At 71.9% G+C, this 55,645-nt stretch carries 51 protein-coding genes and 5 pseudogenes (1 of these 56 cut by a window edge); 27 read left to right on the top strand and 29 right to left on the bottom strand.

Annotation, left to right across the window (positions count from 1 at the left end):
• Positions 1-263: 263 nt before the first annotated feature.
• Entirely contained in the window at positions 264-1,904 is a 1,641-nt protein-coding gene (gene dacB, locus AC6CKD_RS34120; RefSeq protein WP_498332704.1) for a D-alanyl-D-alanine carboxypeptidase/D-alanyl-D-alanine endopeptidase, read from the bottom strand.
• A gap of 191 nt (positions 1,905-2,095) precedes the next feature.
• The gene (locus AC6CKD_RS34125) at positions 2,096-3,775 is read right to left on the bottom strand and encodes a carbohydrate binding domain-containing protein (protein WP_498332706.1); all 1,680 of its coding nucleotides are present in this window, start codon (positions 3,773-3,775) and stop codon (positions 2,096-2,098) included.
• 293 nt (positions 3,776-4,068) lie between these two features.
• Here AC6CKD_RS34125 and AC6CKD_RS34130 point away from each other — a divergent pair, with 293 nt between their 5' ends.
• From AC6CKD_RS34130 to AC6CKD_RS34145, 4 genes are all read left to right on the top strand, one after another.
• Positions 4,069-5,025, top strand: coding sequence for a GlxA family transcriptional regulator (locus tag AC6CKD_RS34130; RefSeq protein ID WP_498332708.1), 957 nt, complete (start codon positions 4,069-4,071; stop codon positions 5,023-5,025).
• 137 nt (positions 5,026-5,162) lie between these two features.
• The gene (gap, locus tag AC6CKD_RS34135; RefSeq protein ID WP_498332709.1) at positions 5,163-6,161 is read left to right on the top strand and encodes a type I glyceraldehyde-3-phosphate dehydrogenase; all 999 of its coding nucleotides are present in this window, start codon (positions 5,163-5,165) and stop codon (positions 6,159-6,161) included.
• A gap of 218 nt (positions 6,162-6,379) precedes the next feature.
• Entirely contained in the window at positions 6,380-10,336 is a 3,957-nt protein-coding gene (locus AC6CKD_RS34140) for a Pls/PosA family non-ribosomal peptide synthetase (RefSeq protein WP_498332711.1), read from the top strand.
• 91 nt (positions 10,337-10,427) lie between these two features.
• Positions 10,428-11,762 (top strand): M1 family metallopeptidase, encoded by a 1,335-nt coding sequence (locus AC6CKD_RS34145; RefSeq protein ID WP_498332713.1) that lies wholly within the window; start codon positions 10,428-10,430, stop codon positions 11,760-11,762.
• A gap of 99 nt (positions 11,763-11,861) precedes the next feature.
• Here AC6CKD_RS34145 and AC6CKD_RS34150 read toward each other — a convergent pair whose 3' ends face one another.
• From AC6CKD_RS34150 to AC6CKD_RS34175, 6 genes and pseudogenes are all read right to left on the bottom strand, one after another.
• On the bottom strand, positions 11,862-12,365 hold the full coding sequence (locus tag AC6CKD_RS34150) for a hypothetical protein (protein WP_498332715.1): 504 nt from the start codon (positions 12,363-12,365) through the stop codon (positions 11,862-11,864).
• Entirely contained in the window at positions 12,356-12,787 is a 432-nt protein-coding gene (locus tag AC6CKD_RS34155) for a hypothetical protein (protein ID WP_498332717.1), read from the bottom strand. Before AC6CKD_RS34155 ends, AC6CKD_RS34150 begins: the two co-directional genes overlap by 10 nt.
• 97 nt (positions 12,788-12,884) lie before the next feature.
• On the bottom strand, positions 12,885-13,361 hold the full coding sequence (locus tag AC6CKD_RS34160; RefSeq protein WP_498332822.1) for a sodium-independent anion transporter: 477 nt from the start codon (positions 13,359-13,361) through the stop codon (positions 12,885-12,887).
• Positions 13,362-13,394: 33 nt separating this feature from the next.
• Positions 13,395-13,565: pseudogene (locus tag AC6CKD_RS34165) on the bottom strand (SulP family inorganic anion transporter); the annotation flags it as partial.
• A gap of 148 nt (positions 13,566-13,713) precedes the next feature.
• Positions 13,714-14,472 (bottom strand): annotated as a pseudogene (locus AC6CKD_RS34170) (SulP family inorganic anion transporter); the annotation flags it as partial.
• A gap of 229 nt (positions 14,473-14,701) precedes the next feature.
• Positions 14,702-15,193: a DUF1269 domain-containing protein gene (locus AC6CKD_RS34175; protein WP_478686657.1), complete on the bottom strand. Its 492-nt coding sequence runs from the start codon at positions 15,191-15,193 to the stop codon at positions 14,702-14,704.
• A 226-nt stretch (positions 15,194-15,419) separates the two neighbouring features.
• Between AC6CKD_RS34175 and AC6CKD_RS34180 the strand changes: the two genes are divergently transcribed.
• Positions 15,420-15,887: a DUF7144 family membrane protein gene (locus tag AC6CKD_RS34180; RefSeq protein WP_498332719.1), complete on the top strand. Its 468-nt coding sequence runs from the start codon at positions 15,420-15,422 to the stop codon at positions 15,885-15,887.
• A 20-nt stretch (positions 15,888-15,907) separates the two neighbouring features.
• Here the strand turns inward: AC6CKD_RS34180 and AC6CKD_RS34185 are convergent, their stop codons facing one another.
• The 3 genes from AC6CKD_RS34185 to AC6CKD_RS34195 form a co-directional block, all read right to left on the bottom strand.
• Positions 15,908-16,345 (bottom strand): DUF6338 family protein, encoded by a 438-nt coding sequence (locus tag AC6CKD_RS34185; RefSeq protein ID WP_498332721.1) that lies wholly within the window; start codon positions 16,343-16,345, stop codon positions 15,908-15,910.
• A 52-nt stretch (positions 16,346-16,397) separates the two neighbouring features.
• Entirely contained in the window at positions 16,398-16,883 is a 486-nt protein-coding gene (locus AC6CKD_RS34190) for an XRE family transcriptional regulator (RefSeq protein ID WP_498332723.1), read from the bottom strand.
• A gap of 913 nt (positions 16,884-17,796) precedes the next feature.
• Entirely contained in the window at positions 17,797-20,370 is a 2,574-nt protein-coding gene (locus AC6CKD_RS34195) for an AMP-binding protein (RefSeq protein WP_498332725.1), read from the bottom strand.
• 214 nt (positions 20,371-20,584) lie between these two features.
• On the opposite strand from AC6CKD_RS34195, the gene AC6CKD_RS34200 reads away from it, so the two are divergent.
• The 3 genes from AC6CKD_RS34200 to AC6CKD_RS34210 are packed head-to-tail and all read left to right on the top strand — an operon-like array spanning position 20,585 to position 24,251.
• Positions 20,585-21,604: an iron ABC transporter substrate-binding protein gene (locus AC6CKD_RS34200; RefSeq protein ID WP_498332727.1), complete on the top strand. Its 1,020-nt coding sequence runs from the start codon at positions 20,585-20,587 to the stop codon at positions 21,602-21,604.
• A 5-nt stretch (positions 21,605-21,609) separates the two neighbouring features.
• Positions 21,610-23,205 (top strand): ABC transporter permease, encoded by a 1,596-nt coding sequence (locus AC6CKD_RS34205; protein ID WP_498332729.1) that lies wholly within the window; start codon positions 21,610-21,612, stop codon positions 23,203-23,205.
• Positions 23,202-24,251 (top strand): ABC transporter ATP-binding protein, encoded by a 1,050-nt coding sequence (locus tag AC6CKD_RS34210; protein WP_498332731.1) that lies wholly within the window; start codon positions 23,202-23,204, stop codon positions 24,249-24,251. The genes AC6CKD_RS34205 and AC6CKD_RS34210 overlap by 4 nt, the downstream gene beginning before the upstream one ends.
• 27 nt (positions 24,252-24,278) lie before the next feature.
• Here AC6CKD_RS34210 and AC6CKD_RS34215 read toward each other — a convergent pair whose 3' ends face one another.
• On the bottom strand, positions 24,279-25,226 hold the full coding sequence (locus tag AC6CKD_RS34215) for a glycoside hydrolase family 16 protein (protein ID WP_498332733.1): 948 nt from the start codon (positions 25,224-25,226) through the stop codon (positions 24,279-24,281).
• Between the two features lie 468 nt (positions 25,227-25,694).
• A complete protein-coding gene (locus tag AC6CKD_RS34220) occupies positions 25,695-26,201 on the bottom strand; it encodes a hypothetical protein (protein ID WP_498332734.1) in 507 nt (168 codons plus the stop codon).
• Between the two features lie 62 nt (positions 26,202-26,263).
• On the opposite strand from AC6CKD_RS34220, the gene AC6CKD_RS34225 reads away from it, so the two are divergent.
• On the top strand, positions 26,264-28,351 hold the full coding sequence (locus AC6CKD_RS34225; RefSeq protein WP_498332824.1) for a bifunctional polysaccharide deacetylase/glycosyltransferase family 2 protein: 2,088 nt from the start codon (positions 26,264-26,266) through the stop codon (positions 28,349-28,351).
• Between the two features lie 2 nt (positions 28,352-28,353).
• Complete coding sequence (locus AC6CKD_RS34230) at positions 28,354-29,613, top strand: acyltransferase family protein (RefSeq protein ID WP_498332736.1); 1,260 nt, start codon at positions 28,354-28,356, stop codon at positions 29,611-29,613.
• A gap of 98 nt (positions 29,614-29,711) precedes the next feature.
• Here the strand turns inward: AC6CKD_RS34230 and AC6CKD_RS34235 are convergent, their stop codons facing one another.
• The 3 genes from AC6CKD_RS34235 to AC6CKD_RS34245 form a co-directional block, all read right to left on the bottom strand.
• Positions 29,712-30,803: a COX15/CtaA family protein gene (locus AC6CKD_RS34235; RefSeq protein ID WP_498332737.1), complete on the bottom strand. Its 1,092-nt coding sequence runs from the start codon at positions 30,801-30,803 to the stop codon at positions 29,712-29,714.
• Between the two features lie 140 nt (positions 30,804-30,943).
• Positions 30,944-31,777 (bottom strand): PIG-L family deacetylase, encoded by an 834-nt coding sequence (locus tag AC6CKD_RS34240; RefSeq protein ID WP_498332739.1) that lies wholly within the window; start codon positions 31,775-31,777, stop codon positions 30,944-30,946.
• A 210-nt stretch (positions 31,778-31,987) separates the two neighbouring features.
• Complete coding sequence (locus AC6CKD_RS34245; protein ID WP_498332741.1) at positions 31,988-32,365, bottom strand: FKBP-type peptidyl-prolyl cis-trans isomerase; 378 nt, start codon at positions 32,363-32,365, stop codon at positions 31,988-31,990.
• Positions 32,366-32,578: 213 nt separating this feature from the next.
• Between AC6CKD_RS34245 and AC6CKD_RS34250 the strand changes: the two genes are divergently transcribed.
• A complete protein-coding gene (locus AC6CKD_RS34250) occupies positions 32,579-33,847 on the top strand; it encodes an FAD-dependent oxidoreductase (RefSeq protein ID WP_498332742.1) in 1,269 nt (422 codons plus the stop codon).
• Between the two features lie 100 nt (positions 33,848-33,947).
• Here the strand turns inward: AC6CKD_RS34250 and AC6CKD_RS34255 are convergent, their stop codons facing one another.
• The 3 genes from AC6CKD_RS34255 to AC6CKD_RS34265 form a co-directional block, all read right to left on the bottom strand.
• Positions 33,948-34,331 carry a VOC family protein gene (locus AC6CKD_RS34255; protein ID WP_498332744.1) on the bottom strand — a complete coding sequence of 128 codons (384 nt, stop codon included), beginning with the start codon at positions 34,329-34,331 and terminating at the stop codon, positions 33,948-33,950.
• A gap of 8 nt (positions 34,332-34,339) precedes the next feature.
• The gene (locus tag AC6CKD_RS34260; RefSeq protein ID WP_498332746.1) at positions 34,340-35,296 is read right to left on the bottom strand and encodes a nucleoside hydrolase; all 957 of its coding nucleotides are present in this window, start codon (positions 35,294-35,296) and stop codon (positions 34,340-34,342) included.
• A gap of 94 nt (positions 35,297-35,390) precedes the next feature.
• Entirely contained in the window at positions 35,391-36,680 is a 1,290-nt protein-coding gene (locus tag AC6CKD_RS34265) for a phosphoribosyltransferase family protein (protein WP_498332748.1), read from the bottom strand.
• Between the two features lie 383 nt (positions 36,681-37,063).
• Here AC6CKD_RS34265 and AC6CKD_RS34270 point away from each other — a divergent pair, with 383 nt between their 5' ends.
• From AC6CKD_RS34270 to AC6CKD_RS34290, 5 genes are all read left to right on the top strand, one after another.
• Positions 37,064-37,339 (top strand): isoamylase early set domain-containing protein, encoded by a 276-nt coding sequence (locus tag AC6CKD_RS34270; protein ID WP_498332751.1) that lies wholly within the window; start codon positions 37,064-37,066, stop codon positions 37,337-37,339.
• A gap of 199 nt (positions 37,340-37,538) precedes the next feature.
• A complete protein-coding gene (locus AC6CKD_RS34275) occupies positions 37,539-38,192 on the top strand; it encodes a DNA polymerase ligase N-terminal domain-containing protein (protein ID WP_498332753.1) in 654 nt (217 codons plus the stop codon).
• A gap of 64 nt (positions 38,193-38,256) precedes the next feature.
• The gene (gene ligD, locus AC6CKD_RS34280; protein WP_498332755.1) at positions 38,257-39,174 is read left to right on the top strand and encodes a non-homologous end-joining DNA ligase; all 918 of its coding nucleotides are present in this window, start codon (positions 38,257-38,259) and stop codon (positions 39,172-39,174) included.
• A gap of 8 nt (positions 39,175-39,182) precedes the next feature.
• Positions 39,183-39,824 (top strand): endonuclease, encoded by a 642-nt coding sequence (locus AC6CKD_RS34285; protein WP_498332757.1) that lies wholly within the window; start codon positions 39,183-39,185, stop codon positions 39,822-39,824.
• Positions 39,825-39,905: 81 nt separating this feature from the next.
• Complete coding sequence (locus tag AC6CKD_RS34290) at positions 39,906-41,372, top strand: aminotransferase class I/II-fold pyridoxal phosphate-dependent enzyme (protein ID WP_498332759.1); 1,467 nt, start codon at positions 39,906-39,908, stop codon at positions 41,370-41,372.
• Between the two features lie 740 nt (positions 41,373-42,112).
• Here the strand turns inward: AC6CKD_RS34290 and AC6CKD_RS34295 are convergent.
• The 5 genes and pseudogenes from AC6CKD_RS34295 to AC6CKD_RS34315 all read right to left on the bottom strand — a co-directional run.
• Entirely contained in the window at positions 42,113-42,673 is a 561-nt protein-coding gene (locus AC6CKD_RS34295) for a hemerythrin domain-containing protein (protein WP_498332761.1), read from the bottom strand.
• A gap of 152 nt (positions 42,674-42,825) precedes the next feature.
• Positions 42,826-43,827 (bottom strand): PHP domain-containing protein, encoded by a 1,002-nt coding sequence (locus AC6CKD_RS34300; protein WP_498332763.1) that lies wholly within the window; start codon positions 43,825-43,827, stop codon positions 42,826-42,828.
• Positions 43,824-44,717: an SDR family oxidoreductase gene (locus AC6CKD_RS34305; protein WP_498332765.1), complete on the bottom strand. Its 894-nt coding sequence runs from the start codon at positions 44,715-44,717 to the stop codon at positions 43,824-43,826. The genes AC6CKD_RS34300 and AC6CKD_RS34305 overlap by 4 nt, the downstream gene beginning before the upstream one ends.
• Positions 44,718-44,753: 36 nt before the next feature.
• A pseudogene (locus AC6CKD_RS34310) lies at positions 44,754-45,395 on the bottom strand (flavodoxin family protein).
• Between the two features lie 69 nt (positions 45,396-45,464).
• Positions 45,465-46,079, bottom strand: a pseudogene (locus AC6CKD_RS34315) (SRPBCC family protein); the annotation flags it as partial.
• On the opposite strand from AC6CKD_RS34315, the pseudogene AC6CKD_RS34320 reads away from it, so the two are divergent.
• From AC6CKD_RS34320 to AC6CKD_RS34335, 4 genes and pseudogenes are all read left to right on the top strand, one after another.
• A pseudogene (locus AC6CKD_RS34320) lies at positions 46,039-46,236 on the top strand (hypothetical protein); the annotation flags it as partial. The pseudogenes AC6CKD_RS34315 and AC6CKD_RS34320 sit on opposite strands and share 41 nt — an antisense overlap.
• 586 nt (positions 46,237-46,822) lie before the next feature.
• Entirely contained in the window at positions 46,823-47,281 is a 459-nt protein-coding gene (locus tag AC6CKD_RS34325; RefSeq protein WP_498332825.1) for a GvpL/GvpF family gas vesicle protein, read from the top strand.
• Entirely contained in the window at positions 47,278-47,496 is a 219-nt protein-coding gene (locus AC6CKD_RS34330; RefSeq protein ID WP_498332826.1) for a gas vesicle protein, read from the top strand. The genes AC6CKD_RS34325 and AC6CKD_RS34330 overlap by 4 nt, the downstream gene beginning before the upstream one ends.
• Entirely contained in the window at positions 47,486-47,899 is a 414-nt protein-coding gene (locus AC6CKD_RS34335) for a gas vesicle protein K (RefSeq protein WP_498332766.1), read from the top strand. The genes AC6CKD_RS34330 and AC6CKD_RS34335 overlap by 11 nt, the downstream gene beginning before the upstream one ends.
• Before the next feature lie 43 nt (positions 47,900-47,942).
• Here AC6CKD_RS34335 and AC6CKD_RS34340 read toward each other — a convergent pair whose 3' ends face one another.
• A complete protein-coding gene (locus AC6CKD_RS34340) occupies positions 47,943-48,206 on the bottom strand; it encodes a GlsB/YeaQ/YmgE family stress response membrane protein (RefSeq protein WP_498332768.1) in 264 nt (87 codons plus the stop codon).
• A gap of 375 nt (positions 48,207-48,581) precedes the next feature.
• On the opposite strand from AC6CKD_RS34340, the gene AC6CKD_RS34345 reads away from it, so the two are divergent.
• The 3 genes from AC6CKD_RS34345 to AC6CKD_RS34355 all read left to right on the top strand — a co-directional run bounded on the left by AC6CKD_RS34345 (position 48,582) and on the right by AC6CKD_RS34355 (position 50,731).
• A complete protein-coding gene (locus AC6CKD_RS34345) occupies positions 48,582-49,001 on the top strand; it encodes a hypothetical protein (RefSeq protein WP_498332769.1) in 420 nt (139 codons plus the stop codon).
• 532 nt (positions 49,002-49,533) lie between these two features.
• Complete coding sequence (locus AC6CKD_RS34350) at positions 49,534-49,944, top strand: hypothetical protein (protein WP_498332771.1); 411 nt, start codon at positions 49,534-49,536, stop codon at positions 49,942-49,944.
• 82 nt (positions 49,945-50,026) lie between these two features.
• Positions 50,027-50,731: a DUF6766 family protein gene (locus tag AC6CKD_RS34355; protein ID WP_498332773.1), complete on the top strand. Its 705-nt coding sequence runs from the start codon at positions 50,027-50,029 to the stop codon at positions 50,729-50,731.
• A 29-nt stretch (positions 50,732-50,760) separates the two neighbouring features.
• Here AC6CKD_RS34355 and AC6CKD_RS34360 read toward each other — a convergent pair whose 3' ends face one another.
• Positions 50,761-51,288 (bottom strand): DUF5133 domain-containing protein, encoded by a 528-nt coding sequence (locus tag AC6CKD_RS34360; protein WP_498332775.1) that lies wholly within the window; start codon positions 51,286-51,288, stop codon positions 50,761-50,763.
• Positions 51,289-51,657: 369 nt separating this feature from the next.
• On the opposite strand from AC6CKD_RS34360, the gene AC6CKD_RS34365 reads away from it, so the two are divergent.
• The 3 genes from AC6CKD_RS34365 to AC6CKD_RS34375 are packed head-to-tail and all read left to right on the top strand — an operon-like array spanning position 51,658 to position 53,652.
• A complete protein-coding gene (locus AC6CKD_RS34365; protein WP_498332777.1) occupies positions 51,658-52,077 on the top strand; it encodes a hypothetical protein in 420 nt (139 codons plus the stop codon).
• 24 nt (positions 52,078-52,101) lie between these two features.
• Complete coding sequence (locus tag AC6CKD_RS34370; protein WP_498332779.1) at positions 52,102-52,872, top strand: GAF and ANTAR domain-containing protein; 771 nt, start codon at positions 52,102-52,104, stop codon at positions 52,870-52,872.
• A 45-nt stretch (positions 52,873-52,917) separates the two neighbouring features.
• Positions 52,918-53,652: a GAF domain-containing protein gene (locus tag AC6CKD_RS34375; protein ID WP_498332780.1), complete on the top strand. Its 735-nt coding sequence runs from the start codon at positions 52,918-52,920 to the stop codon at positions 53,650-53,652.
• 23 nt (positions 53,653-53,675) lie between these two features.
• Here AC6CKD_RS34375 and AC6CKD_RS34380 read toward each other — a convergent pair whose 3' ends face one another.
• Positions 53,676-53,903, bottom strand: a complete 228-nt coding sequence (locus AC6CKD_RS34380) for a hypothetical protein (protein WP_498332782.1) — start codon at positions 53,901-53,903, stop codon at positions 53,676-53,678.
• A 213-nt stretch (positions 53,904-54,116) separates the two neighbouring features.
• Between AC6CKD_RS34380 and AC6CKD_RS34385 the strand changes: the two genes are divergently transcribed.
• Positions 54,117-54,830, top strand: a complete 714-nt coding sequence (locus tag AC6CKD_RS34385; protein ID WP_498332783.1) for a UdgX family uracil-DNA binding protein — start codon at positions 54,117-54,119, stop codon at positions 54,828-54,830.
• Between the two features lie 129 nt (positions 54,831-54,959).
• Here AC6CKD_RS34385 and AC6CKD_RS34390 read toward each other — a convergent pair whose 3' ends face one another.
• A complete protein-coding gene (locus AC6CKD_RS34390; RefSeq protein WP_498332785.1) occupies positions 54,960-55,373 on the bottom strand; it encodes a CBS domain-containing protein in 414 nt (137 codons plus the stop codon).
• A gap of 90 nt (positions 55,374-55,463) precedes the next feature.
• Positions 55,464-55,645: the 3' end of a profilin gene (locus AC6CKD_RS34395; RefSeq protein WP_498332787.1), read on the bottom strand. 199 nt of this gene lie beyond the right edge of the window; 182 of the gene's 381 nt are visible here — the last part of the coding sequence; its start codon lies off the right edge, out of view; its stop codon occupies positions 55,464-55,466.

Genomic DNA, 55,645 nt, shown 5'->3' on the forward strand with positions numbered 1-55,645 from the left:
CTCGACGAACTCGGTGAGCGCAGCGCTCTCGCTGTCGGCGGAGCGGGTCACCAGCGAACCGGAACGGGGGGTGTCGACGGCGTCCACGGCGGCGGCGAAGCGGCAGCCGGTTCCGATGATGGCGATGTCAGTCATGGCGGGTCTGCCTCCGGGTCCGGATGGCGTCGCTCCTGCTGGGCTGCAGGACGGTCGCTCTCCACCGTGCCCGGAGGCGGTGCGAGGCAGTAGACCCGGCTTTTCGTTGCTTGACAGGAGCGCCGCGGTCAGGTGTCGCGATCGCCCTCCTGGAGGTAGGCGGCGATCATGGCGACGTCGTTGGCGATGTCCAGGATGCCGCTCGGGTCGGTGGTCGGGGTCGAGGCGCCGGTGACGCCCGCGTAGAACACGTCGAAGCGGCCGTCGCCCTTGTCCAGGTAGCCGGCGATGGTGATGGCGCCGACGCCCAGGCGGTCGTTGAGGGCGTCCAGCCCGACGGCGGCCCCGGTCTTGGCGAACACCTTGCCGCGCGCCGGGCAGTCGCGGCAGTTCTCCGCGAGCAGCCCGTCGACTCCGAGGACGGGCAGGGACTCGCGGAAGCGGCGCGCCTCGGGGGAGCGCAGCCAGTACGTCAGCATCTGGATCTCCGCCTGCGGCGTGGACCGGTCGACCGGGTTGCCGCCGCGCCCGTCGAGGAGCTGCACCTGCGCGCGGTCCACCTTGGCCTCGTCCAGGAAGGAGGCCAGTACGGGGAAGCCGTCCATGCACGCGCGGCTGCCGGTGGTGACCGCCATCAGGCAGATGCCGAGGTTGGCGCCCAGGTTGTGGCTGACCTTGAGGATGAGCTTGGCGTAGTCCGCGAAGGGCGGCGAGGTGTACGCGGCCACGCGCGCCCGGCCCTCGTAGCCGGCGGGCAGCCGGTCCACCGGGTTCCCGCCCGCCGGATCCGCGGTCACGTCCACCCCGGCCCGTTCGAGGGCCTCGATCAGCGCGGTCCGGCCGAAGGCCGCCGGGTCGGTGATGGGGGAGACCTTCAGTACCGGTGCGGCGCCCGCCGCGATCGTGCCGGAGAGTCGGATCCGGGTGCCGTCGTCCGAGGTCGTGACCGTGATCGCCGTCGGCTTGCCGGCCGCCACGGTCTTCACCGTCGAGCTGACCCGGTACGGGGCGACCTTCGGCCGCCAGTCCAGCCGGGCGGGCGCGTCGGCGCGGTCTCCGGGGGTGGTCGTCAGGTCGATGAGGTTGTCGTTGACGATCAGCGGGGTCGGGGTGGGGATCAGGACCGGCTCGGGTCCGAAGAGCCGGTCGTCGACGATCACGTTCCCGTCGACGCGGGTGATGCCGGAGTCGCGGACCTGGCGTGCGAGGAGGTCGATGCCGGCGAGCGGGTTCTGCGGGGTGAGCGTGGCGCCGGGGACGTCGTCGGCGTAGGTGTGGTCGAGGTCGGTGAAGGCGACCGTGCCGTCGGGGCGGGTCCTGCCGCCCATGGTCAGATCGCCTTGCGCGACCAGGGCGAGATCGCCGGTCAGGGTCGTCCCGCGCCGCTCGCCGACCGCGTAGAGCGGCGTCACGAAACGATGGTCGGGGCCGAGGGCGTCCCAGGCGCCGGAGACGCTGAACAGCTTGGCCGTGGAACCGGGGATGAAGAGCTGGTCGGGGAACCGGCTGTGGACGGTCCGCCCGGTGTCCGGATCGACCTGGAGGAGGCCCCACTGGGCGTTGCGGTACCCCGGCTTCCGCATGATCTCCGTGATCCGTGGGTCGAGCGGGTCGGCGCCCCTGGTGTCGGCGCCCGTGGTGTCGGAGGGAGCGGGCGTCGGGGGTGTCGCTCCGACGGCCGTGCCCGCGCCCAGGACCACGAGCAGGAGGGCCGCGCATCCGGCGGCCATGCGCCGCCGCAGCGGGCCGGGGTGCGTTCCTCTTGGCACGGCGAGCCCCGTTCGTCTGGGCGGCGGGCTCCGGAGGCGTCACCCGGTCGCGTGTTCCCGGTACCAGGTACTCGGTACTCGGTTCCCAGGGTTCAGCCAGCGTGGCACGCCCGCATCCGGCCCGCACGTCGCGCCCGTGGGCGGGGGCCGCCGCGCGTGCGCGACGGCCCCCGCCCGTACGGGCCGGACGGTCAGCCGGTGAAGCCGGCCGTGATGGACGTGAACTGCCAGTCGCTCTGGGCGATGCCCGAGCAGGTCTCCTGCAGGCCCCCGCCGGGGCAGCCGCGGTCACGGTTCACCGACCAGAAGGCGAGGCGCGCGATGTGGTGGGAGTTGGCCCAGTTGCGGATGTCGGTCCAGTTCTGGACGGTCGTGGTCTCCTGGGTGTCGCTGATGCCGTTCATGCCCGAGATGCCGATGTGGGAGTACGCGGTCGCGTCGTCCCAGCCGTAGGTGGACTTGAGCTTGGCCTTGAGGCCCTCGGTCGCGCTGACGGTGCTGGCGTACATGTCCGTCGAGGCGTTGCCGAAGTCGAACGGCATGATCGTGAAGACGTCGATGCCGGCGTTCAGCGCCTTCGACTGCTCGATCAGGCGGTTGCCCCAGCTCGTCGGGCCGGTGGTGGAGGTGCCGAAGGTCAGGATGGTCCGCAGGCCGGGGTTGTTCTGCTTGACGATCTTCAGGGCGCCGAGGATGCGGTCCTGGACCACGGCGTTCTCGAACTCGTCGGTGTTCTCGATGTCCACGTCGATGGCCTTCAGGCCGTAGGCGTCGATGACCTGCTGGTAGGCGCCGGCCAGGGCCTCGGCGCTGGCGCAGTTGGGGCCGAGCTTGTTGCCCTGCCAGCCGCCGATGGAGGGCACGATGTCGCCGCCCGCCGCGCGGATCGAGGCGATGGTGTTCTGGTCCACGCCGCCGGTCAGCGGGCGCTGCCCGTCCCAGGACGGGTTGCAGCCGCCGGAGGAGAGGATGAACGCCATGGTGAACCACTTGGTGCCGGTCGCGTTCATCACGGTGGTCGCGCTGGGCGGGTTGCCCCACCCGAGGTAGAGGTACGGCGCGGCCTGCTTGAAGCCGGCCGGCGGCTGGGTCCCGGTGTCGGTGGTGACGTTGACGGTGTTCGAGGCGGCCGAGGTGTTCCCCGCGAGGTCGCGGGCGCGCACGGTGAACGCGTAGGCCGTGCTGGGGGTCAGGCCGGTGACGGTCGCGCTGGTGGCGGCGGAGGTGGCGACCTTCGTCCCGCCCTGGTAGACGTCGTAGCCGTTCACGCCGACGTCGTCGGTGGACGCGGTCCAGGACAGGGACGCCGTGGTGGAGGTCTTGCCGGTGGCGGCGAGGCTGCCGGGCACGGTGGGCGCCTGGGTGTCGGCGGTGCCGCCCGGGCCGTCCAGGGTGATGTCGTCGGCGTAGTAAGTGCCTTGCCCGTACCAGCCGTTGAGGTAGATCTCGGCGCTGGTCTGGGACGCGCCGGTGGTGAAGGCGACGGTCAGCTTGGTGTAGGCGGCCGCCGACGGGGTCCACGTCGAGGCGCCGCCGGTGACCCCGAGGTAGACGTAGCTGCCGCGGACCCAGGAGGAGAGGGTGTAGCTGGTGTTGGGCCGTACGGCGACGGTCTGGACGCACTTGGCGTTGTCGCTCGCGCCGGCCGCGCCGGCCAGCGCCTTGCTCCCGCCGTGCACCGGTGAGCCGACCACGGAGCCCAGGCCGCCGGAACAGGACCAGCCGGCCGTGCTGCCCGACTCGAAGTCGCCGTTCGAGAGGATGTTGGCGCCGAAGGCCGCCCCGGGGGAGGTCAGCACCGCGGCCGCGCCGAGCAGGGTGGCGCCGAGGCCGCAGGCCAGCCGGGTTCGGGTTCGGGTAGGGGTACGCAAGGGAAGTGCCTCCAGTGGGAATGGGGGGACGGCGTGGAGCGCGCGAAGCGCGGGCGGGCTGCCCGCCGGGGACGCGTGGGGACGGGGCGGCGGGTGGGGAGGCCCGTGATGGGGCCGTACGGCCGGGCGGGTGCGGGGAGTTGACGTCGTATCCGCTTCGTGGCCGGGAACCTAATCCTCCGGAAGGACCGCCGTCAACAGGTCTGGACCAACTGATAGGTGGTTATCTCAATCGGAAGGTTTACTAACCGTGGTGCTTGACAAGCCGCCCGCCCCTTCGGAAGCATGTCGCGGTGCCAGCCTCCCGCCCCCACCACGTTGCCGTACTCGTCCTCGAAGGGGCGAAACCCCTCGACGTCGGCATCCCCGCGCAGGTGTTCACGACCCGCGCGAGCATGCCCTACGAGGTCCGGGTGTGCGGCGCCGCTCCGGGGCTCGTGACCGGCGGCGACGGCCTGTCGTACTCCGTCGCCCACGGCCTCGAAGCCCTCGCCTGGGCCGACACCGTCTTCGTCCCCGGCTACCGGTTCCCCGACCGCGAGGACCCGCCGCGGGCCGTCGTCGAGGCGCTCATCGCCGCCCACGACCGGGGCGCGCGGCTCGCCGCCATCTCCACGGGTGCCTTCGCGCTCGCCGCCACGGGCCTGCTCGACGGCAAGCGGGCCACCACGCACTGGCACTACGCCCGGGCGCTCGCGGCGAAGTGGCCGCTGGTCCGGGTCGACGAGAACGTCCTGTTCGTCGACGAGGGCTCCGTGCTGACCTCGGCGGGGGCCGCGTCGGGCATCGACCTGTGCCTGCACGTCCTGCGCAGCGATCTCGGGGTGGCCGCCTCGAACCACACGGCCAGGAGGCTGGTCGCGGCCCCCTACCGCAGCGGCGGCCAGGCGCAGTACGTGCCGCGCAGCGTGCCCGAGCCGCTGGGCCCGCGGTTCGCCGCCACCCGGGAGTGGGCGCTGCACCGGCTCGGCGAACCCCTCACGCTGGAGGCGCTCGCCCGGCACGCGGCGGTGTCCCCGCGGACGTTCTCGCGGCGGTTCGCCGAGGACACCGGGTACACGCCGATGCAGTGGGTGATGCGCGCCCGCATCGACATGGCCAGGGAACTGCTGGAGCGTTCGGAGCGGAGCGTGGAGCAGATCGCCGCGGACGTGGGCCTGGGCACCGGCGCGAACCTGCGGCTGCACTTCCAGCACATCCTGCGGACCACCCCGAGCGAATACCGGCGCACGTTCGCCCGGGGCGAGTGACGGGGGACGGCGCGCAGCCGCCGCCACCCAACGCGTGGCGCGATCCTTGCGGACCGTGGCGATCGCGCCGCTGTCGTGGGCGCCCGCGACCCGCGAACCTGGTGACGAACCCAAGGGACAGGGAACAGGGAGACACCATGACTCGCATCGCCATCAACGGATTCGGCCGCATCGGACGCAACGTGCTCCGCGCGCTGCTCGAACGCGACAGCAAGCTGGAGGTCGTCGCGGTCAACGACCTCACCGAACCCGCCACCCTCGCGCGGCTGCTCGCCTACGACACCACCTCCGGCCGGCTCGGCCGGCCGGTGACCGTCGACGGTGACGTCCTCGTCGTCGACGGCCGCCGCATCAAGGTGCTCGCCGAGCGCGAACCGGCGCGACTGCCGTGGGCCGAGCTCGGCGTGGACATCGTGCTGGAGGCGACCGGCCGCTTCGCCACCGCCAAGGCCGCCCGCGCCCACATCGATGCCGGAGCCAAGAAGGTGCTCGTCAGCGCACCGGCGGACGGGGCCGACATCACCCTCGCGTACGGGGTGAACAGCGACTCCTACGACCCGGCCCTGCACACGATCGTCTCCAACGCCTCGTGCACGACCAACGCGCTCGCGCCGCTGGCCGCCGTACTGGACGAACTCGCGGGCATCGAGCACGGTTTCATGACCACGGTGCACGCCTACACGCAGGAGCAGAACCTCCAGGACGGTCCGCACCGCGACCCCCGCCGCGCCCGCGCCGCCGCCGTGAACATCGTGCCGACCACGACGGGCGCCGCCAAGGCCATCGGCCTGGTCCTGCCGAACCTGGACGGCAAGCTCTCCGGCGACTCGATCCGCGTCCCCGTTCCGGTGGGGTCCATCGTCGAACTGAACACCACCGTCGCCCGCGACGTGACCCGCGAGGACGTCCTGTCCGCCTACCGCGCCGCCGCCGAAGGGCCGCTCGCCGGCGTGCTGGAGTACTCGGAGGACCCGCTCGTCTCCTCCGACATCACGGGCAACCCCGCCTCGTCGATCTTCGACTCGCAGCTCACCCGCGTCGAAGGCCGCCACATCAAGGTCGTCGCCTGGTACGACAACGAGTGGGGCTTCTCGAACCGGGTCATCGACACGCTCGAACTCCTCGCGAGCCGCTGAGGCCCGGCCCCGGTCACCGGGCGCGCCGCGGACCGGGATTCCGGTCCGCGGCGCGCTCCTTTTACCGTCTCTTCCCGGCCACGCGCAAGGCTTGAACCAGGAAATCCTTGAGGTCGCACTAGACTGGCGGGTTGTTTGGCGCTGGACCGGAACAACCTGGGCAGACCCGGGCTCCGCCCGGCGACCCGGATGGTTCCGGGAAGACGACGCGAGGGCCGATGGCAGCCACACCAGAGCACGGTGACGTCACTCTGCTCGACGACGGGACCGGGCCCGACGACGGGACCGGCCCCGAGGCGGGGGAGGGGTACGAGGAGTCCGGCAAATCGGCCCTGTTCGCCGCCGGACCCGCCGCCCCGGCGCGCACTCTCGTCGACGTCTTCGAGGCCTCCGTACGGGCCCACCCCGACGAACTCGCCCTGGACGACGGCTCCACCCGGCTGACCTACGGGGCGCTCGCCGCCGAGGTGGAGCGCCGTCGCCAGGCCCTCGCGGCCGCCGGGGTGGGGCTCGGCGACCGGGTCGGCGTGCGGGTGCCGTCCGGGACCAACGAGCTGTACGCGGGCATCCTGGCCGTCCTCGCGGCGGGCGCCGCCTACGTGCCCGTGGATGCCGAGGACCCGGACGAGCGGGCGGACCTGGTGTTCGGCGAGGCCGGAGTACGGGCCGTACTGGGCGCCGGCGGGCGCATCGAGGCCGCCGCGCCGGGCAAGACCGCCGGCCAGGGCGCGTCCGCCCCCGCCGCCCGCCCCGGCCCCGAACACGACGCGTGGATCATCTTCACCTCCGGCTCCACCGGCAAGCCCAAGGGCGTGGCCGTCAGCCACCGCAGCGCCGCCGCCTTCGTGGACGCCGAGGCCGCGCTGTTCCTCACCGAGGAGCCCATCGGCCCCGGCGACCGTGTCATGGCCGGACTGTCCGTGGCCTTCGACGCCTCCTGCGAGGAGATGTGGCTGGCCTGGCGCTACGGCGCCTGCCTCGTGCCCGTGCCCCGCTCCCAGGTGCGCAGCGGCGCCGACCTCGGCCCCTGGCTGGCGGAGCAGGAGATCACCGTCGTCTCCACGGTGCCGACCCTGGCCGCGCTGTGGGAGCCCGAGGCCCTCAACGAGGTCCGGCTGCTGATCTTCGGCGGCGAGGCCTGCCCGCCCGAACTCACCCAGCGCCTGGTCACCGAGGGCCGCGAGGTCTGGAACACCTACGGCCCCACCGAGGCCACCGTCGTCGCCTGCGCCTCGCTCCTGACCGGCGAGGAACCGATCCGCATCGGCCTCCCGCTGAACGGCTGGGAACTGGCCGTCGTCGACGAATCCGGCGAGCCGGTTCCGATGGGCGGCAGCGGCCAGCTCGTCATCGGCGGCGTCGGCCTGGCCCGCTACCTCGACCCGGAGAAGGACGCCGAGAAGTACGCCCCGCTCGAATCCCTCGGCTGGGAGCGCGCCTACCGCAGCGGCGACCTCGTCCGCGCGGAGCCCGAGGGGCTGGTGTTCCTGGGCCGCGGCGACGAGCAGATCAAGCTCGGCGGCCGCCGGATCGAGCTGGGCGAGGTGGACGCCGCACTGCAGGGCCTGCCCGGGGTCGCCGGCGCGGCCGCCGCCGTCCGCACGGCGCGCAGCGGCAACCAGCTCCTCGTCGGCTACCTGGTCACCCAGGACGGCTGGGACCACGCGGCGGCCGTGACCCGGCTGCGCGCCGAACTGCCCGCGGCCCTCGTACCGCTGCTCGCGCCGGTCGAAGAGCTGCCCACCCGCACCTCCGGCAAGGTCGACCGCGACGCCTTGCCATGGCCGCTCCCGGAACTGGAGACCAGCGGCCCCACCGAGCAGCTCTACGGCACCGAGGCCTGGCTCGCCGAGCAGTGGAGCGAGACCCTGGGCGTGACCGTCACCGGCGCCGCCGACGACTTCTTCGCGATCGGCGGCAGCAGTCTCGCCGCCGCCCAGCTCACCACCCGGCTGCGCGCCCGCTACCCGAGCGCGGCCGTCCTCGACATCTACCAGCAGCCCACCCTGCGCAAGCTGGCCCGGCACCTGGAGAAGTCCGCACAGGACGACGGCGCCGTCCGGACCATCGCGCCCGTGCCGCTGCGGGCCAAGGTGATCCAGTCCCTGCTGCTGCTCCCGCTCTTCACCCTGGTCGGCCTGCGCTGGACGGTGGCGCTGCTCGCCCTGGGCAACGCACTGCACTGGTTCGGGGCCTATCCGTGGGCTCCGACCGCCTCGTGGTGGCTCGTCGCCGCCGGCGCCGCACTGCTCTTCAGCCCGCCCGGCCGCCTCGCGATCGCGGCCGGCGGCGCCCGCCTGCTGCTGCGCGGGGTCAAAGCGGGCCGTCACCCGCGTGGCGGAAACGTTCACCTGCGGCTGTGGACGGCCGAGCGGCTCGCCGAGTGCTCCGGCGCCACCTCGCTCAGCGGCTCCTGGCTGGAGCGCTACGCGCGGGCGCTGGGCGCCAAGATCGGCCCCGAGGTGGACCTGCACTCGCTGCCGCCCGTCACGGGCATGCTCAAGCTCGGCCGCGGCTGCGCCGTGGAGTCCGAAGTGGACCTCTCCGGCCACTGGCTGGACGGGGACCGGCTGGAGATCGGCACCGTGAAGGTCGGCGCGGGCGCCGTGGTGGGCACCCGCAGCATCCTCTTCCCCGGCGCCCGGGTCGGAAAGCGGGCCGAGGTGGCCCCCGGCTCCGCCGTGGTCGGCCAGATCCCGACCGGCCAGCGCTGGGCCGGAGCCCCCGCCGGCAAACTCGGCAAGGCCAAGCGGAACTGGCCCAAGGAGCGCCCGCCGCGCCGTCCGCACTGGCGCGCCGCCTACGGGGCGGCCGGCTTCTGCCTCACGGCCCTGCCGGTGCTCGCCGCCCTGCCGGCCCTCCTCGTGGCCGGCCGGTTCGTGCCCGCCGACGCCGGACTCGGCCGGGCCCTGGCCGGAGCGCTGCTCGCCGTGGTGCCGGGGGCGCTCGCCTTCGGGTTCGCGTACGCGGCTCTGCTGCTGGTCTCCGTACGCCTCCTCAGCCTCGGACTGCGCACCGGAACCCATCCGACGCACAGCAGGATCGGCTGGCAGGCCTGGACGGTCACCCAGCTGATGGACCTCTCCCGGGAAACCCTCTTCCCCCTGTACGCCGGGCTGATCACCCCGGTGTGGCTGCGGCTCCTCGGCATGAAGATCGGCCGCGGCGCCGAGGTGTCCACCGTGCTCGCGCTGCCGAGCCTCACCACCGTCGGCGAGGGCGCGTTCCTCGCCGACGACACCCTGACCGCCCCCTACGAACTGGGCGGCGGCTGGCTGCGGATCGGCCACTCCGAGATCGGCCGCCGGGCCTTCCTCGGCAACTCCGGAATGACCGCGCCGGGCCGCTCCGTGCCGGACGACGGGCTGGTCGGCGTACTGTCCGCCACCCCGAAGAAGGCCAAGAAGGGCAGCTCCTACCTGGGCCTTCCGCCGGTCCGGCTGCCGCGGTCCACCGCCGACGCCGACCAGAGCCGGACCTACGATCCGCCCGCCCGGCTGCTCTGGGCGCGCGGGCTGGTGGAGCTGTGCCGGCTCGTCCCGGTGTTCTGCTCGACCGCGCTCGCCGTGCTCACCGTCGCGGCGTTCTGCGCCCTGGCCGCGGCGGACGGGCCCGGCCCGTGGGGGACCGCGCTGCTGTCCGGCGCCGTCCTGCTCGCCGCCGGGGCGGCCGCGTGCCTGGTCGCGGCAGCCGCGAAGTGGACGCTGGTGGGCCGGCACCGGGCGGGCGAGCATCCGCTGTGGAGCGGATTCGTGTGGCGCAACGAACTGGCCGACACCTTCGTCGAGGTACTGGCCGTGCCCTGGCTGGTCGGCTCGGTGCCCGGCACGCCCGTGCTGTCCCTGTGGCTGCGCGGACTGGGTGCCCGGATCGGCAGGGGCGTGTGGTGCGAGAGCTACTGGCTGCCCGAGACCGACCTGGTCGTCCTGGGCGACGCCGTCAGCGTGAACCGGGGCTGCGTGTTGCAGACGCACCTCTTCCACGACCGGATCTTGAGGACGGATACTGTGGTCCTCCGTGAGGGCGCCACCCTGGGCCCGGGTGGAATCGTCCTGCCCGGGAGCACGGTCGGGGCCCGCAGCACACTGGGTCCGGCCTCTCTCGTGATGGCCGGGGAATCCGTTCCCGCCGACAGTCGCTGGCTGGGCAACCCGATCGAGGCGTGGCGGTCCTGAAGGGCGGGTCCGGGCGTTCGCAACGGGGCGCCCGGGTCCGGCAGCACCACCAGCACGTCGTACGAGCACAACGCAGGGAGCGGAAGCGGCAGTGAACGGCCAGAAGACAGCGGCATCGGACCCGTACTTTCCGGCCAACGGCGACCCCCGTTACCGGGTGCACCGGTACGAACTCGCTCTGGAGTACCGTCCCGGCCCCAACCGGCTCGCCGGGACGGCCCGGCTCAGCGCGATCGCCGGACGTGCGCCGCTCGCCGAGTTCCACCTCAACCTGGCCGAGTTCAAAATAGGCCGGGTCCTGGTGAACGGCCGGGCGCCGCACTACAGCCACCGGGGCGGCAAGCTCCGCGTCCGGCCGCCCAAGCCGCTGCCCGCCGGCGCCGCCTTCACCGTGGAGGTGCACTGGGCGGGCAACCCCACACCGGTGCGCAGCCCCTGGGGCGGCCTCGGCTGGGAGGAACTGACCGACGGCGCGCTGGTGGCCAGCCAGCCGGTCGGCGCGCCCTCCTGGTACCCGTGCAACGACCGGCCCGCGGACAAGGCCTCGTACCAGATCTCGGTCAACACCCCCTCCGCCTACACCGTGGTGGCCGGCGGCCGGCTGCTCACGCGGACGACCCGGGCCTCGACGACCACCTGGGTCTACGAGCAGCCGGCGCCGACCTCGACCTACCTGGTCGGCCTGTCCATCGGCATGTACCAGACGGTGCTGCTCGGCGACCCCGGCCTCGGCGGCGTCCCGCAGAGCGCCCACGTACCGGCGCACCTGCTGCCCCGCTTCTCCCGCGACTTCGCACGGCAGCCCGCCATGATGGAACTCTTCGAGGAGCTGTTCGGCCCCTACCCCTTCGGCGAGTACGCGGTGGTCGTCGCCGACGAGGAACTGGACGTGCCGGTGGAGGCCCAGGGGCTCTCCCTGTTCGGCGCCAACCACGTGGACGGCGTACGCGGTTCGGAGCGGCTCATCGCCCACGAGCTCGCGCACCAGTGGTTCGGCAACAGCGTGACCATCGCCGACTGGCGGCACATCTGGCTCAACGAGGGCTTCGCGAAGTACGCGGAATGGCTCTGGTCGGAGCGGTCCGGCGGCCGCACCGCGCACGAACTGGCGGTGGCCGCGCACCGCCTGCTGTCCGGGCAGCCGCAGGACCTCCTGCTGGCCGACCCGGGACGCAAGCTGATGTTCGACGACCGCCTCTACCAGCGCGGCGGCCTCGCCGTGCACGCGATCCGCTGCGCGCTGGGCGACGGCCCGTTCTTCCGCATGCTGCGGGAGTGGGCCACCGTGCACCGCCACGGCGTGGTCACCACGGCCGGCTTCACCGCGCACGCGTCGCGCTACGCGCTCGAACCGCTGGACGACCTGTTCGCGGCCTGGCTGTCCGAGCCGGCCCTCCCGCCCCTGCCCGCGCCGGCGGCGCCCTAGAACCTCTCCCTTCCGCGGGAACGCGCAACGCCCCGCCCGGCCCGCCGCTCCCGGGAGCGCGATCCGGTGGAGAGCGGGGGCCGGGCGGGGCGCGCGGGGTCAGTACCTGAGCGCGGTGCCGAGGGTGGCGCGCACCTCGCCCGAGAGCTTGTGCGTGCTGCGTGCGGTCCCGTCCTCGGACTGGCCGGCGGGCACGTCGGACACGGTGACGACCACCGTGTCCAGCGGGTTGCCGGAGGCATCCTTGTACTCGACCTGGACGGCGAAGGACTTCGTCGAGCCGTCGGTGTTGCGGGCCGTGACGGTCACGGCCGAGAGTCCGTCGCCATCGGTGGTGACGCTGCCGAGCGTCACCGCGTCCTTGGCGTCGACCCCGTCCTTGACCTCGTCCAGTTGCTTCTTCGCGGCCGCGGTGGCCGAGTCGACCGCGTCGGCGGCGTGTGACTGGGCCGAGGCCGCCGCCGAGGCCGCCTTGGACACCCCTTCGGACACGCTGGCGTCGGAGTCGGAGCAGCCGGCCGTCGCGGCGAGCACGGCCGCCGCGAGCAGGGCGCCGCATGCGCCGCGGATCGCCCTCCCGTGGTGCGTGGGGGTCAGGGGCATGTGACGCCGACCGAGGCCGCGACGAGGGTCTCGTCGAACTTCTGGATCTGGGGCTTCAGCTGGGTCAGGGCTTCGGATCCGGTGGTGTCGCCGGGCAGGTCGCCGAAGCCGGACTTGAGATCGCCGACGGCGGATCCGACGGCCGACCTCTTCGCGGATTCCAGGTCCTTGAGGGAGGAGGAGACGTTGTCCCAGTCCGTCTGGACCGCGTCGACGGCGTCCTTGACCTGGTCCTTCGTCGCGGAAGCCGGGTCCAGCGCCGCCAGCTTGGCCTGGTCCGCCTTCAGGGTGGAGAGACCGGTGCAGAGCTCCGAGGCGGCCTGGGTCGCCTGCTCCTCGGGGCTCGGGTCGTCCGAGGAACAGGACGTGAGGAACAGGGCCGCGGCCGCGCCCAGGGCCGCGGTGATCGGGAGACGCTTCATGGAAATCCTTCCCATTTGGATCTTATGGGTAAAACCTGACACATAAACTAATGGGCTGCATCCGGGGGGAGTTCGGCCCGCCCGGTCTCCACGGCCCTTACCGCCTCGTCCACGGTGCGGTGGACCCCGCGGGCGCCCAGGTGATCACCGAGCGGGTGGCGGGCCGGCTCCCCGGCGGCCGTCGAGCGCAGCCGGGCCAGATGGAAGGCGACGCCTTCCGGCCGAGTTCCTCGCGGAGTTCGTCGAAGGTGTCCAGGACGGGAACGCCGAGCTGGAAGCAGGCGGTCAGGTCCAGGACGACGGCCCGGGGAGCCGCCGGGGCGGTCCGCAGCCGCTCCAGCACGTCCAGCCGTACCCGGTTGACGTTGCCGAAGAAGAGGCTGCCGTCGGGGCGTACGACGAGGACGGCGGGGTCGGTGGCGGCGTCCTCGTGGCCGGCGGTGTCGGCGTACAGCCGGGTTCCGGGCAGCCGGCCGAGGACGGCGACGCGGCGCCGGCTGGCGGCGCCGATGAACAGGACGAGGGAGAGCGCGACGGCGAGCAGCAGTCCGGGCAGCAGGTCGAAGAGGAGCACGCCGAACAGGGAGGTGAGCGCGACCCACAGGCTCCGCCGGTCCAGACGGAAGTAGCGGCGGAGTTCGCCGACCCGCAGGAAGCCGCGTACGGCGAAGATGACGATGGGGCCGAGGACCGGCTCCGGCAGGTCGGTGAACAGCGGGGTGAGGAAGGCGCCGGTCAGCAGGATCAGTCCCGCCGCGATCAGCGAGACCATCGGGGTCCGCCCGCCCGCTCCACCGCGGCCGCGCTGCGCGGGGCGCTGCCGGACACGGCGAAGCCGCGGAAGAGTCCGACGGCGATGTTGCTGAGGCGACGGCGGCCATCTCCCGGTTGGCGTCCACCGCCTGGCCGTGTTCCCGGGCGAAGCGGCCGGCGATGCTGAAGGCCTCGGCGAACACCACCAGGGCCACGCCCAGGGCCCCGCCGAACAGTGCGATCCAGTCGGCGGCCGGGAGGCCCGGCAGGTGGGGGACCGGTACGGCCGAGGGGATGCGGCCGACGGTCTCGACGCCGTGCTCCTCGAGGTCGAGGGCCGCCGACAGGAAGAGGGCCGCCACCAGGACGACCAGGGAGGCGGGCAGGCGCGGGACGGAGCGCTCCAGCAGGAACAGGGCGGCGAGCGCGGCCGCCCCGACGGCCAGCGTGACCAGGGACCAGTGGGGGGCTCCGGACAGGACGGTCCACAGCCGCTCGAAGAAGTTGCCGTCACTGCCCGGCACTCCGACGAGCTTCGCGGCCTGCCGGACGACGATGGTCAGGGCCATGCCGAACAGGAAGCCCACAAGGGCCGGTTCGGCGAGGAAGTTGGTCAGGAACCCGAGCCGGGCCAGCCCGGCCGCCAGCAGCACCGCGCCCACGATGACGGTGAGGGCGGCCGACAGTCCGACGGCGTCCTCGGGGGCGGGACTGACGGCCGAGACGGTGGCGGCGGACAGTCCGGCCGCCGCCGAGGTGGCCCCGACGAGCAGGAAGTTGGAGCGGCCCAGCAACGCGTACACGAGGAGGGCCGCCGGAGCCGCGTAGAAGGCGTTCTGCGGGGGACACCCGCGATCTGCGCGTAGGCGACGCACTCCGGAACGATCAGCGCCCACGCGGTGAGGGCGCCCAGCGTGTCGCCCCGCAGCCATCTGCCGCGGTAGTGGCGCAGCCAGGGGGCCACGGAGTGCGCCGCGGCCTTGTCGTGTGGTCCTGCCGCCCGCGGAACGCTCACCGCTCGGGCCCCTTCCTCAACTCGGTGAAGACTCCGCAACTCGGTGAAGACTCCGCGGACGGCGGCCGTCGCGCGCTGCGCCGCACACCGCTGTGGCCCGGACCCGGGGGGAGCCACGGGTCCGGACCACAGCGTCGTCTCGGTTCTCAGGCTGCGAAGACCTCACGGAGCTGCTGCTCCTGCGGGCCGGAGAGGTTGGAACGGATGAGCTGAGCCTGCCCGCCCGGGAAGGAGCCGCGGACCCGCTCGACGACGGCGTCGGAGGAGAGCAGGAACAGGGCCGAAGTCCCGGGCTTCACCTCGGACTTCACCTCGTCGATGAACTGGTCGTCGATGCCGACGTCGGAGAGGGATCCACCGATGGCCCCGGCCGCGGCGCCCACGGCGGCGCCGAGCAGCGGCACGAAGAACAGGAGCCCGAAGAGCATCCCCCAGAAGGTGCCGGAGAGCGCGCCGGCGCCCGTGAGGCTGTTCAGCTGCTGGGTCTTCGGCTTCTTGGCGTCGTCGTGCCAGGTGACGACCGCCGCGTCGTGCACCTGTATCAGCTGTTCCTTCTGCAGGGCGAGCAGGGCGGACTCCGCCTGCTGGGCTCCCTCGGGAGTGGGGAACTTCCAGACGGTGAGAGTGGTGGATGCCACGTAACGCTCCAGTTCCTGGACGGTGTTGCTTGGCGTTGCTTGGCGTCCAGTACAACCCAGAAACAGACAATCAACCACAATTACCATGATCGCGACTCTTTGCCATCTGCCGTGTCGTTAGGGTGATTCCCCCGTTCGGCCGTACCCGGCTGTCCGGACGAGCGGATCCGCCCCAAGGGTGGGAAGGGCGGGGCGCATCGACGCCCCGCCCTACGAAGGAGTTTCCATGGCACAGACCGCATCCCCGACGGGTAACCCGAAGCACGCGTCGCCGGGCGGCGGCGATGCTCCGGCCGGAGCCGGGAGCGCATGGGCCGCGGGCGGCGCGATGTTCGCCGGAGTCGTCCTCCTGGCGGACGGAGTCATCGCCGTCCTCAAGGGCGTCTCCGGCATCGCGGAGGACGACGCCTACGCCCGACTCGGCGACTACGTCTACAAGTTCGACACTTCGGCCTGGGGCTGGATCCACCTGCTCCTCGGCGTCGTCCTCGGCGTCGTCGGCTGGGGGATCCTCAAGAGCGCCCCGTGGGCCCGGGCCACGGGCCTGGTCCTGGCCGGCTTCAGCATCGTCCTCAACTTCATGTGGCTGCCCTACGCCCCGATGTGGGCCCTCGTGTCGATCGCCCTCGGAGTCTTCGTGATCTGGGCCCTGTGCAGCGCGGGCCCGCCCCGCGCGCAGACCTCCGCCCGCTGATCCGCGGCCCCGCGGGCCGGTCAGGCGCCCCCGTGGATGTGGGCCGGACACCACGCGGTCCAGCACCGTGCGCCGCGTCCCCCGTGCCGGGTCGTCCCGATCATGTCCGGCCGCGTGCACGGAGAAGAAGGCCGGCGGGCCGCAGGGGATCCACCACGGGCGCGGCGGGTTCCGGTCGTCGGCCGGTCCGGTGAGGCCGAGGCGTTCGAGTCCGCGACCCCGGACTTCCCGGGGCCCTTCGCGCGCCGCCAGGCCGCCACGAGCGCGGGCCCGGCCGCGATCGCGTAGAGCCCGTTGAGAGCCACACTGGCGGTGATCGCGCGGAGCATCCGCTCGCCGAGCTGGGCTTCCGAGGCCACCGGCCCGCGCCAGCGCTCCCGTAGGAACTGGTAGGTGAGACCCGGTAGGACCAGCAACACCAGGCCTGTCAACTGGGCGACCGTCGACGGTGGTTGCATGGGTCTCCTCCCCCGGGGACACGGCCCTCATCGTAGCCGCGCGGAGGCGGGGTCAGGCGGTCTGCGGTCCCAGTCGCTGCCACAGGTGCTCGTCGACCCGGTCGAGGAAGGCCAGGGCCTCGCGCTCGACCGCTTCGGCGGCGGCGCCGGTCCGGCCGTGGTTGTCGATCCGCTGGTACGTCAGGTGGAGCTGCTCCAGGGCGCGGTGGATCGCCGCCGGCTCCACGGGCACGATCTTCGCGACGGGGCGTACGTAGTTCGGCCACCACCCGGTGACCGCCTCGCGCAGCAGTACGCGCAACTGCCCCGTCCTGCCGCACGTCCCGACGAAGCAGGCGGGCGGCGGCCGCAGGACCTCGAACAGTGCCTGGGTCTGCCGGCCCGACCCGCGCCAGCGGTTGCGCCGTTCCGCCTCGGCGTAGCGGTCGCGGGTCATCCCGACCCCCACGGCCGCCTGCTCCACCGTGAGCCCCAGGAGCGTCCGGCACTGCAGGAGCGTGGCCGGTTCGGCGAGCAGATCGCCCGCTGAACACCACAACGCGGCCGCCAGCGCTTTGATCTGATGGTCCGTCGGGAACTCCGCGCCCCGCTCCCAGGCCAGGAGCGTGTCGGGGTGAAGGGGGTGCCCCTGGAAGGCGGATACGGCCCAGGCGACCTTCCGAGCTGCTCGCGCACGCCGACGGCGCGGCGGGGCTCCAGCGGGGGATAGGCGGAGTTTTCGCCCACGGGCGGGCTGTGGAGATCGTCTCGGGATGGCATAGCCGGACACCGTAGGGCGCGGCGGCGCCCCGGCCAAGGCCTGTCCGCGGATTTCGCGGACGCCGGGTCGGTCGACGCGCGTTGACCGCCCGGGCGACGGCGATTGTGCGTACGTCCAAAGAAACGGAGGAATCGATGGAGCCCCCTGGAGGAGTTGACGGCCGGGGGCCTGTTCGTAGGGTCGCACTCGTTCGCAGCGGAAAGTGAATTCCGCGATGAGGAATCCAGTCGCTCTCCCCACCCCGGAGACCGGCACGATTTCCGTTTCCCTCCGGGCAAGTCCGTCCACTTGTCCGGTCTTCCGGCCGTGCTTCGCCCCCGACCGTCCCCGCCGCCCGCCGGCCGGGAGGTCTCTCGGAGGGACTGTCCCCCTTGCGCTCCCCTACGCTCTTCACGCACGAACGCTCCGCCCCGCCCACCTCCTCCCGGCCCATCCCGCCGACGAAGTCCTGCCCGTGCGGCGGATGATCCCCGCCGCCCTGCAGCACGTGGCCAGCATGTACGCGGGCCTCGCGGCGCCCCCACTGATCATCGGGGGCGCCCTAATCCCGCGCGCCCGGGGGAGGCGGTCTTCCCTCCGGGTGAGGCCTCCTCCGGTCCTGCAGCAGGTGCCGCGTGCGGCCCTGCTGCTCAACCGGCATCAGAGGGAGCCGAACACGCCGACGGTGAAGGCGGAAAAATGCCGGACAAGCCTATCTCCGCCATTTCTCGTGGAGCGTGCCGGCCACCGCGGCCGCGCCCTTCATCAGGCGGGCGACGCCGGCCGCGTAGGCGATGCCGAAGAGGAGCGAGGCGGCGAACGCCGCGTGCCGGGAGAACCCGTCGATGAGCGGGAAGATCTGCCAGTGGGTCAGGTAGATGTACAGGGAGCTGGTCGCGAGGAGGCCGGCCAGTTGGTTGAGGCGCTCGCGGCTGGGGAGGCTGGGCACCCAGACCAGGAGTACGAATCCGGCGAGGATGATCGCCTCACGCCCGGCGTCGCCGGGGAAGAAGCCCGGCACGGTGGCCAGGGCCGCGGCCGTGACCAGGAGGCGCTGTCGCGCGGTGGCGGCCTTCGCCGCCGCCCAGCCGAGGGCGAACAGCCAGAACACGGTGACGGCGTCGGGGATCTGCCCGCGCTCCGGCAGGCCGACGAGCTCGTAGCGGGTGAGCAGTCCCAGGCCGGCGAGGGCCAGGGGCAGGGCGTAGGGGAACCGGCGCTCCGCCCGGTCCACCGCGGGCAGGCCCAGGAGGCCGACGGCGGCGATCAGGATGTAGACGAGGGCCTCGATGAACCAGAAGTGCATGCCGGTCTTCAGGCCGTCGGGGCCCATGACGCTGTCGAGCAGGAAGAGATTGGCGAGGGTGTAGTCGTCGTTGAGGAGCAGGATCAGGCCGATCCAGGCCGTGCTCGGCAGTGCGACGCGGGCGATGCTGGTCCAGCCCCGGCGTACGCGTACCCGCCGTTCGGCGGTGGTGAGGTGGAAGCGGGCGAAGTTGTATCCGGCGACCGCGAGCAGGATGTGCGCCCCGCCCTTGATGCCGAAGACCTCGATGTGCGAGCCGACGATGCAGAAGATCGCCAGGGCGCGGAGGGCGACGCTCGTCTCCAGGGTCCGCCTGCGGGAGGTTTCCGCCTGCGCGGGCGGACCGAGATCCCGTATCGGTGTGGTGTGCCAGCCGGCCGGCAGGTGGCCGAGCCGCTCTTCGAGCTGGATCGACATCTCGACGTACGAGAGCGAATCGCCGCCCAGGCTGACGAAGGAGCTGTCGTCCGTGGCGTCGGGGCGGTCGAGGACCCGGGCGTAGAGCAGGCGCAGGCTCTCGGGGGCGCCCTTCGGGGCGGCCGCGGCGCCGGCGTCGGGTGCCTGGCGGTCCGCTTCGCGCACCGCACGGTAGTCGGGCTTGCCCGAGGGGAGGCGGGGGAGGGCGGGCAGGACGCGGACGTGGACGGCGCGGACCGGCAGACCGCATTCCTCGGCCACGCGCCGGGCTATCCGGCGGGCATCGGAGTCGTCGCCGCCGACGGCGGCGATGCGCAGCGCCTCGTCGTCGCCGGTGCACAGGGCGCTGACGCCGTGCCGGGCGAGCATCGCCTCGACCTGCGCGGGGTCGATGCGCAGGCCGAGGATCTTCGCGAACCGGCTGCTCCGGCCGACGATCTCGTACAGCCCGTCGGGGGCGCGGCGCGCGATGTCGCCGGTGGGGAGTTCGTGCGCGGTCCGGCCGAGCGCGAGGTCCGCGGGGGTCCGGGCGTAGCCGAGCATGACGTTGGGGCCCGAGTAGACCAGTTCGCCGGTGTTCCCGTCGGGGCTGTGCGCCCCGTCGGGGACGTCGGGCAGCGGCCGAAGCCGGAACGAGCCGCCGGGGATGGGGATCCCCACCGCCTCGGGGCGGGATTCCGCAAGGTGCGGCGGCAGGTAGGCCATGCGGGCCGTCGCCTCGGTCTGGCCGTACATCACGAAGAGCTTCCAGCCGGCGGCGCGGCCGAGCGCCGCGTACCGCCGGACCCGGTCGGGTGCCAGGCGCCCGCCCGCCTGGGTGACGTAACGCAGGTGGGGCAGTTCCATGGCGGCGAAACCGACCCGGTCGAGCAGGTCGAAGGTGTACGGAACCCCGGCGAGGGCCGTCCCCCGGCCTGCCTTGAACAGCGCCCAGAAGCAGGTGTCGGCGACCGACAGGTCGGTCAGGATCAGTCCGGCCCCGCGCAGGAGGTGGCTGTGCACGACGGACAGGCCGTAGCAGTAGTGCAGGGGCAGGGTGGTCGCGGCGCGGTCGGTGTCCCTGATGTCCAGGTACTGCGCGATGGACTCCGCGTTGGCCTGGAGGTTCTCGTGCGACAGCCGGACCAGCTTCGGCGATCCCGTCGAGCCCGAGGTGCTCAGGAGCAGCGCGAGGTCCGGGTGCAGCTCGTGCGCCGAGACCTCGCGGCGCTCGTCGAGCCGCATGTCCCCGCCGTCGGGGCGGGCCACGACGTCCGGGTCGTACGCGTCGATCAGGGACTGGACGGCTTCGGGGTGGTCACCCGCCACCAGGAGGACGGGGTGCCCGGCCGCGAGGGCGGCGAGGTGGACGACGAGGGCGTCGACGGTGTTGGAACCGACCACCAGGACGAGACGGCGTTCCCTGCCGAGGCGGCGGGCCGCCCGGTCCACGCGCGCGGCCAACTCGGCATAGCTGACCGGGCCGTCGGCCGTGATGACGGCGGTCCGGTCGCCGTGGGCGGCGAGGTCGAGGGCGAACGGGACGGACGCGGTGCCCGGGAGGAGGTCGGGAAGGACTGTCACGGGCGCATCTTAGGAAAACCTTACTCGCCCGATAGTCACAGGAAAGTCACAGATGACTCATGGAAGATCCATAGGAAAATAAGCGGTAAGGTCGGCTCCGCCGATGCGTGGGCGCGGTCGAATTGTTGCGTGCGTCACCTTGACCTTTAGGTTAGCTTTACCTTACTTATGGGGCGTTACTCTTTTCTCCGCCGCCCTTGTAGGAAGGCTTCCCATGCGACGCCCCCTGGTCCGACGCCTGACCGCGCTCTTCGCGGCGGCACTCCTCCTCCCCGCCGTCGCAGGCTGCGGCGTCGACGAGGACGACGCGGGGCTCGTCATCTACTCGGGCCGCAACGAGAAGCTGGTCAAGCCGCTCCTCGACGAGCTGGAGAAGGCCGTCGGCACCACGGTCGCCGTCCGCTACGGCGAGAGTGCCGAACTCGCCGCCCAGATCCAGGAAGAGGGTGACAAGACCAAGGCCGGGCTGTTCTTCTCCCAGGACGCCGGCGCCCTCGGGGCCCTGTCCACGAAGGGCATGCTGGAGAAGCTGCCGCAGGCGTCCCTCGACAAGGTGGACCCCGGCTTCCGCGGTGGCGCGGGTGACTGGGTGGGCACCTCCGGGCGGGTCCGCGTGCTCGCGTACCACCCCGGGCAGGTGTCCAAGGTGCCGGACACCGTCCACGACCTGGTCAAGCCGGAGTGGAAGGGGAGGGTCGGCTACGTCCCGACGAACGCCTCCTTCCAGGCCTTCGTCACCGGCATGCGCGTCCTGGAGGGCGACGACGACACCCGTACCTGGCTGAAGGGCCTCAAGGCCAACGAGCCGAAGGTGTACGACAACAACCTCAAGGTGCTGGAAGCGGTCGGCAAGGGCGAGGTCTCGCTCGGACTGGTCAACCACTACTACTGGTACGAGCAGGTCGCCGAGAAGGGCGAGGCCAAGGTCAAGTCGAAGATCCACTTCCTCCCCGGTGGTGACGCGGGCGGTCTCGTCAACACCGCCGGTGTCGCCGTCCTCAAGGGAAGCGACCAGGCCGCGGTCGCCCAGAAGGCCGTCGACTTCCTGCTCTCGGAGAAGGCGCAGAAGTACTTCGCCGAGGACACCAAGGAGTACCCGCTCGCCTCGGGCGTGACCAGCACGGTCAAGGGCCTTCCGCCGCTGGCCTCCCTGGACGCCCCGAAGATCGACCTCGGGAAGCTGGAATCGCTTCAGGAGACCCTGAAGATGCTCCAGGAAGCCGGGATGGTCTGACCCCCATGCCCGTCACGGATCCCGTCACGCCGACGGATACCGCCACTGCCCACCGCCCGGACGGCGCCACCGCGCCGACCGGGCGGTGGCGTGCCGGCCGCCGGCCGCCCGCCGTCCTGCTCGTTCCCGCGGCCGTCGCCGCGGTGTTCGCCCTGCTGCCCCTCGGCTACCTCGCCGTCCGCTCCCTGGAGCGCGGTCCGGCCTTCGCCCTGGACGTCATCGCCGACGAGCGCACCGCCCACCTGCTCGGCCGCAGCCTCGGGCTGGCGGCCGTGGTCGTCTCGGCCTGCCTGGTCCTGGGCGTCTCCCTGGCCTGGCTGACCGTACGCACCGACCTGCCCGGCCGCCGGGCCTGGTCGGTGCTGGTGACCCTGCCGCTGGCCGTGCCGAGCTACGTCGCCGCCTTCGCCTGGCTGTCCGCCTTCCCGGAGCTGGCCGGCTTCACCGGGTCGGCCCTCGCGCTGACGCTGGTGAGCTTCCCGTACGTCTACCTGCCCGTCACCGCCGCCCTGCGCGGCACCGACCCGGCGCAGGAGGAGGTGGCCCGCTCCCTCGGCCACGGCCCGCTCAAGACCTTCCTGCGGGTGACGCTGCCGCAGCTGCGGCCCGCCGCCGCCGGCGGGGCGGTCCTCGTCGCGCTGTACGTGTTCTCCGACTTCGGTGCCGTGTCGCTGATGCGCTACGACACCTTCACCCGCGGCATCTACACCTCCTACCGGGCCAGCTTCGACCGCACCCCGGCCGCCGCCCTCAGCGTCGTCCTCGTGGTGATGACGATCGCCCTGGTCGCCGCCGAGGCGCGGACCCGCGGCCGGGCCGGGCACGCGAGAACCGGCGGCGGCACCGCCCGCCCCGCCGTTCCCGCCGCGCTGGGCCGCTGGCGGGCGCCCGCGCTGGCCTGGTGCGCGGCGGTCACCGGCGTCGCCGTCCTCACCCCGCTGGCGACGCTCGGGTACTGGCTGGCCGTCGGCAACTCCGCGACCTGGGACCCGGCCACGCTCCTCGACACCGCCGCCACCACCCTCGGCGTCGCCGCCGCGGGAGCCGCGCTCACCACCCTGCTCGCCCTCCCGGTCGGAGTGATCGCCGCGCGGTACCGGGGCCGGACCGCCCGGCTGCTGGAGCAGTCGGCCTACGCCGGGCACGCGCTCCCGGGCATCACCGTGGCCCTGTCCCTGGTCTTCTTCGCTGTTCGCTACGCCGAACCGGTCTACCAGGAACTCCCGTTGCTGGTCTGCGCGTACGCCGTGCTCTTCCTGCCCGTCGCCGTCGCCGGGACCCGCGCGGCCGTGCTCCAGTCCCCGCCCGTCCTGGAGGACGTCGCGCGCTCCCTCGGCCGTACCCCGCTGCGCGTGCTCCGCGAGGTGACCGTGCCGCTGGCCGCCCCCGGGGTCGCCGCCGGAGCCGCGCTCACCTTCGTCGTGTGCATGAAGGAACTCCCCGCCACCCTGCTGCTGCGCCCCACGGGAATGGACACCCTGGCCACCCGTCTGTGGACGGAGACCGGCACCGGATCCTTCGCCGCCGCCGCGCCCTACGCCGCGGCGCTGATCCTGCTGGCCGCCATCCCGTCCTACCTCCTCGGAAGGCACCGCACATGACCGACCTGCAGATCGCCGGACTGGCCAAGGCGTACGGCCCCGGTGCGGCGCCGGTCCTCGACGGCCTCGACCTCTCCCTCCCCGGCGGCGCGCTGACAGCGGTCCTCGGCCCCTCGGGCTGCGGCAAGACCACGCTGCTGCGCATCATCGCCGGCTTCCTGCGCGCCGACGCGGGCACCGTCACCCTCGACGGACGCGCGCTCAGCGGCCCCGGGGTCCACCTTCCGCCCGAACGCCGCCGCATCGGCATCGTGCCCCAGGAGGGCGCGCTCTTCCCGCACTTGAGCGTGGCCCGCAACGTCGCCTTCGGCCTGGCCGGCCTCGACCGGTCCGCCCGGCGGCGGCGCACGGAGGAGATGCTCGAACTCGTCGGACTGGCCGGCTACGGCGACCGCATGCCGCACGAGCTGTCCGGCGGCCAGCAGCAGCGCATCGCGCTGGCCCGCGCCCTGGCGCCGCAGCCCGCCCTGGTCCTCCTCGACGAGCCGTTCAACGCCCTCGACGCCGCCCTGCGCACCGGCGTACGGGCCGACGTACGCGCGGCCCTGCGCGCCACCGGTGCGACCGCCCTGCTCGTCACCCACGACCAGCAGGAAGCCCTCTCGACCGCCGACCTCGTCGCCGTCGTCCGGGACGGCCGCGTGGCCCAGTGCGCCACACCGCACGAGGTGTACAGCCGTCCCGCCGACCCCTGGGTGGCCGCCTTCGTCGGCGACGCGGTACTGGTCTCCGGCACCGCGGACCGGGACGCGGCGACCACCGCGCTCGGCCGCATCCCCCTGACGGACCCGCCCGGCCCGCTCCGCGAGGGCGTGGTGCTGCTGCGGCCGGAGCAGCTGCGGCTGACCGACCCGGACGCGGCCCGGGCCGGCGGCACGGTGACCGACGTCCGCTTCTACGGACACGACGCCATGGTCACCGTCGCCGTCGACGGCATCGACGAGCCCATCGACGTCCGGGTCCCCAGCCCGGCCTCGGCCCGGCCGGGGGAGCGCACGGGCATCGAGGTGACGGGGAAGGCGACCCTGCACCCCGCGGCCGTCTGATACGGGCCGTCAGATCCCTTACGGGGATCAGGACTTCGGCACGGTGTTGATGTGGTGGGTGCCGGCGCTGTAGAAACCGTCCACGGTTTTCTGGACGTCCGCCAGGGAAACGGCCTCATCGGCCTTGTAATAGAACCAGTTGACCTTCATGCCCCACGTGCGTGAACTCCCGGTGAAGGGAAGGTCGATGAACCAGTTGTTGAAGTGGATGTCCATCTTTTCGCGCGGGACGTACTTGCCGGTACTGGTGAACACCTCCTTGCCGTCCAGGGAATAGGTGACCTTTCCGTTCACAAAAGTGATCAACATGATGTGCCAGCCCTCGAGGCGCTGCTTCTTGAGGGAGCGGACGACCCGGTCCGGCGGATCGGCCTTGTGCCAGCTCACGGTGTCGAGTTGCGGGCCCACCGAACCCCAGCCGCCGTTCGGCAGGTACTCGAAGTCGAGTTCGCTGTAGTTCGTCGAGGACTCCGCGGCGGAGATCGGGAAGAAGGTCTCGACGACGTGGTCGCCGTTGCGACCGCTCACGGGCTTGTCGCTGAGGTAGACGCGAGCGGCGAAGGTGCCCGTGAAGAGGGGGGTGCCGGTGCTCTGCACCTCGACCTGCTTGGTGCCCTGCTTGGTGCCGTCGGTGGAGGACTCCAGCTGCAGGACCCTGCCCCCCTGGGCGGTCGGGTCGGCCGGGAAGCTGGCACCGGCGCTTGACCAGGTGTCCTTGATCCCCGGGCCGCCCCCGCCCTTGCGGATCTCCCAGCCGTTGGCGGCGAGAGCGGGGTCCTCGGGGCCGCTGTACTGGAAGCCGTCGAACAGGGTTCCGGGCGGTCCGGCCGGGGTCGGCGAAGCGCTGCGGGCGGGGGTGGGTGCGGTGGCACCGTCACTGGGGCCGCCGGAGCACGCGGCGAGCGCGCACAGGAGGGCGGGCAGCGTGAGCGCGGTCCACGCGCGGCGACGAGAGGTGCGGCGGGGATGGCTCACACGGGCTCCTTGAGGGCGTAGAGGCGGTACCTGGACACGCCCTTGGCACGAAGATCAATACATGAAGATCAATGACTGATCACATGAGGGGGTCATCCTAAGGTTCGCGGCGACCTGGGGTGACCCCGGCCACCGGGATCCCGGTGGAAAGGCCTCGGTCGAACACGCATCGATCAGTATCGGACGACCGTGCGTGCAGGTTTACCGACTGGTACTGCCAATTGGTATTTCAATCCGATTACGGCACGTGGGCAGATCGCGCTAAAAGCAGACATCGGGCCCAAGTCGATTCAGGCCGGTGCACTAGCGTTCGCCCTGCCATCCTGCGGTCTACGTACCCTGCTCTGAAAGGCCTCGCACGGTGCGCTCAGCCATTACTCCCATTCAACGCGGATCGGCGCACCAGGAGCAGCCTGAAATGTCCGAGTCGAGCTTTGACGAGCCCGCTCCCGCACCGGTTTTCGTCGATCAGTCGGGACTGCGCGGCCGTCTGCTGCGGGGGCTCGGCTGGCCGGTCTCCGTCGTCGGAGCGATCCTCGCGATCGCCATGGGCGGCAGCCTGATCGGCATGCAGGCGGACGCCCCGGCGATGGGCATACCCGTACAGTCCTCGCGGTCGCCCGCCCCGCCGTCCTCGGCCGCGCCGTCGTCCACCCCGTCGGCCGCGCCGCCCCCGTCGTCCTCGGCCCGGACGGCCACCCGGTCCGCCACACCGCAGGCGAAGTCCTCGGCCACCCCGTCGAAGCCGTCGGCCGGCACACCGAAGTCCCCGGCCGCGCCGACGAAGTCCTCGGCCACGAAACCCCCGGCCGCCACACAGAAACCCCCGGCGGCCACGCCGAAGCCCATGGCCGCGACGCCGAAGCCCCTGGCGGCCACCTCGACTTCCACGGCCACCGCGCCGTCCGCGGCCGGGCCTTCGGGTCCGGCCGAGAACCCCTGATCTTCCGCACCACCCATCTCCAGGAGCGTCATTGTCCCGCCATCAGCGCCGCCGGCAGTCCCTGCTGAGGCCGCGCCGACTGGCCGCGCCGCCACTGCGCTTCTTCATGCCGCTGTCCCTGCTGGCGTGCTTGCTTGCGCTTCTCGTGCTGCGCGGCCTCGCCACCAACGAGGCGTTCCACGACGACCGGATCGCGATCTCGGTCGACAAGACGACCGTGCCGGACCACCTGCTCAAGGGCGGTCCGGTCATCGACGCGCGCGGCAGCAAGAACGCTCAGCCCGTGAGCTATCACATCCCCGACCGCACCGCGGTACTGAGCTTCGACGACGGTCCCTCACCGGAGTGGACCCCGAAGATCCTGGACGTCCTCGCCGCCCGCGACGTCCGGGCGGACTTCTTCGTGACCGGTGCCATGACCACGCGCAACCCGGAGCTGATCCGCGAGATCGTCGCGGGCGGCCACGAACTCGGCGTGCACACCTTCACCCACTCCGACATGGCGTATCAGTCCAAAGGCCGGATCGGCTGGGAACTGGCGCAGACGCAGCTCGCCCTGGCCGGCGTCGCGGGCGTCCACAGCGCGCTGTTCCGCCCGCCGTACTCCTCCGACGCCACGGCGATGGACGACTGGAACTACCCGGTGATCAAGTACGTCGGCGCGCGCGGCTACCTCACCGCGTTCATCGACCGCGACACCGAGGACTGGAAGCGGCCCGGAGTCGAGGAGATCGTCAAGCGGGCGATGCCGGCCAAGCCCGGAGCGGGCGCGCTGATCCTGTTGCACGACGCGGGTGGCGACCGTACCCAGACCATCGCCGCGCTCGAGCAGATCATCGACAAACTGAAGGCCGAGGGCTACCGCTTCACCACCATCTCCGAGGCGCTCGGCGCCTCCAGCGCCACCGTGCCGGTGCACGGATACCAGCTGTGGGCGGGCAAGGGATTCCTCTGGGCCACCCAGTTCGCCGTGCACACCCTGCCGGTGCTGGTCGGGCTGCTGGCCCTCGTCGGCTTCCTCAACTTCGGCCGTTTCGGGCTGATGCTCGTCCTCGCACCGATGCACGCCCGCCGCGCCAAGCGGCGGGACGCCTGGGGAGCGCCCGTCACCCGGCCGGTGACCGTGCTGGTCCCGGCCTACAACGAGCGCGAGTGCATAGCCAACACCCTCAACTCCCTGGCCGTCAGCGATTATCCGATCGAGGTGATCGTCATCGACGACGGCTCCACGGACGGCACCGCGGACATCGTCGAGGAGATGGGCCTGCCGTTCGTCCGGCTGATCCGCAAGGTCAACGGCGGCAAGTCCAGCGCGCTCAACAGCGGTATCGCGGCCGCCTCGCACGAGATCATCGTGATGATGGACGGCGACACCGTCTTCGAGCCGTCCACCGTGCGCGAGCTGGTCCAGCCCTTCGGCGACCCGGCGATCGGCGCGGTCGCGGGCAACGCGAAGGTCGGCAACCGCGACAGCCTGATCGGCGCCTGGCAGCACATCGAGTACGTCCTCGGCCACAACCTGGACCGCCGGATGTACGACATGCTGGGCGTCATCCAGACCATCCCCGGCGCGGTCGGCGCCTTCCGCAAGGAGGCCCTGGACCGGGTCGGCGGGATGAGCGACGACACCCTCGCCGAGGACACCGACATCACCATCGCGGTGCTCTGCGACGGCTGGCGGATCGTCTACGCCGAGCACGCCCGCGCCTGGACCGAGGCTCCCGCCAGCCTCCAGCAGCTCTGGTCCCAGCGGTACCGCTGGAGCTACGGCAGCATGCAGGCGATGTGGAAGCACCGCGGCGCGGTGACCGCCCGCGGCCCGGCCGGGCGCTTCGGCCGGGTCGGGCTCCCGCTCGTCGTGCTGTTCGGCGTGGTCGCCCCGCTGCTGGCGCCGCTGGTCGACTTGTTCCTGCTGTACGGCGTGCTGTTCGGGAACGCCCCGATCACCCTCACCAGCTGGGGCGGCTTCATCCTGCTCCAGGCCGCACTGTCCTGGTACGCCTTCCACCTCGACCGCGAGAAGCCCTGGCACCTGATCAGCCTGCCGATCCAGCAACTGGTCTACCGACAGCTGATGTACATCGTCCTGTTGCAGTCCGCGATCACGGCGATGACCGGGGGCCGACTGCGCTGGCAGAAGCTCCGGCGCACCGGTGAGGTCGCTGTACCGGTGGAGGTCTGACCATGACTGCGTTCATCGACCGCGGGCGCCCGCAGGACACCGTCCAGTTGAGGGTCCTCGCCATTCCGCGACAGCCGGGCCCGGTGCGGGAGCCGGAGCCCGAGACGCCGTCCCCGCGCAAGGGCGGCCGCGACCGCTATCTCGACCTGCTGCGCGCGCTGGCACTGGTCCGCGTGATGATCTACCACAACTTCGGCTGGTTCTGGCTGCCGCTCGTCTTTCCGTCCATGGGCGTGATGTTCGCGCTGGCCGGCTCGCTGATGGCCCGCTCGCTCAGCCGTCCCGCTCTCGGCGTGATCCGCGGCCGACTGCGCCGCCTGCTGCCGCCGATGTGGCTGTTCGGCGCCGTCCTGATCACCCTCCAAGTCCTCGACGGCTGGGGCCCCGACTCCGACGGCCACCCCACCTGGTGGTGGACCAAGCTGGCGTTCTGGATCCTGCCGCTGAGCACTCCGCCGTACGGGGAAGGCCTGCCCGGTTTCGGCCTGGTGGACGGCGGCTGGGCCCTGCAGATCACCGTCCCGCTCTGGTACCTCCGGGCGTACCTCTGGTACGTGCTGCTCTCGCCGCTCATGCTCTGGGCGCTGCGAAGGCTTCCGTGGGTGACGCTGTTCAGCCCCCTGGCGCTGTTGATCGTCATGAACACGTTCTTCGCCGACCAGGATTTCCTCTACTGGCGGGTCTGGGAGACCGCCAACGACTTCACGATGTTCGGCTCCTGCTGGATCCTCGGCATGGCCCACCAGGAGGGGCTGCTCAAGAAGATCCCGCAGTACGTACTGCCGTCCGTCGCGCCGCTCGTCATGGTGGCCGGCTTCTGGTACCTGCAGACCCGGCCGGTCGATCCGACCGTTCACACCGACATCGAGTCCTGGCCGATCGCCCAGGCGCTGTGGTCCTTGGGCTTCGTCGCCATCCTGCTCCACGTGAGCCCGTCCTGGGACCAGTGGCCCAGGCTGCTGGAGCGGTGGAACGGCCTGGTCAGCCTGCTCAACTCACGCGCCGTCAGCGTCTACTTGTGGCACCAGGTCGCTCTGGTGGCCGCGATCCCGCTGATCGACCCCCTCTGGAGCGTCCCCTTCGTCTACGCCAACTTCCAGTGGCTGCTGGCCAGCCAGTGGTTCACGCTCCTGGTGGCGATCCCGCTGGTCGCCCTGCTGGTGCTGACCTTCGGCTGGGTCGAGGACGTGGCCGCCAAGCGCTCGCCGCGCCTCCTGCCGTACCCGCGCCGCCGGCGCGGCAGACGCCGGGCCGCCGACTGACGGAGCTGCGGCTGCACCGTCGCGCAGGGCGCCCGGGCACGGGCGCCGTTCGCACGCACGGGAAACGACATCCGCATCGGCACCCGGCACGCGGCGGGTCAGACGTGTGTGTCGGCGCCCCGCGCACGCGGCAGCGGCGCATCGCCGAGCGGGCTCGAAAGGCCGGCACGGGCCCGCTTGACGGTCAAGTGGACCTGCAGGACGCCGGTCCACACGAGCGCCGCGCCCAGCAGGTGGAGCATCACGAGGAGCGAGGGCAGGGCCGTCACGGACTGCACCAGCCCCACGAGGCCTTGGCCCAGGAGTACGGCCAGGAATCCGACCGCCTTGCGGCGCGCGGCGCCGAAGCCGTCCTTGGGCAGCGCGGAGAGCAGGGCTCCGGCCAGGACCAGGACCGCCCCGGCCAGCACCCCGTGGACGATGGTCACGGCCGTCCAGTCGAACGGCATCCGTGGCACGTCGGAGGAGTCGCCCGCGTGCGGACCGGAGCCGGTGGCGAGCGTGCCCACGACGACCAGCAGTGCCGTCACGGTGACCAGGGCCGCCGACAGCGACCGGATCCGCGCGTCGGACCGCGGCGTGAGCGGGACCGGCGCGTCGGCCCGGTCGACCTCGCCGCTCGCGGCACCCGGACCCGCACCCGCATCGGCGTACGCCGCGTGCCAGGTGTACACCGCCGCGGTGAGCAGCAGCGTGGCCGCGAGGAAGTGAGCGGCAACGATGTAGGGGCTCAGCCGCATCCACACGGTCACCCCGCCGACGACCGCGTTGAGCATGACGATCCAGAACTGCGCCCAGCCTCCGCGCAGGACTGCGGGCATCGGCCTTTCCTGGAGACGCGCGGTAATGATGACCCAGCCCACCACCGCGCACAGCGCCCCGGTCAGAAGCCGGTTCCCGAACTCGATGACACCGTGCAGCCCCATTTCCGCGGTGGGGGCCAGCGTCTCTCCCGTACACATGGGCCAATCGGTACAGCCGAGACCGGAGCCGGTGACACGGACGATCCCACCGGTCACGATGATCGCGATGCTCGCCACGACCGAACCCAGTGCGGCCGCTCTGACGCTTCTCGCTCCGAGCGAGTACCTGTCGGCAAGCCATGAGAGGGGAGTGCGCACGATCAGCCTTTCCTCAAGTCGCTTTGGCGCGTCGCGGTGCGGGGACCTCAGGGTACGCCGCACGTTCACCCCGGCCTGACGGGGCGTCGTACACCCGACGGGGCGAGGGTGCGGGGCCGCAACGTGGCCGTGCCGAGCACAGGACGGCGACAAGCCGCCGCCCTCCGTCGCGAGGCCGGCGAGGGCTCGCGACGGACGGGGGGAGGGGATCAGCGCAGTCCGGCGAAGAGGTCGTTCTCGGGTAGGGCGGCGCCGGTGGTGTCCTTGACGCGCACGAAGGTCTCCGTGCCCATCAACTCGCCGAACCTCTCGACGCCCATCTTGAGGAAGAAGATGCCCTCGCCCTGACTAGCGTGCGCGGCCAGCGCGTCGAACTTCTGGCCACTGAACGCGAGGGTGTCCACCCAGGTGCTGATCTGGTCGTCGGGGAGGCCGATCTCTGCCATCGCGGCGGCCTCGGCGGGGTCCGGCTCCGCCATGTCCCCCTGGAACTCGCGCATGATCTCCCCGAACCGCCGCATCGCGGAGTGGGGCATCGTCGTCCAGTACACCTTCGGTGTCAGCGTGGTCATCTCCAGCGCGGCCATCGTGATGCGGTGGGCCTGGATGTGGTCGGGGTGGCCGTAGAAGCCGTTCTCGTCATAGGTGACGACCACGTCGGGACGGTAGTGGCGCATGAGTTCCGCAAGTCGGGCTGCGCCTTCCTCCACTGGGGTCTGCCAGAAGGATCCGGGGGCGTCGTTGCTCGGCCAGCCCATCATTCCGGAGTCGGCATAGTCGAGCATCTCCAGGTCACTGACCTTCAGGACGTCACAGCTCGCCTCGAGTTCTCGACGGCGCATCGCGGCGACGGCCGCCGGATCGTGCCCGGGATCGCCCGGCTTGACACCCCCCGGGCCGTCACCGCAACCGCCGTCCGTACACGTCACGAGAACCGTGCGGATGCCTTCCGCCGCGTACCGGGCGAGGACTCCGCCGGTTCCGGTGGCCTCGTCGTCGGGGTGGGCGTGTACTGCCATGAGCGTCAAGGGCCGGTCAGTCATGAAACAGTCCTCCTGCAGCAATGCGTCTTGGGCCGGGTGCGCGGCGGGCGTACCGCGATCCCGGGGTCCGGATCCCGGCGGGGCGGACGGCCTGGTGGTCTCCCTGTTGCCCCGCACCTTCGGCGCCGGTCCCTCGATGCAACCGCGCGGACCGGACCGCATGTTCCCGGTGCGGCCGCCCGGCCTTCAGCTGGGACGAGCAGGCCTTCGTTAGACCACGGAGAGCAGGTCCACCACGAAGACGAGCGTCGAGCCTGCCGGGATCAGGGGCGAGGGGGACTGGTTTCCGTAGCCGAGCCGCGGGGGAACGATGATCTCGCGCCGACCGCCGACCTTCATGCCCCTGAGACCCCGGTCCCAGCCCTTGATGACCCTGCCACCGCCCACGGCGAACTTGAACGGCTCGCCCCGGTCCCAGGAGGCGTCGAACTCCCTTCCGGACTCGAAGGTGACCCCGACGTAGTGGACCCGGACGACCCTGCCCGGCTTCGCCTCCGGCCCGTCCCCGACGACCAGGTCCCGGATCGTCAGCTCCTGGGGAGCATCACCCCCCGGGAGTTCGATCTCCGGCTTCGTCAGTTCACTCATCGCAGCCTCATCGCTCTCCGCCGGAATCCTCGTACGGACCAGCCGGGCTGGTCACCCCGTGCAGCGTAACCCTGGGCGCCGCTGATCCCCTTCCCGTGCGGTGGCGCACGGCCGACGCGGCGGGCGGGGACGTCGTGACCGTGCGCGGCCGGGACGGCCTCGTGGGGTATACGTCGTTGGGCTGGGCCGATGTCTGCGAAGGGATGGGTTGCCGTGGAGCGTACGACCTGTTGTGTGGTGGGAGGCGGGCCCGCCGGGATGGTGCTGGCCCTGCTCCTGGCCCGGGCCGGGGTGGAGGTCACCGTGCTGGAGAAACACGGCGACTTCCTACGCGACTTCCGCGGCGACACCGTCCATCCGTCCACCCTGGCGCTGCTGGAAGACATCGGCCTCGCCGAGCGCTTCGCCCGGCTGCCGCAGCGGCGCGTGACCTCGGTGCAGCTGCCCATCGGGCCGGACCGCTCCCTCGTCACGGTCGGGAACATCGGGGCGCTGCCCGGGAAGTACAACTACATCGCGATGGTGCCGCAGTGGGACCTGCTCGACCTACTCGCCGATGAGGCGCGCAAGGAACCGTCCTTCCGGCTGCGCATGGACACCGAGGCGACGTCCTTCCTGATGGAAGGCGGTCGGGTGGCGGGCGTGCGGTACCGCACCGCGGACGGCGCCACCGGCGAACTCCGGGCCACGCTGACCGTCGCCTGCGACGGCCGCGGGTCCTTCGCCAGGGTGCTGCCCGAGCTCGGCCTGGAGGACTTCCCCTGCCCGATGGACGCCTGGTGGTTCCGGATGCCGCGTCACGAAAGCGATCCCGGCGGGCTCGTGGGAGGCCTGGGCGAGCGGTTCTTCAGCGCGCTCATCGACCGCGGCGACTACTGGCAGTGCGCGGGTCTCATCCCCAAGGGGACCGATGCCGAGCGCCGCGCGGAAGGCCTGGACCGGTTCACGGCCCAGTTCGCGCGGGCCGTCCCGTGGCTGGCCGACCGGGTGCACTCGGTCACCTCCTGGGGCGAGATCAAGCTGCTCGACGTACGGCTGGACCGGCTGCGCCGGTGGCACCGGCCGGGGCTGCTGTGCATCGGCGACGCCGCCCACGCCATGTCGCCGGTCTTCGGCATCGGCATCAACCTCGCCGTACAGGACGCGGTGGCAGCGGCCCGCTACCTCGTGGGACCGCTGCGGGCGGGGACGGTAGGACTGCACGACGTACGCCGCGTACAGCGCCGCCGCATGCCCACGACGGTGGCGACCCAGGGCCTGCAACGCCTGGCCCACGCCCAGGTCATCGAACCCCTGCTGGCCGGGCGCACCGCGTTCGGCCACCCGCGGGCGGCGAAGCGGCTGACGGAGCTCGTCACCGACTCGCGGTGGCTGAATCAGGTGCCGGCCTATTTCATCGGCTACGGGGCCCTGCGCGAACGGCCGCCGGCGGAATCGATCCGAGGCGGCTCCGTGGTGGAAGAGCCGCCCACGGCCCCCTGACACGGCCGGTGATGTTCGTCGAGCACGGCCCGGGCTTCGGTCGTGCCGCGGCCCCGCAGAGGTCCGCACCCGTCAGCCGCCGCGGCGAGCCCGTACCCGGTCAGGGGCGAAAGCGCAGCGGGTGGTCCGCCGGCACCTCCACTACGGCGATGCGCACGCCGTCGGGGTCGGCGATCCACATCTCGATCAGGCCCCAGGGCTCGCGCCGTGGCGGCCGCAGTACTTCGACGCCGCGGCCGCGCAGTTCCTCGTACGCCGCCCGCACGTCCGCGACTTGGAGCCACAGGCGAAGACCGGGCGCGGGCGGCGCCTCGGCGCGCCCCGATACCTCGAGGAACCCGCCGCCGAGGAAGTAGACCGTCCCCCGCTCGGGTCCGGTGCCGAACTCGCGGTAGACGGCGAGCCCCAGGGCGTCGCCGTAGAAGGCGCGTGAGCGCTCGGGATCCACGGGACGCAGCAGGATCCTGCTGCCCAGCACATGCATCGTGTCCCCTATCTCCGCTCGCCCGGCGTACGGGCCCCGAGGGCCCTGACGGCGGCGATCATCCGGTCCCAGAACTGGTCGGTCTCCAAATCCACCGCGACTCGGGCGTTGACCGGGCGGTCGACGTAACCCTGCAGGTCCACCACGGTGGCGCCGCGCGTGTAGCGGCCGTGCAACTCCACGACGACGTTCGCGTCCACACAGTGCACGAGCCCGGGATCGATGACCCGGGCCACCGCGACGGGGTCGTGCAGCGGCGGGTGCGGGAACCCCCACAGCGTGCGGTACGTGGACGCGAAGAAGGTCAACAAGTCGGCGCACATGGGCCCGAGGGGTGGACCGAGCGCCTCGAAGCGGGCCACCACCTCGGGCGTGGCCAGCGCCTGGTGAGTGACGTTGAGACCGCACATGGTGACGGGCACGCCGCTGCGGAAGACGATGTCCGCGGCCTCCGGATCCGTGAGGATGTTGAACTCTGCTGCCGGGGTCCGGTTGCCCCGCTCCGTCGATCCGCCCATCAGGACGATCTCGCGGATGCGGGAAGCGTCCTGCGGAAAGCGGGTCAACAGGAGGGCGATGTTGGTCAACGGCGCCGTCGGTACGAGAGTGACCGGCTCCGGATGCCCGGTCAGCATCCGGTGGATGAGGTCCACCGCGTGCTCCGGTACGACGTCCACGGTGGGCTCAGGGAACACCGGCCCGTCGAGGCCGGAGGCGCCGTGCACGTCGCCCGCGACGCCGAGCGCCTGGACGAGCGGCCGGCCGCAGCCCGCCGCGATGGGCACATCGGTGATCCCGGCCACCGTGCACACGCGCCGCGCGTTCAGGGTGGTCTTGTCGAGTGTCTGATTGCCCGCGACCGTGGTGATGGCCAGCAGATCGACCGCGGGGTCCCCGGCCGCCAGCATGATCGCGAGGGCGTCGTCGTGTCCGGGATCGCAGTCGATGATGATCGGGACGGGCACGTCGCTCCTGCCGGTGCGGGATCGTGGACCCTCCAGTGTGGCGCCGTCCCGGTCCCGTGACCAGGAGGCGCCCGCGGGGCGGCTGGGAAACGTGCTACCCGGCCGCTGCCACCAGGTGCTTCGTGAACCAGTCCAGGGCAAGGCCGGCCACTTCGTCCAGCGCTCCCGGTTCCTCGAACAGGTGCGTGGCGCCGGGGACGACTTCGAGCCGGTTCACGCAGCGCAGTTCCCGCTGGGCCCGCCGGTTGAGGTCGAGCACCTGCGTGTCGCGGCTGCCCACGATGAGGAGCGTGGGCGCCCGTACGTCGGCGATGCGTGGCCCGGCGAGGTCGGGCCGGCCGCCACGGGAGACCACGGCGCCGATGTCCGCGTCGGCGGACGCGGCGGCCCGCAACGCTGCGGCGGCTCCGGTGCTCGCTCCGAAATAGCCGATCGGGACGGTCTGGAGGTGCCGCAGCCAGCGGGTGGCGTCCGCCAGCCTCCGGCTGAGGGTCTCGATGTCGAAGACGTTCGCGCGGTCGGCCTCCTCCGCCGGCGTGAGCAGGTCGAAGAGCAGGGTGCCCAGGCCCGCCCCGTGCAGGGCCGTCGCGACCGACCGGTTGCGCGGGCTGTGGCGGCTGCTGCCGGAGCCGTGGGCGAACATGACGACCGCCCCGGCATCCTTCGGCAGTGTGAGGTCCCCGGCCAGCCTGACACCGCCCGCGTCCACCACCACCTCGGCGGCCCGGGCGGGCCGACGCGCTGCGAGGCCCTCCGCGGCTCGCGCCAGCAGGACGACGACCTCGTCGTCGGAGGTCTGGGAGAAGTCCTGGTACCACTCCCCGACGGCGCGGAAGGCGGGTGGTGCGGAGAGGCACACCACCTCGTCCGCTTCGGTGCGCAGCCGGGCGACGGCATCCGGCGGCGCCACCGGAACGGCCAGAACCACCCGGGCCGCACCCATCGCCCGCACGACCGCGCACGCGGCTGCGGCCGTGGAGCCGGTGGCGATCCCGTCGTCCACCACGACCACCGTCCGGCCGTCGAGCGGCACGCGCGGACGATCGTCGCGGAACCTCCGTGCCTGGCGTGCGAGTTCCGCCTCCTCGGCGTGCTCGACGGCCGTGAGGTCCTCCTTCCCGACCCGGCTCCGGCGCACGATGTCGTCGCTGATGACCCGGACGCCTCCCTCGCCGATGGCACCGAATCCCAGCTCCCGGTGGTGCGGGACCCCGAGCTTTCGGACCACGATCACATCGAGTGGGGCGCCCAGCGCCCGCGCCACCTGGAACGCCACCGGGACTCCGCCACGGGGCAGGCCCAGGACGACGGGATGCGCCGCCTCCAGGTGACGCAGGGCTTCGGCGAGATGCCGTCCGGCGTCCGCGCGATCAGTGAACATCATGGTGGCTCACCCCCATGAGGGGAGACGGAACCCTGTACACACCTCCTTCGAAGCAACCCCATGTGTGGCTCCGGTGCAAGCCGGGGCCAATCGGCGTAGCGCGGACGTCCGCCGACGGCGGGGCACGTGACAGGGCCCGGCCGGGTGACTACGGCCCCGGCCGGGCCCTGCGTGCGTGGGGCTTCGTCGCGCGTCCGGTGCCGCCGCGCTCGATTCCTCTCCGCCACGCTGACACACGCGGTGACGCCGCGCACCATGTGCGTCACGCTGTGTGGCGGGCGGGTGAGGTCCGGGTCGATGCGCGGCCTCGGGGTGCGGCCGAACCGCCCCGCGCCGACGATGGGTGTCTGCCACCATCCGCCGCTGTCGTGAGGAGCCCGTCCATGCTGGAGCGCACGCTGAAGAAGGACCGCACCCAGGTCACGTTCATCCTTCCCGCCGACACCCCGCCCGGCCCGGTCAGCGTGGTGGGCGATTTCAACGACTGGCGGCCCGGCGTCCACACGCTCAAGACCCGCAAGGACGGCAAGCGCGCGGTCACGGTCGAGCTGCCCAGCGCGAGCGTCCACTCGTTCCGGTATCTGGCCGCCGGGGACTACTGGTTCAACGACGAAAGCGCGGGCGACCTGGAAGGCCCCAACAGCCGCCTCCACGCCTGAGTTCCCGGGCCGCGTCGAGTCAGTCTGATCCGCGCACGCGGGGGCACGCACGCGAAGACCCTTGCGGACCCGTGCCGGTACGGACGGTTCCCGTGGGGAAGCCCGGGTAGCCGCCACGGGAGGGGTCCGTCGCTTCGACGCGGACCCAGGGAGCAGCACGCGATCGGCCGACCGCCGAGAAGGAGCGTGAGGAGGCGGAATGACGGCCAAGGAGGCACTGGCGCGCTACCAGCAGCGGCGCGACTTCTCCAAGACTGCCGAACCCGAAGGGCGCCGTTCCCGGCGGCCCGGTGCACGGGCGGCCGGGAAGCCCGCCGAGCGGCCCTCGTTCGTGGTCCAGATCCACGACGCACGGAGCATGCACTTCGATTTCCGCCTGGAAGCGGACGGCGTGCTGAAGTCGTTCGCCGTACCCAAGGGGCCGTCGAAGGATCCGCACGACAAGCGGTTCGCGACGCCGACCGAGGACCACCCCCTGGAATACCGGGACTTCGAGGGCGTGATTCCGCAGGGCGAGTACGGCGGCGGCACGGTGATCGTGTGGGACGAAGGCACGTACCGCAATCTTTCCTCCGGCCGGGACGGCCGGGAGATCCCGCTGTCCCGGGCGCTCGAGCAGGGACATGCCTCGTTCCGGCTCTACGGCCACAAGCTGCACGGCGGCTACTCGCTGACCCGCTTCCGCACCGATGAGGACGGCGGGCGCGAAGCCTGGCTGCTCGTGAAGCACGCCGACGGCCGCGCCGATTCGGCGGGGGCGCCCGCCCCCCGCCGGGCACGCTCGGCCCGTACCGGCCGCACTCTGGGACAGGTGGCGGCCGAAGCCGCGCGCCACGGCGGTGACCGGGCATGAACGGCCCGCGGAGCGGCAGGTCCCGAGGCGTCGCCCACCGCGGCCGGCCCGTCGGGAGGACCTGATGACCACGACGACGAAGCGTGTCCGGGTGAGCGGCCACACGGTGGAACTGAGCCGTCCGGACAAGGTGCTCTTCCCCCAGGACGGCTTCACGAAGGCAGACCTGGCCGCGTACTACCGCACGGTGGCCCGGCGCATGCTGCCCCACCTGCGAGGCCGCCCGCTCATGCTGGAGCGCCATCCCGACGGGATCGACGGCCCCGCCTTCATGCAGAAGGAGGTGTCCGCACACTTCCCCGACTGGATCCACCGGGCCGAGCTGCCCAAGGAGGGCGGCACCGTCACGTACGCCGTCTGCGACGACACGGCCACGTTGCTCTACCTCACCGACCAGGCGTGCATCACGCCGCACCGCTTCCTCTCCAAGGCCGACCGGCCCGACTTTCCCGACCGCCTCGTCTTCGACCTCGACCCGCCCGGCGAGGATTTCGCCCTGGTGCGCCGCGCGGCGCTCGCCCTGCACGAGCTGTTGGAGGAACTGGACCTGCCGTCCCTCGTGATGACGACCGGGTCCCGCGGTCTGCACGTCCTCGTACCCCTCGACCGCGGCGCGCCCTTCGACGAGGTACGGGACTTCGCGCGCGACGTCGCGGACCTGCTGGCCCACCGCCACCCCGGCGAGCTCACCACCGAGCAGCGGAAGAAGGCCCGCCGGGGCCGCCTCTACCTCGACGTACAGCGCAACGCCTACGCCCAGACCGCCGTGGTGCCCTACGCCGTCCGAGCCCGCCCCGGAGCCCCGGTCGCCGCGCCCATCGCCTGGGCCGACGTCGACGACCCGGCCCTCGGCGCACGCCGCTGGACGATGGCCGACGCCGACGGCCTGCTGGAGGACAACCCGTGGAAGGACCCGCCGGGGCCCCGCTCGCTGCCCCGGGCCCGCAGCCGCTTCGAGGACGTACGAACGAGCACGGTCTGAAGGTCATCATGTCCACGTCCGTCACGGTGAAGCGCCTACTGGAGGAGTACGGGCAGACCCATGCGCGGGAAGCCGGCATCCGGCTGCAGAACACACCGGCGCCGCTGTACCAGCTGCTGACGCTCTGCGTGCTCTTCTCGGTCCGCATCAAGGCGGACATCGCGGTGGCCGCGGCCCGCGAACTGTTCGGGGCCGGGATGCGCACGCCGCGGGCGATGGCGGCGGCCTCGTGGCAGGAACGGGTGGACGCACTCGGCCGCGCCCACTACCGCCGCTACGACGAGAGCACGTCCACCGCGCTCGGCGCCGGCGCCGACCTCGTTCTCGACCGGTACGGCGGGGACCTGCGCCGGCTGCGCGAGGAGGCCGACGGGGATCCGGACCGAATCCGCGAGCTGTTGCGCGAGTTCCCGCGCATCGGGCCGGTCGGAGCGGACATCTTCGGCCGCGAGGCCCAGGGCGTATGGCCCGAGCTGCGCCCGGCCTTCGACGCGCGGGCGCGCCGTGCGGCCGCCTCGCTGGGACTTCCGCATTCGCCTGACGGTCTGGCGCGCCTCGTCGCCGCCGACGACCTTCCGAGGCTCGCGGCGGCGCTGGTCCGCGTCGAACTGGCCGACGGAGCCGTCCGCGTCCTGAGCGAGGCCGGCTGAGAGCCGCACACGACGTCAGCCGTTGCCGGGGGACTCCGTGCGGGGCTGTTTTCGCCGGCTGCCGCCGGGCAGGCGCGGACCATGAATCAGTCGAAGGCACCGGTACTCGAGGCATTGGCCGCTTATCACGACAGCGGGCAGACACCGTTCACGCCTCCGGGTCACAAGCAGGGGAAGGGAGCGGATCCGCGCGTCCGCGCCGTGCTCGGCGACGCGGTGTTCCGCTCCGACGTGCTGGCCACCAGCGGGCTGGACGACCGCACCTCCTCCCACGCCGTGGTGAAGGCGGCGGAGGCACTGATGGCCGAGGCCGTTGGCGCCGACCACGCCTTCTTCTCCACGTGCGGCAGCTCTCTGTCGGTGAAGTCGGCGATGCTGTCCGTGGCCGGACCGCACGAGAAGCTGCTGGTGGGCCGGGACGCCCACAAGTCCGTCGTCTCGGGCCTGATCCTCTCGGGCATCCGGCCCGTCTGGGTAGACCCGCAGTGGGATGCCGAACGGCACCTGGCGCACCCGCCGTCCGCCGAGGCCTTCGAGGCGGCCTTCGCCGAGCATCCCGACGCCCGCGGAGCCCTGGTCGCCACGCCGACCCCGTACGGCACCTGCTCGGACTCGGCCGCCATCGCCGAGGTCTGCCACCGGCGGGGCCGCCCCCTGATCGTCGACGAGGCATGGGGCGCCCACCTGCCCTTCCACCCCGACCTTCCGACCTGGGCCATGGACGCCGGAGCCGACGTCTGCGTGACCTCCGTCCACAAGATGGGCTCAGGGCTGGAGCAGAGCTCGGTCTTCCACCTCCAGGGGGACCTGGTCGAGCCCGAGGTGCTCAGGAGCCGCGAGGACCTGCTCGGCACCACGAGCTCCTCCGTGCTCGTGTACGCGGCGCTGGACGGCTGGCGTCGGCAGATGGTCGAGCAGGGGAGGGTCCTCTACGACGACGCGCTCGCCCTGGCGCACGAGGTCCGCGACCGGATCTCCCGCATCGACGGCATGCGGGTCCACGGCCGGGAGGACTTCTGCGGGCCCGGCAAGGCCGCGGACATGGACCCCCTGCAGATCATCATCGACCTCAGCGCGTGGGGGGTCACCGGCTACGAGGCCGCCGACTGGCTGCGGGCGAACCACCGGATCAACCTCCACATCGCCGACCACCGCCGCATCAGCGCCCAGCTCACGCACGCCGACGACCACGGCACGGCCGAGGCCCTGCTGCACGCCCTGACCGACCTGGCCGCACACGTCCCGCGGCTGCGCACCGGTCAGCCGGTCGACGTCCCGCCACCGTCCCTGCTGAGGCTGGAACAGGCGGCCCTGCCCCGCGACGCCTACTTCGGGCCGACCGAGCAGGTGCCCTGGGAGAAGGCGGACGGACGGATCACCGCCGAGATGCTGACCCCCTACCCTCCGGGCATCCCGGCGGCGGTGCCCGGCGAACGCCTCACCGCCGACGTACTGCGCTACCTGCGCTCCGGAGTCGGGGCGGGCATGGTCGTCCCGGACGCGGTCGACAGGAACGTCATGAGCGTGCGGGTGCTTCGCGAGGACTGACACCGGCGCCCGGGTGAACCGGTGGGTGCCGAAGCGGCAGGGCTTGTCCTATCCCAGGGCGGCGTTTTCGCCCAGCAGGTCCAGCAGCAGCGGCCTGTGGAGGGCGGCGACCGGTTCGAGCAGGTCGGGGTGGCGCAGCAAGGGCGCGGCGTCCTGTTCGTGGTCACCGGGCCGGTGAGGCGGGTGACATCGCCGGCCTGGCCCCGATCGACGAGGTGGTGGCCGCTCACGGCGAGGGCGGGGGACGCGAGGAGGCAGGCGGCCCAGCTGACGACGGATTCGTCCACCCATGTCCGCCAGTCGGCATCGGCGTCGCCGCCCCGATCGGCGCCGGTCAGCCGGTCCAGCCGGGCGCTTCCGCCCGGGCCGAGGAGATGCAGAAGCTGTGCGTCGAGGGGGGTCGGGTACCGCAGGGCGGCGGCGAGGGTGACGGCCTGCCGGGCCTGGGCCTCGGCCAGGGCCCGGCTGAACGCGCCCGGGGAGGGCGGGAAGGCTGTCAGCAGCCAGCGTGTGCCGGCGGCTATGACGGGCGTGAGATCGGCGGACACGGAAGCTTCCCAGGGGAGCGTGCTCGCCTGGGACCGGGACGGGTCCGCGAGCTGTGGCGCGAAGCTGCGCCGCTCCGCCGTGGCCGGCCAGCGTAACCGGTGGCCACGGGGGTGCGGCATGACGCACGTCACCGCCGCCCGGAGGCGGGCCTGGGTGCGCACGCGCGCGGGCCCGCCTCCCCGCGTAGGAATTCAGGACGTGCCGCGGCCGGTCACGAAGTCGCGTGCACGGTCCACCAGACCGGCGCCCGGTGCGAGGAGCTTGCTGGCCGTGGGGCTGCTCGGTGCGGCGGGGTGCGGGCGGGTGGGCGCCATGGCCTTGGCGCGGCGGATCCTGTCACCGAGGTCGTCCAGCTGCTGCGAGGTGCAGGCCCGCTTCAGCATCGGGAAGAGGTGGTTTTCCTCGTCCTGGATGTGGGAGGCGACCTCGTCCATGAGCTTCTGCAGGAGTGGGCTGATCTCTGCGTCGTCGGTGGCCGTCTTCTCCAGCCGCTTGAGCATCTTCTCGATGCGGCCGTGGTCCTCGATCTCCTTGTCCGCCATCGGTCCGCCGCCCTCGACGTGCTCGCGTACCGCCGGGTAGAGGTATTGCTCCTCGGCGACCGAGTGCCGGACCAGTTCGATGGTGATCTCGTCGATGAGATCGCGGAGCTGCTGCCCGGTGCCGGTCATGGCCTGCACGCGGCCGAACATCTCTTCCACCTCGCGGTGGTCGGCCATCAGCTCGGCGATCACGTTTCCGCCGTGTCCCACGGTGCCTCCTCGCGTTTCGTGTCGACCTGTGCGGCCCGACTCGATCGCTTCCCCGCCGGAGGTGCGGGCGCCCGGCCGCACGGGGCGACTCACCCGCTCGGCGGAGGCGGCTGCCTCGAGGCGGACCGCCGTACGGGCGGAGGGCGGGGGGATCAGTGAGTACCGCTTCTGGTGGTCAGCAACCGGCCGAGCGGCCAGGTCGTGATCAGTCGGTCTGGTCCCAGGCCGATGCGTGCCGCGCGCGCGTAGCCCGTGCTCTGCCAGCGCAGCTGTTCTGGGGCGTGGGCGTCGGTGTCCACGGCGAAGCGGCAGCCCGCGGCGGCGGCCAGCGCGAGCAGGTCGTCCGGCGGGTCGCGCCGTTCGGGCCGGCAGTTGATCTCCACGGCGGTGCCGGCCTCCGCGCACGCGGCGAACACGGCCTCGGCGTCGAAGCGGGACTGCGGGCGCCCCCGGCCGGTGATGATCCGTCCTGTGCAGTGGCCCAGGACGTCGACGTGCGGGTTGCGCACCGCGGCCAGCAGGCGGGCGGTCATCGGCTCGGGTTCCGAGCGGAGCTTGGAGTGGACGGATGCCACGACGATGTCGAGGCGGCCCAGCAGGTCTTCGTCCTGGTCGAGCGAGCCGTCGTCGAGGATGTCGCACTCGATGCCGGTGAGCAGCCGGAAGTCCGGCCCCAGGCCGGCATTCACGGCGGCCACCGATTCCAGTTGGCTTTCGAGCCGCTCGGTGCTCAGTCCGTGGGCGATGGTCAGCCGCGGCGAGTGATCGGTCAGGACCGCCCACTGGTGGCCCAGCTCGCGGGCCGCGTCGGCCATGTCCTCCAGCGGACTGCCGCCGTCCGACCAGTCGGAGTGCAAGTGGCAGTCTCCCGTGCTCGCGGTCGCGAGGTCCCAGCCGGCCCGGGCGTCCGGGTCGGCTTCGGCCATGAGGCGGGCGAGGTAGCTCGGTACCGCTCCGGTCGATGCCTGGGCGATCACCTCGGCGGTGACCGGCCCCACCCCGCGCAGGCCTTCCGCCCGGGCGGCGTCCACCGTGCCCGGTGGCAGGTTGCGGACGGCGTCGGCCGCGGTGTGGAAGGCCCGCACGCGGTAGGGGGACGCCCCGCGCCATTCGAGGAGGAAGGCGATCCGGCGCAGGGCTTCGTCTGGGGTCACGGCAGCGGGGTTCCGCCGGTGGCGTTGACGATCTCGCCGGTGATGTAGGAGGCCTGGGCGGAGGCGAGGAAGACGTACGCGGGTGCCATCTCCGCCGGCTGGGCGGGCCGGCCCAGCGGTGATTGCTCGCCGAACTTCGCCGGGTCGGGCATCGTCGCCGGGATCAGCGGTGTCCAGACGGGTCCCGGTGCCACGGCGTTGGCCCGGATCCCGCGCTCGGCCAGCATCTGGGCCAGGCTGTGGGTGAAGGAGACGATCGCGGACTTGGTCATGGCGTAGTCGAGGAGGTGGGGGCTGGGCTGGTAGCCCTGCACGGATGCCGTGTTGATCACCGAGGCGCCTCGGGGCATGTGAGCCAGCGCGGCCTTGGTGAGCCAGAACATCCCGTACAGGTTGGTTTTCATCACCCGGTCGAACTGTTCGGTGGTGATCGCCCCGATCCCGTCCGGCTGGGCCATCTGGTAGGCGGCGTTGTTGACGAGCAGGTCGATGCCGCCCAGCTCGTTCACTGCTCGGTCGACGAGAGCGGTGCACTCGTCTTCGTGCCGGATGTCGCACGCGACCGCCACGGCGGTGCGGTCGGCATGGCGGATCAGGCGTGCGGTCTCGTCCGCTTCGTCCGCCTCCTCGGGCAGGTGGGTGAAGACGACATCGGCGCCCTCCCGCGCGAAGGCCAGGCAGACGGCCCGTCCGATCCCCGAATCGCCTCCGGTGACCAGCGCCCTGCGGCCCCTCAGCAGGTCGTGCCCCTGGTAGGTGTCCTCGCCGTGATCCGGGCGGGGATCCATTGCCTCGGTCCAGCCCGGATGGTCCTGGTCCTGCTCGGGAAACGGGGGACGGGGGTGGAGGGACACCGGATCGGTGAGACGTGTCTGGTCTTGGGAGCGCATAGCGGATTCCTTTCGGCACGGTGGGGTGGTCGGTGATCAGGGAGAGGGCGGGTAGGGGGCCGCCTTGAGGCGGCGCGCAAGGTGGGCGGTGTTGGCCGCGAGGGACTTCGTGGTGGCCGCGGTCTTCTCGGGTGCCCTGTCGAGGTCCTGGTAGTCGGCGCGGTGCGCGGATTCGCCGACCCAGTAGGTGACGGCCCTCGGCGCGAGGGTGAAGCCGACGTCGTTGAGCGCCTGGAACAGGTCGGGGGAACAGGTCGGCGCAGACCTTGCGGGCGCCGACGTCGTTGCCTACGACGCAGATGGCGGCGACCTCGCCGTAGGTGTGCTTGCGGCCGGTGTCGTGCTTTCGCCCAGCTCGGCGTGGAGGCGTTCCAGGACGTGCTGGGCGAGGCTGGAGCGGGGGCCGAGCCGGACGGGCGTGGACAGGATCAGAATGTCGCAGCCCAGGACCGTGTTCCGGATCTCCGGCCAGGCGTCACCGCCTCCCGTGTCGGCATCGACGCCCGGTGCGACGTCGTGCTCGGAGATCCGGACCACCTTTCCGGTGACGCCGTGATCGCCCAGAGCGGCCATGGCCTGCTCGGCCAGCAACAGCCGGCTGGACCGCTTCGGCGAGGGGGACGGCGTGCAGACCAGCGCGACGGCGTGCAGCGGCGTGGTCTCGGTCGTGGTGCCCATGTGATCCGGCTACCCGGGTGGTCACGCGGTATCCCGCCGTTCATGACGATGGCTGTCCTGAATGCGTGCTCACGCGGGCTGCCGGCGTCGGCGTCGGCGGGGCGGAGGGGCTTCGTACTCATCCTCCTCGGCTTCTTCCTCCGGTTCGTCCTCGTCGGCTTCGTCATCCGTGTCCTCGCCCTCGGCCTCGTCCTCGTGCTCGGCTTCTTCTCCGCTCGGTTCCTCGGCCTCTCCCTCGTCCTCTTCGTACTCGTCGTCCTCTCCCTCTTCGGCTTGTTCTTCTTCCAGGGCTTCCTCGTGGGTCCGGACGACCTCGCCGTCGCGGATCTCGCCGCGCCAGCCCTCTGGTTCGTCGGTGGGGAGCATGGTGTGGCGCAGGAAGTTCTTGAGGTCCAAACGCAGTCGGCGGCCCTGCGCACGCCACAGATTGCCGGTCTTCTCGAACAGCCCGGAGGGGTGGTACTCGACGACGATGACGATGCGGGTCAGCGACGGGGCGAGTTCGTGGAAGGTGACGCAGCCCCGGGTGGTTCCCTTGGCGCCTTGGGAGGTCCACACGATGCGGTCGTCGGGTACCTGTTCCTGAACGGTGGCTTTCCAGCTTCGGGTGGAGGGCCCGACCTTCACCTTCCAGTCGCTGGTGGTGTCGTCGTCGCGCGAGACGTCGCGGACGCCTTTGGCGAATTCGATCACCGCGAAGGACCACCCCTGCCGCCTGGACGGCATCACCGGCGTCGGCTCCGAGCCTTCCCCGCTGCGCACGGTCACCGAGGGGTCCCTGTGCGCGGTGGTAAGCGACATCGTCGAGGAGATCCGGCCCAAACGCCGCGATCTGACCGCGCACCAACAGGTCCAACAACAGCTGATGGCCGACGGGGTGATCCTGCCCCTGCAGTTCGGCTACGTCGCCCCCGACGACCTCGCGGTCCGCCAGGCCCTCGAATCCAACGGGGAGAACTACCTCGGCGCGCTCCAGCGTCTCGAGGGCTGTGCGGAGTACCACGTCAGGGCCTCGCAGAGCGATGAGGAACCGCTCCTGGAAGAGATCCTCCAGGATCTGCCCGAGGCGAGAGACCTCAACGACCGGATCCGTGGCGGCGACCGGGACCCCGGCCTCCCGCTCGCTCTGGGGGAAATGGTCGCCCGGGAGGTGCGGGCCCGCCAGGAGGCCGTGGCGGCCGGCCTGACAGAGAACCTCGTCCCCTTCTCCCGCGAGTACCTGTCCCACCCCGCCTCCGGGAGCGACTTCCTCAACCTCTCCCTCCTCGTACCGGACGAAAACAAGGAGGCTCTGCGTACCGCGCAGGCCAACCTGGCGCGCGACCTCGGCAGCGGCGTGGACCTGCGGTTCTCCGGCCCGCTGCCCCCAGGACGACCAGCGGGCCCGCGAAGCCCTCACCCGCCGGCACGCCGCCTTCACGCAGCGCCTGGACCAGCTCCACGCCCCCACCGAGTACGGCGTCAAGATCTACCTCGATCCCGCCCCGGCCGGTGCCGGCCCCCTCGGGGGAGCGGAACCCCCCGCCCGGAACGCGGCGCCCACCAGCCCGGGCCGGGCCTACCTCCAGGCCCGCAAGGCCCAGCACCATGCCCGCGAAGCCGTCCACGACCACGCCCGGCACGCCGCCGAAGTCGTCGAAGCCATCGCCGCCCGCCACGCCACCCGATGCGTACGCCACGCACCCCAGCGCGGCGCTCTCACCGGCTCGCTCGAAAACGTACTCAACAACGCCTACCTCGTGCCCGACGGCCAAGCCGACGAGTTCCGAAGCGCGATCGCCGCCGCCGCCCGCGACTTCCCGGATCTGCGCATCGAGGTCACCGGTCCCTGGGCTCCGTACTCCTTCGCCACGCCCGAGGCCGACAGCTCCGGGCCGCCGCCATGACGCTCACGGATCACGGCGAGCCCCTGCCCGGCCGCCACGTCGCCCTCGTCGATCTCCTTGACCGGCTCCTCAGCGGTGGCGTGGTCCTGACCGGTGACATCGTCCTGTCCATCGCCGACATCGACCTGGTGCGCATCTCCCTGCGTGCTCTGATCGTCTCCGTCAGCTCCGAGACGGCCCCCCGGGCACAGGACGGCGGCCGCGATGAACCCTGAAGACGCCCTGCCACCCCCTTCGGGCGCCCTGCAGGACGTCGGTGACAGCCTCACCCGTGCCTTCCGCCTCGTTGAGGCGCCCCCCGAGGCCCCCGAGGCCCCCGAGGCCCATGGCCGGCAGCCGCGCCCCGCCGGCCGCCTCCGCACGGACCCCGAGACCGTCGGGGAAGACCTCCTCAAGCTCGTCCTCACCGTCGTCGAGCTCCTCCGCCAGCTCATCGAACGCCAGGCCCTGCGCCGTGTGGACGCCGGAGACCTCACCGACGCGCAGGAAGAGGAACTGGGAGCGACCCTCCTGGCCCTCCACGACAGCCTGGCCGACCTGTGTGCTCAGCACGGCTACTCACTGGAAGACCTCAACCTCGACCTCGGTCCGCTGGGTCCGCTGCTGCCCCGCGACTGAGGGTCCCGCCCGTCGCCCGGCGGAACCCGCACCCGTCCGGATTTCAGTCTTTGGCTCGAAGGAAGAGCCGGTAGAGGACCAGCAGAATGAGGGAGCCGACAATGGCGGCGATCCATGTGGAGATCTCGAAGAAGCCGTCGATGGAGTCGACTCCGAAGATGACCTTGCCGAGCCACCCGCCCAGGAGGCCTCCCGCGACGCCGATGAGCGGCGTGACGACGCAGCCGCCGGGGTCCTTCCCCGGCATCAAGAACTTCGCGATGATTCCGGCGATAAGCCCCATCAGAATCCAGCCGATGATGCCCATGGCGTGCCTCTTCTTCACATAAGACGTGCGGATCCGTTGGCCCTACGGGGTCAGCGCTCGAAAGCGTCCTTTCCCCTCTCCTTGGCGCCCCGGCCCTTCCCGCGGGCCTCCAGAGCGGCTCCCTTGGCGGCGGTGGTCTCGTTGCCGAAGGCGTGCGCGGTCTTCCGCACCACCTTCGGACCACTTGCTCCGCCGTGGCCTTCATCTTCTCGCTGGCACTCATCTTCGGACCATCCCTATACGGGTATATGCCGATATATGCCTCTACCCGCGACCGGCAGAAGCACGCATGTGCCCGGCGCTCGCTTGGCCCGGCCACCAGGAATGCGGTCCGGTGCGGGGAGAGCGCCGTCAGGCAGGAGATGAGGTGCGGTGATGGCGGGCCACCTTGATCAGATGGTCGGAGCCACGCTCTACGAGGCGCCGCGATATGCGGGGACCGCCGTCACGGTGCCCCCCGACAGCGGTGACGAGGGAGGCGTGGCGGTCGTCTACTCGCTCGCCCACCTGGGGATGAGCCGACTCTCGTCCCTCCGGGCCCCCGCGGTACCCGCCGACCCCGACGATGCCTTCCACCAACGACTGCGCGGGTTCACCAAGATCACCGTCTGGGAGTCCAGGCCGGACACCGCGCTCACCGACGAGGGCGAACGGGGCGCGACCTGGCAGGAGTACGGTGCCGACATCGCGGATCTCGGCTCGTGGGCCGTGACGGCCCACTACGTTCGTGTGTGGAAGCAGACGGCGGAAGGCGCGCCGGCGGCCATCGTCCTCCCCGTCGAGTTCATGGAGTGAAGCCCGACCCAAAGCCAGGGCAGCGCGGCGCGCAACAGGCGACGCATCGCCGCGCATCCCCCACAGCGTCGCCCGAACGCCCCACTCCATCAGCTGCACGAACATCCGGCGCACGAGGGCCCGAGGCGTCCAGCGGCGAGCCCGATGGTGCCTGATCTTTCTGCGGATACGCCGTCTCAAGGCCTTCACGAGTACTCCTTCCCGCTGCCGGGCCTCGGCGCGGGGGTCAGGGCCGACTCCCCTGGCGCTCGCCCTCTTCCGACGCCTGCCCACGACGCACCCGGGTAGTCGAGGCGCACCGGTTCTGCCGCGATGACCGCGAGTCGTTCGTGGCGGGCGCCCACCCGCCGTGACCCGTCCCGTCGTGTCGGGTCGCCGCCTGCGGCCGACCGGGTGGTCTGCGACGGACGACGAGGGTTCGTGGGCTCGGGCGGGGCACATGTACGAGATGGCTCTGTGGTGGTGCTCCCCGAGGAGAAGGCGCGTGAACCCGGTCCCGTCCCCCAGGACTGCCTGCCGGGGCAGACCGGTGATGGCGAAGGCCGCGCGCGCCGCCCTGTGTGCGGGCGCCGTCGCCGTCCTCGCCGGCGGTTGCGGAGCACCCGCGGCTCGGGTGGACGGGGCGCGGGCCGCGGGATGGGGGTTCGAGCGGGCGCTGGCCACCGGGGATCACGCGGCGGCCTGCCGGCTGCTCGCACCCGAGACGCTCGGGCAGTTGGAGCAGGACGAGGGAAAGGCCTGCGCCGACGCGCTCGGGGCAGAGGAGCTGCCGAAGGGCGGCGCCGTGCGCGCGACCGAGGTCTACGGACGTCAAGCCGTGCTGCGCCTCGCCGGCGACACGCTGTTCCTGTCTCAGTTCAGCGGGGGATGGAAGATCGTGGCGGCCGGCTGCACCCCGCAGGGGGAACAGCAGCCCTACCAGTGCGTGCTGAAGGGCGGCTGAGGATGCGCTTCCTCTTCGTGACCTGTCTCGTCGTGGTGGTGGGCGGGCTCGGCTACTTCATCGCGATCGGGGCGATGCAGCGATGAGCGACGACACGCGCGGCAAACCGCGACGGAGCGGGTTCTGGCGGGACAACAGCCTCACCCTGGCGTTCGGGATCGCGTTCCTGCTGGTCCTGGTCGGGCAGGCCATCGCCGGACACGCCGAGTTCAACGACCAGTTGACCGTCGACGGCCTCCAGCGGATCGGCCTGGGCGAATACGTGACGACCTCCGACTTCGCCGTGGACGTCACCGAGAACTGGCAGTCGGAATTCCTGCAGTTCTTCCTCTACATCTTCGGCACCGTATGGCTCGTCCAGCGGGGCTCGCCCGAGTCCAAGGAACTCCACAAGGTCGGTACCGAGTCCGAGCGGGAGCAGCACCTGGGCGATCACGCCAGGAAGGACTCCCCCCGCTGGGCCGGCACGAAGGACTGGCGGCAGCGGCTGTACTCCCGCTCGCTCGGCCTGGTCATGGGGGGCCTGTTCATCGGGTCCTGGTTCGCGCAGTCGATCGCGGGCACGGCGGCGTACGACGAGCAGCGGCTGCGGCAGCTCCAGGACCCCGTCGGCTGGGGCACCTACCTGACCTTGCCGGACTTCTGGAGCCGCACCCTGCAGAACTGGCAGTCCGAGCTCCTCGCGGTTGCCGCGATGGTCATCCTGTCCGTCTACCTCCGCCAGCGCGGCTCACCCGAATCCAAACCGGTCGGCGCCCCGCATGCGTCGACCGGCGTCGAGGGCTGACTCCACAGACGCATGCGGGCACGCGGTCCCTACGGGCCGTTGGAAGGCGCTGCGAGGTGTTCCAGGGCGGCCAGGACTGCCGTGTGGACGCTGGCTCGCCCCATGAGGACGCAGAGCGTGTAGGCCGCGTCGTCCATGGCCCGTAGCGCGGTCGGATCGTCGGGATGGGCTGCGAGGCGGGCCTGGCTGCTACGGAGCCGGGCCAGGACTTCTTCGGTCCGTGCGCGGGCCGGCACGATGCCGACGGGCTGGCGGACCGGCGTACCGGGGGTGCGCGCCGCTTCCACCGCGCGGCGGACCGCGCGTTCCACGTGTGCCGGTACCGGCTCCCCGCGGGCGCCGGCGACCATGGCGGCGGCCAGGTCCTCCAGCGTGGTGCGGGCGAGGCCGGCGGCAGTCGCCAGGATCCCCTGCGCATCGCGCGCCGTGCACGGCGTCGCCATCAGCATCCCGAGTGCCCACGCGGTGCCCGGATCGCCCAGCGGCCGCCGGGCGCGTTCATCCGCCGGGGCGGGTGCGGTAGGTGGGTCCAGGGGCCGGCGCGCGGCTGGAGGCATACGGAGGATCCCTCCAATCCAAGGACGCACGACGCGGAGGAGCGTGTACGGAAGGTATTCCCGCCCGGACAACGGCAGTACCCACGGCACGCCGACCCGGCACGGGGGATCGTCGGCTGCCGGCCGGGTTCCGGTCCGGCAGATCTGTCGGCGGCCGTACGGATCAACCGGGCTCCAACCGTGGGATGGTGGTGGGGATGGACCAGCCTGGTTCCGTCGTATCGAGGCTTCGGCGCCCCCGCCTGCCGGACGGGCTCCCCTCGCGGCCTTCGACACCGCCGGACAAGTCCGCAGCACCCGCTGCGAGCCCAGACCAAGGCCCCCAGGGCCTGATGTGCAAGGCTGCCGCCCCCTAGGTGGGGAAGCCTCGTGACCTCCTGCCGCGCCCGGACCCAGCTCCTGGGCAGTTACGCCGTCATCACCCTGTGCCCCGATGGCCTTGCCGGACCGCACCTGGAATGCGTCCTACGCCTCCGTGCCGCCCTCACCCTCCTGCCGACCACTGTGCGGTGCCTCGTCCTCGACTTCGGGGACCTCGCACCGGACGAGGCCGCCGGAATCCTGCCCACCGCCTACGCGTGGAGCGCGGCACACGAGATGTCCCTGGTCCGCATCGAGGCCGGCCGCAAGGGCCGGCCGCGCGCATCGCTGCTCCACCGCCCGCGCCCCGCGGAACCGGTGGAGCAGGCTGCTCTGCTGGCATACGCGCTGGCCACGCGCGCGCTCCTGCTGCGGGTGCAGGGAATCTGCCTCGCCCGGCGTACTGATCCGCCGTGCCTTCGCGTCTGACGCTGCCGCTGGAGGTGAAGCGTCGTGGATTCCGTCCACCCCGAGGACAATCAGCGGCCCGCCGACGGGGGACCGCGCCCCGAAAACGCGGCCGGTCCCGAGTTGCGGGAGCTGTTCACCGGAGCCGTCCGCGGTGTCCCCGGTGCGGACGTGCCCGCGGCCCTGTGCCGGGCGTGCGTCGACCTGATGGACGTCACCGGCGCCTCGGTGTCACTGTCCGGCGAGGATCCCGACACCCGCACGCTGTGGTGGTCGAGCGACGAGGTCGCGGGCCGGCTCGCCGAAGCCCAGTACACGCTCGGCGACGGACCCTGCCAGACGGCGCTCACCCACGGCTCGCCCGTCCTGGCCGGGGACCTCACCGGGGGCCCGGACGCCGCCCGCTGGCCCGTCTTCGCCCAGCAGGCGGTCGAGCTCGGGGTTCTGGCCGTGTTCTCGCTGCCGCTGGGCAGCAGCGCCCTCGCGATCGGCAGCCTCGACCTCTACCGCGACCGCACCGGCCCCCTCTCCGACCAGGACCGTGCCTTCGCCTTCCCCGCCGCCGACGCGATCACCACCGCCCTGTTCGCCCTCCAGGCGCGAGACTCCGGAACCGGTCTGGGCGGCTCCTGGTTGGACGAGGCCGAGACGGACCACGAGGAGGTCCACCAGGCCACTGGAATGATCATGGTTCATCTGGGAGTCGACCCCCACCAGGCCCTGGCCCGCCTGAGGGCCCACGCCTTCTCCCACGGACAGACCGTGACGGAGGCGGCTTTCGACGTCATCGCCGGAAGGATCAGGTTCCATGACTAGGCCCGACAGCGTTCACGAGGGGGAGCAGGAAGCGGTGAAACCGGCATGAGCACCCGCGAGGAGCAGCTCACCGAAGCATTCGTCACGCTCAGCGATACCCTCGCCGACGACGTCGACCCCACGACGCTCCTCGACCGGCTGACCCGGCACAGCGTCGCTCTGACCTCCGTCGACGCGGCGGGCGTCATGCTGGTCAACGCCCGCGGACAGCTGCGTTCCGCCGCCGCCACCGAGCACAGCGTCGAGCTGACCGAGATGTGGCAGGCCCAGATCCGCCAGGGCCCCTGCATCGACGCCTTCGACCAGGGCATCCAAGTCCACGCGATCGACCTCGAAGCCCACCGCGACCGGTGGCCCGCGTTCGTCCCGCTGGGCCTCGCCGCCGGCTACCGCAGCGCCCACGCGGTGCCGCTGATCGCCCGTGGCCGGCCCATCGGCGCCCTCAACCTCCTGGGCCGGCTGCCCACCCCGCTGACCGGTGCCGAGACGCGGCTGCTGCGCGCCCTCGCCGACGTCGCGACCACCGCCCTGATGACGTGGAGCAGAGACGGCCTCCGGTCCGAGGACATCACCGCCCGGACGCAGGCCGTCCTCTCCGGCAAGGCGGTCTTCGACACGGCCAGCGGCATGATCGCAGCCACCGCCGGCAGAACCCCCCACGAAGCCGCCCACTACCTCACCGCCTACGCCGGACGACACCACCGGCGCCCCACCGAGGTGGCCAAGGACCTGGTCGAACGGCGCACCACACCCGAGACCATCGTCGGCAAAGCCCCCTGACGCGCCCCGGCAGTGATCTGGGTTCAGCGCAACGCGTCGGCGAGCAGCCGGACCGCGAGCGCGGACGCGGCCAGTGCCGCGGTCTCGTCGCCGTGGCTCAGGGCGAGCCGGGCGGCCTCGACGGACGCGCGAGCCCGGTCGGATACGTCCGCGGGGAAGACATTGGAGTTCAGCGAGACTTCCGCCCGCCTGATGTTCCCCAGCACCGTATCGGCTGACGAGGGGGAGGGGGAGTGGATGCCGTCGTGCACGGGGGCTCCCTTCAGAGGTCGGGCCTGGCACGTCGGAACCGACGCGGCGGCCCTCGCAGGGCTACCCCGCGTGTGGCGTCGTATGCCCGAACCGGCCGTGGCCGTTTCGTCGCGGTGGCGTCGGGCAGACGCCGGTTGCCGTTCCGTCCCCCGGGCTACGGGACGGACGTGGGGCACCAGTCGGTTCGGGCGGCGGTTCGGAGATGATCTGCGATGGACGCGCGTGCGAAGACCGCCCCGGCCGCGGACACCGACCGGGATCGCGGGCCGACCGCCGACGGCCGGCAGTACGACGCGACGCCGTACGTGCCTTCGCGCGGCGGGCTGGCCGCACTGCGTCGGGCCGCCGCCGGGTGCGAGGGGTGCCCGCTCTTCCGGAACGCCACGCAGACGGTGTTCGGCAAGGGCCCGGCTCGTGCGAGGTTGATGCTTGTCGGAGAACAGCCCGGGGACCGCGAGGACGTGGCGGGGGAGCCGTTCGTGGGTCCGGCTGGGCAACTGCTGCGCAAGGCGCTGGCCGAAGCGGGGCTCGGCGACGAAGAGGCGTACGTGACGAACGTCGTCAAACACTTCAAGTTCACGCCCTCCCCCAGCGGCAAGCGGCGCATCCACAAGCCGCCGAGCCTGCGGGAGATGACCGCGTGCCGCCCTTGGCTGGCCAAGGAGCTGCGGCTGATCACCCCGGAGCTGCTGATCGTACTGGGCGGTACGGCGGGCAAGGCCCTGCTCGGCTCCCCGTTCCGCGTGGCGGATCAGCGCGGAGTCCTGTTGCCCATGTCGACGCTCGACGGCGCGGACTCCAGCGCCCTCACCGGGCAACTGCTGGCGACGCTGCACCCCTCGGCGGTCCTTCGGGCCACCGACCGGCATGCCGCCTTCGCGGGCCTGGTGGCGGACCTCTCCGTCGGTGCGTCCGTCCTGGAGTGACCGGGCGCGGACGAGGGGTTCGAGGTGGCGGCGGCGGAACCAGGGGCTTGCCGGGCATGCCGGCAAGCCCGCGTCCGCCTCAGCCTCCTCTAACCCCTCTGTGCCGCACGGCGCCGTCTTGCGGGCCGCTCAGCTGGACAGCGTCTCCAACAGGTCGCCGACCTTCGCTTCCGGCAGGGCGCGGGCCACGTCGGCCTGGGCGACCATGCCGACGAGGTCGTGCCCGTCGATGACCGGCAGGCGGCGCACCTTGTGCTGGGCCATCGTGCGAAGGATCTCCTCCGCGTCGTCGTCGGCCCCGATGGTCACGGCCTCGCCCTGGGCGAAATCGCCGGCCTTGCACTGGGCGGGGTCCAGGCCCTCCGCCAGCACCTTCACCACGATGTCCCGGTCGGTGAGCATGCCCTTGAGCCGGTTGTCGGTACCGCAGATGGGCAGCGCGCCGACCCCCAGCTCCTTCATCTTTTCCGCTGCTTCCAGGATGGTTTCGTCGGCGCCGATGCATTCGGCGCCTTCCGTCATGATCTCGCGGGCGGTGGTCATGATGTCTCTTCCTCCCTCGTCGCCCGGTCTCCGTGTACTTCTGGGCGCCTGCCCGGTCAGACCCGGAGCTATCCTGCCCCGGAGGTGTGGTTACGGCGATCCGGAAGCGAGGAGCGCGGCGAGCTGGTCCACGGCGAGGACGGCGTCGGCCGGTGGCCGGCCCGGTTCGTACAGGCCGACGACGACGAACGGAGGCCGTTTCACGGCTATCACGCCGGAGTCCGCCTGCTTGCCGTGCAGGAGGTGCCGGTTCGCCTCCGCCGCCACGTACC

Source organism: Streptomyces sp. GQ60 (assembly GCF_059758875.1).

What these genes read in the sequence shown, in the direction of transcription:
- gap (WP_498332709.1), top strand. Translation starts at nt 5,163, where the DNA reads ATGACTCGCATCGCCATCAACGGATTCGGCCGCATCGGACGCAACGTG.
- AC6CKD_RS34140 (WP_498332711.1), top strand. Translation starts at nt 6,380, where the DNA reads ATGGCAGCCACACCAGAGCACGGTGACGTCACTCTGCTCGACGACGGG.
- AC6CKD_RS34150 (WP_498332715.1), bottom strand. Translation starts at nt 12,365, where the DNA reads ATGCCCCTGACCCCCACGCACCACGGGAGGGCGATCCGCGGCGCATGC.
- AC6CKD_RS34155 (WP_498332717.1), bottom strand. Translation starts at nt 12,787, where the DNA reads ATGAAGCGTCTCCCGATCACCGCGGCCCTGGGCGCGGCCGCGGCCCTG.
- AC6CKD_RS34180 (WP_498332719.1), top strand. Translation starts at nt 15,420, where the DNA reads ATGGCACAGACCGCATCCCCGACGGGTAACCCGAAGCACGCGTCGCCG.
- AC6CKD_RS34185 (WP_498332721.1), bottom strand. Translation starts at nt 16,345, where the DNA reads ATGCAACCACCGTCGACGGTCGCCCAGTTGACAGGCCTGGTGTTGCTG.
- AC6CKD_RS34200 (WP_498332727.1), top strand. Translation starts at nt 20,585, where the DNA reads ATGCGACGCCCCCTGGTCCGACGCCTGACCGCGCTCTTCGCGGCGGCA.
- AC6CKD_RS34205 (WP_498332729.1), top strand. Translation starts at nt 21,610, where the DNA reads ATGCCCGTCACGGATCCCGTCACGCCGACGGATACCGCCACTGCCCAC.
- AC6CKD_RS34210 (WP_498332731.1), top strand. Translation starts at nt 23,202, where the DNA reads ATGACCGACCTGCAGATCGCCGGACTGGCCAAGGCGTACGGCCCCGGT.
- AC6CKD_RS34220 (WP_498332734.1), bottom strand. Translation starts at nt 26,201, where the DNA reads ATGACGCTCCTGGAGATGGGTGGTGCGGAAGATCAGGGGTTCTCGGCC.
- AC6CKD_RS34230 (WP_498332736.1), top strand. Translation starts at nt 28,354, where the DNA reads ATGACTGCGTTCATCGACCGCGGGCGCCCGCAGGACACCGTCCAGTTG.
- AC6CKD_RS34240 (WP_498332739.1), bottom strand. Translation starts at nt 31,777, where the DNA reads ATGACTGACCGGCCCTTGACGCTCATGGCAGTACACGCCCACCCCGAC.
- AC6CKD_RS34245 (WP_498332741.1), bottom strand. Translation starts at nt 32,365, where the DNA reads ATGAGTGAACTGACGAAGCCGGAGATCGAACTCCCGGGGGGTGATGCT.
- AC6CKD_RS34255 (WP_498332744.1), bottom strand. Translation starts at nt 34,331, where the DNA reads ATGCATGTGCTGGGCAGCAGGATCCTGCTGCGTCCCGTGGATCCCGAG.
- AC6CKD_RS34265 (WP_498332748.1), bottom strand. Translation starts at nt 36,680, where the DNA reads ATGATGTTCACTGATCGCGCGGACGCCGGACGGCATCTCGCCGAAGCC.
- AC6CKD_RS34270 (WP_498332751.1), top strand. Translation starts at nt 37,064, where the DNA reads ATGCTGGAGCGCACGCTGAAGAAGGACCGCACCCAGGTCACGTTCATC.
- AC6CKD_RS34275 (WP_498332753.1), top strand. Translation starts at nt 37,539, where the DNA reads ATGACGGCCAAGGAGGCACTGGCGCGCTACCAGCAGCGGCGCGACTTC.
- ligD (WP_498332755.1), top strand. Translation starts at nt 38,257, where the DNA reads ATGACCACGACGACGAAGCGTGTCCGGGTGAGCGGCCACACGGTGGAA.
- AC6CKD_RS34285 (WP_498332757.1), top strand. Translation starts at nt 39,183, where the DNA reads ATGTCCACGTCCGTCACGGTGAAGCGCCTACTGGAGGAGTACGGGCAG.
- AC6CKD_RS34290 (WP_498332759.1), top strand. Translation starts at nt 39,906, where the DNA reads ATGAATCAGTCGAAGGCACCGGTACTCGAGGCATTGGCCGCTTATCAC.
- AC6CKD_RS34305 (WP_498332765.1), bottom strand. Translation starts at nt 44,717, where the DNA reads ATGCGCTCCCAAGACCAGACACGTCTCACCGATCCGGTGTCCCTCCAC.
- AC6CKD_RS34330 (WP_498332826.1), top strand. Translation starts at nt 47,278, where the DNA reads ATGACGCTCACGGATCACGGCGAGCCCCTGCCCGGCCGCCACGTCGCC.
- AC6CKD_RS34335 (WP_498332766.1), top strand. Translation starts at nt 47,486, where the DNA reads ATGAACCCTGAAGACGCCCTGCCACCCCCTTCGGGCGCCCTGCAGGAC.
- AC6CKD_RS34340 (WP_498332768.1), bottom strand. Translation starts at nt 48,206, where the DNA reads ATGGGCATCATCGGCTGGATTCTGATGGGGCTTATCGCCGGAATCATC.
- AC6CKD_RS34345 (WP_498332769.1), top strand. Translation starts at nt 48,582, where the DNA reads ATGGCGGGCCACCTTGATCAGATGGTCGGAGCCACGCTCTACGAGGCG.
- AC6CKD_RS34350 (WP_498332771.1), top strand. Translation starts at nt 49,534, where the DNA reads ATGGCGAAGGCCGCGCGCGCCGCCCTGTGTGCGGGCGCCGTCGCCGTC.
- AC6CKD_RS34355 (WP_498332773.1), top strand. Translation starts at nt 50,027, where the DNA reads ATGAGCGACGACACGCGCGGCAAACCGCGACGGAGCGGGTTCTGGCGG.
- AC6CKD_RS34360 (WP_498332775.1), bottom strand. Translation starts at nt 51,288, where the DNA reads ATGCCTCCAGCCGCGCGCCGGCCCCTGGACCCACCTACCGCACCCGCC.
- AC6CKD_RS34375 (WP_498332780.1), top strand. Translation starts at nt 52,918, where the DNA reads ATGAGCACCCGCGAGGAGCAGCTCACCGAAGCATTCGTCACGCTCAGC.
- AC6CKD_RS34385 (WP_498332783.1), top strand. Translation starts at nt 54,117, where the DNA reads ATGGACGCGCGTGCGAAGACCGCCCCGGCCGCGGACACCGACCGGGAT.
- AC6CKD_RS34390 (WP_498332785.1), bottom strand. Translation starts at nt 55,373, where the DNA reads ATGACCACCGCCCGCGAGATCATGACGGAAGGCGCCGAATGCATCGGC.